Consider the following 56,698-nt stretch of genomic DNA (forward strand, 5'->3'; position numbering starts at 1 on the left):
TCCGGACAAGGGCTATGCCAGTCGTGAGCCCTATCTCCAGCTGGCGCATGATCTCGAAGCACTGGCCGGTAATCTGAAGTCGGCTTCTTCCGCTGTCGGTTCTTCGCTTCCTTCGGAGATGGGTAGGGAGTTCACCGCCGCGGTGGATGTTCTCGTCGGGCATGTGCGTAGTTTCTCTGATGAAGCGCGGACCATGGCCGCGCGGCAGGGCGACCGTTCGATGAAGGTCTCGGAAGCTCAGTATCAGATCATCATCGAGTTCACCATCATGAACATCGAAATCCAGTTGATCATTTTGCTTTCTGTGTTCACTGGTGGTACGTCGTTTCTTGAGGTTGCTGCGGCGAGGTCGCGTACCGCGTTGGCCATGCTGTTGATTCTGCAGAGGTTGGGTCATGCTCTGCCCACTCCGCTGACGGTGATACTCGAAGCGCTTGAGGAGGCCTTCACCACTCTGGGCGCTCAGTTGATCTCGATGGTCCATCCGGATCCGGAGCGTCGGCGTACGAAGCCGGACGGGACGGAAATCCTGCAGTCGGCGGTCGCGGGTGCGCTTGCGGGTTTGTTCGCCGGCATCTTGCCTCAGGTGGTCAGGCCGCTCATGGTCAAGATCTTCAAGGACAAGCCGGTGTGGCGGGAGATTTCCGATCTTCCTCTCAGTTTCGTCAATGAGGGTCAGGCGGAGACGTTCGCGGAAGCGTTCACGACTCTTATTTTCCGGGGCTCGTTCTCTCTTGATCCTTCGACGTTCGTGAGTGCGGGTATCAGTGGGCTCATTTTCGAGGTAGTCGCTGACGGTGCTGGGCGCGGCGGAAAATTTGTGTACAAGGTTCTTCCCGAGAATTTCAAGTTTGCTCCGTCTGTCATCAATCGGCTCCCGGGTGTCGGAGGGGGCAGTGTCAGGGGTGGCGTGGGGAGTGGCGTCGGTGGCGATGTGCCGGTTGTCAAGCCTTTTGTGCTCAAGCCGTCGCGCACGGCGGTTTCCGCACCGGCTGTCCCGTCGTATTCTTCCGGTTCTTCCGGCTCGGGTGTTGGTGCGTCGTCCGCCGGCGTCACCGAGTCGACTTTCGGCAGTGGTGAGGGCTCGTCCGGGGTTCCGGGTGCGGTGACCGGTCCGGCGGCGGCCGTGAGCGGTGGGGCAGCCCCGTCGTCCTTGTATGTTTCCTCGACACCGGACGGTGCTGTCGCCCCGGAGTTCGCTGTCGGTGACAACGCTTTGCCTGTATCGGGGGATCCGAGTGCCGGGTCCGCTGTGTCCGGGCTCGGTTCCCTGGATTCCATGGGCGCGGGGGACGGTTCGCTGGGCGACTCGGCTGGTGTCGGGCAGCCGAATGTCCGGTCCACGGTGGGGCCTTCCGTATCTACTCCGGCGTTCACCGCGACTTATCGGCAGGGCGCCGGCGACGCGTTCACCGAAGAGTTCGCCGCCGTCGCTCCGGACGTGGTGAATCCGGACGCGACGAGTTCGCCCGGCCAAGGACGGCAGGTTTCGCCGGTTTCGGACATGGCCGAGCGGCCTGCGGTGGGAGCGGGTTCAGGTGGCAGGGGCACCGGTGGAGGGACGGGCGACGAGGACCCTTTCGTATCGCTCGCCGAGGGCACGGAGACGGAGGCGGACGGGGAGGCCGCGTCGCTGCCCGTGAGCGCGGAGCACCGGTCGACGATGGACCCGGGCGGTCTTCCAGCGAGCGGTGGAGCGGCCGGTACGGCGGGGCGTGGCGACCCCGCGGCAGGATCGGACCAGAGCGTCGAGAGGGCCGTCCCGGACGGTGTTGCCGCGGCTCCGTCAGCGCAGGCGGTTGTGCTGGACGCCGCAGAGGCTCCCGCCGCTCCTGTTCCCGGAACTGGCGCCGGGCAGCCGGCTGCGGCCTCGGGCAGCACGACCGAGGTCGAGGCGGCGGCTGTTCAGGAGGAAACCGGGCTCACTCCCGATGAGGGGGAGCAGCCGGCTCCTCTGGCGCCGCTCACGGCGGCAGCCGCTGCCCTCGCAGGCGGTCCGCAGTCCGGTGTCCCGCAGCAACGGCTCCTGACCCCGGCCAACGCGGCCGTCACCCCGCCCGCCGATGGCCTTGCCGAGTCCGTTGTGCCGTCGTCCCCGGAAGCCAGCACCCCCGACACCCGCACGTCCGTGTCCCAGGGCCCTGGACGGGATGACGCGACGCAGGGGACCGCGTCCGAGATGCCGTCGTCGTACCGTCCCGTTCGGACCGAGTCCGAAGCCCCGCCGACGAAACTCGACACGGCTCCTTCCCCGGAGTTGCCACCCACCGTCATCGGAGCGGCGCCCGACGACGACTCCGAGTTTGATGGCGCGTCAATTTTTAGCTACGTCACCGATGCTTCATCCAACGACTCCCCATACGACTCCGACGACGACGAGCGGCAGGAGGCACTGACTTCCGGCGGCTGGGACGCGACCAAGGGCAGAGACACGGCGCAGGACTTGGGCGACGACCTCGACGTCATCCCGCTGCGGGAGGCCATCGATGCCGCCCCCGGTGACGTGTACTCCGCCGTCCCGCAGCCCGCGTCCGCGATGGCCACGGAGCGTCCCTCCGCGACCGGGGCGGAGTCCGCGCCGCCCCGCGCTCGGCTCGATGGCCGGCCGCGGATCGTGGTGCGGTCGGCCTTCGATGTGCGGCGCTTCACTCACGGCGGCGGGAGCGTCACCGACCTGACCGTGCGGCTCGCTTTCCGTCCGGGTGACGGTCGGACCGATACCGACGCCGTGATGGCGCGGGTGCGCCAGGGCGTGGAGGAGTTCTACAACCGGCCGGGGTACAAGCTGCCCAACGGTGACCGGCTGCATGTCACCGTCGAGCCGGTCGGGCCGGACGACAACCCGCATCTGACGGTCGAGTTTGTCGGCCGGGATCAGGAGATGAACCAGCGGGCGTGGTGGGCGGATGCCGACCCGGTGAAGTACGCGCACGAGTTGGCACACCAACTGTTCCTGCGGGACGAGACGCGCAACGAGAGCAACCCCGACCGGCTCCACGCGCCCGGCAGCCTGCTCGGACCGTTCGACGAGCAGGCCCCCGGCGGCCTCGCGCAGAGCGGCCTGCGCGAGCGCCACCTGCAACTGTGGGCGGCGGTGGCCGGGGACATCGCGGCCCACACCTCGCCGGAGGGGACGAGCTGGGCCGATGCGCGGAGGAACGCGACTGCGGAGCTCCGGGAGCGGGTGTGGGTCGATCCGGTGTCGCTTCCCGAGGTCTCCCCGCAGATGGAGCCGGACGGCTCGGTGCCACCCCCGCTGCCGCTCGGACGCGGTCTGCCCACGCCGGCGGAGGCGATACCTGATGCCGCACCCGAGCCGGCCCCCGCCGCCGAGCGGTTGCTCGCGGATTCGCGGTCCACGGGGGAGGAGTTCCGTGCCGCGGTGCGGCAGGTCGCCGAAAACGTGCCAACGGAGGGGGCGGATCCCGCCGAGCCGGGGACCGTACCCCCGGCAGAGGATTCCACTGCTGGGGACCCGGCAGCCGTGGAGACCAGCCCGCCCCGGCCGGGCTCCCCCGACTCCGGCGTGCTCTCCGCGGTGGGGCCCAAGGACGAGCCCCGCGAGCCGCTGCCCGTGAGCGATGAGCCGCGCCGGCCCCTGACGGAGGCGTCCGGCGCCGGGAACGGGGTCAGCGGCAGCCTGTCGGCGACGCCGACAGCCCCGGGTTCCCGTCCCGACGAGAGCCAGAGCGACGGCAACGTCCACGACCGCGAGGCCCGGGTGGACCCCGAGCCCGTTCCGGACACGGGCACGGGCACGGGCACAGATACCAAACCTGATACCGAGGCCGTCGAGTCGGCGGAGCCGGACGACCGGGCGGCGTCGCGGCAGGACAGGCCGCCATCTCCCGACGAACAGCGCCATGGAGGCACTGCCACCAACACCCCAGCCACGCCGCGGCCGGATGTCGTCCCGCCGGGCGATGACCCGCCGGGTGACGACCCCGCAGGCCGCGCCCCCACCGCCGCGGAACTCAGCAGGGTCATCTTGGAGTTCGGGAAGCGGCCCGAGGGGACTCACGGCCTGGAGCACCTGACACCCGTCCCTGAGGAAACCGTCGTCTGGCTTCAGGATCAGATGATCAAGCAGGTCGAGGGCGACCTTGGTGAGGACGCCGACTTCCACGCGCTGGTGCGGGCCACTGTCACCTCGCGTTTCCTGAGCGGCGTGTGGGAGGGCCTGTTCAGTGAGCGCGGAGTGCCGATTCGGGCCTCCTACCGTGGACACACCTACTGTGGCGCGCTGCGCCTGGGTCTCTCCGAACCGCAGCCGGGGGACCCGGACATCGAGGAGATGCACAACCCGGACGGGCCTCCGGTCAATATCCAGCGCTGGGTGTTCGGCACCAGCGAGGTGGGCAACACCACCAGCGCCCACGATCTGCGGTCGCTGAACCTCGGCTACGCGCACACCTGGCGGCCCTCGAAGGGCGGACGGCTCAAAAGAGTGACCTTCGCTCCGACCGCCAAACTTACGTTCAACCAGACGAGCACCACGGTCATGGCCAGCAGGGCCGTGCAGCCCATGGTGCTGCTACGCGTCCGCGAGCGTTCGCGGCCGTACGACTACCGGATGAACTGGCAGTTCAAGAAAACCGCCGGACTCCACGACGCCCTCACCACGGTGGGGGACGAGGAGTGGCGCACCCTGCGGCGCCCGGATGAGGAGGAGCACTTCACGGTCTGGGTCCCCCAGCACCTGATCGACGCGGACAACGGCGCCGGGGTGCGGGACGACGGCGATCCGGAGAAGCGCCCCGCCCCGTTGGCGACGGTGACGCACCACGTCCCGCTGCTGGCCATCGAGAGCGTGCCCCACGCCGACCAGTTGCTCGCCGACGTCCTGAGCTCCTTCAAGACGGACCTCGCGAACATCTCCGAGGCTTCCCTGGACGAGCTGCGGCACTTCTTCGGCGAGGGTAACCTGCGCGGCACCAGTCGGCTGATGACCGGTGGGAGGTACCCCTCACCGACACTGATCGCCAAGGACGGGTCCGTCATCGGCGTGCTCGGAGTCCATAAGGTCCTGCACGAGCGGAAGGGGCCCGACCACGTCGCGGGGCCGCCCAGCCAGAACTCCGTGCTGGAGTCGCACATACTGCGCTCCCTGAAACTCGCCGGCAGCGCGTCCGTCGAGAACGGGGCCGGAGCGTCCGCGGGGCTCACCTTCGGGATAGCCCAGGACGCGTCCGCTCCCGGGACGGAGACCGATACACAAGGGGTCGCACTGACCGGACAGGTGGACGTCCAACACCAGTTCAAGCACATACTGAACTCGGGAGGCAGCGCCAGGATATCGCGCTCGCTGCGTACCTCGAAGCCGCTGTTCCGGGAGAACGCCGACGCCGTCTACGACATCACTCTCGTGCCGGCTGCCGGCGCCGAGCGCGGGCCCGAGCCCGGCAGTCCGCTGGCCACAGGCCGGAAGTATCGAGAGATCCTGAGAGTCCCCTCCGAGGCCACCGTCTCGGGCGTCCCGAAGACCAAGAAGTACCTGCCACCGGAGGTTCTGAGCCTGCGGTCGCTCAACGTCAGCACCACCCCGCTCAAAGTGGACGGCACCGAGGAGTTCTTCCAGGACCTCGAGATCTGGATGCGGAAGAACGGCTTCCTGCCATCACACGAGGAAACCCTCCTGGCCAGGTACCAGGGCCTCGCTGCGAGGGTCCTGGACATCCAGCGGCTCTACGAGGCACTGGACGGCGCCGCGAGCGCCTTGGACGCCCAGTGGCTCTACGAGGCACTGGGCGGCGCCGGGAGCGCCCTGTACAACCTGTGGCTCACCCACGTGCAGGGCCCCGCCGCCGCGAGGGCCCTGCACATTCAGCAGCTCAACAACCTGCGCAAGCTGGACCTGTGGCGCGCCGAGGTGGGACAGCTCGGGGCACTGGGGGAGTCGGTCGAGGACGGCAGTTCCGAGTGGTTCGTGCTGCCCACCGTGTTGGGCGGCACTCAGCGGTTCACGGTAGAGATCACCACCAAACCCCGTCAGGTCGAGGGCGCGGAGGATGGCGGCGTCACCCACGACATGACGCTCAAGGACGTCCAGACCCTCAACTACACCGCCTCGACGATGGCCGGCGACGAGCAGTTCAGCCGCAGCGCGTGGGGGCACACCTGGACCGGCCAGGTCTCTGGAACGAATGTGCTCAACGAGACGGGCGATTCGGAGCTGCAGGGGATCACGGGGGAGGGCAGCATCACGCGGCAGCCGACGAAGATCACCGGGTCCAGTGCCGGGACGGGGCACGAGTTCTACCTCCTCAGCCCCACCGCCGACGGAACCGAGGTCTTCACCATGCCGGTCACACACCGAGCGGTGATGTCCTGGACCCATGGCGAGGCCCCGGCCCCGCGGGAGATGGACGGCAAGGTGACCGTGGCGCTGCCGACGTACCGGACGCTGAGTGAGGCGAGCGATGTGGACCCGCCGCCGGGTGCGGTGGCACGGCCGCTGACCGAGGAGGACGAGAAGGTGCTGGCGACCGCGCTACGGCCGCCCACGACGGCTATTTTCGACCGGTTGGATGGCAGCGAGGCCATCCGTGTCGCTGTGAACAGCATGTTGAAGACCCTGGTGGCCGCGGCCGGGGAGGACGCGGACGGTGAGCGGACCATGCCGGGCGCGTTCCCCGAGGACGCGGACGGTGAGCCGGAGCCGACCGAGACCGCATGGGGCGGCGAAGCTGTCCGTAACGCTGTGAACGGCATGGTGGAGGGCGGCGAGGCCATCCGCAACGCTTTGCGCGGCATATTGGAGACGCTGGCGACCGTGGCCGAGGAGGACGCGGACGGTGAGCGGACCATGCCGGGCGCGTTCCCCGAGGACGCGGACGGTGAGCCGGAGCAGGCGGCGGAGCCGACCGGGACGGCGGAGACCGCCGACGGTGCGGCGTCCGGGACGCTGGGCGCCGACCTGGACCGCCGGATGGCCGACCTGGGCCACCGGATAGCCGACCTGGCCGACATCGTCTGGCAGTGGACCAAGCAGCGCGCGGTCGGCGAGGACGTACTCCACCCCGCGAGCAGCGCGCAGGAAGCCATCAGAACCGGTTTCTCATCGATCCACCTGATCGGCAACGCACAGAGGATCGCGCGCGACTCCTACGTGGTGGAGAACATCGCCTCCTCCGGTGTGCTCGCCGGTAAGGACATCACGGTCGAAGTGCGGGGCTATCTGACGGACGTGAAGGCTCTGCCGGCTCCCGGGGTGATGGACTACGAGCGTTGGGTGCAGTCCGTCGACGCCTCGGCACACATCGACAACGTCAGCCGCGGGCACAGCTACGGGGGCGGAATCGCCGGGAACTACAGTGTTCCGGGGCGCCGGGTTGTCCCGTCCGGGCGGTACCTGCACCGTCGCACCGTCACCGAGGTCGACACGGTCAACGACAACTCGCCTGTGATGCGGGTGACGACCGAGAACGACGTCTCGCCGCACCGCTTCAGTGCCAAGGTCACGTACGTCGTCACGGTATCGATGGGCCAGCGCAATGCGTTGATCGCGATGGTGTCGCCGAACCCGACGCTCAGTGTGCAGCAGATCGTGGAACCCTCTGATGCCACCGCAGAGTTCATACTGAATGACAACGACCTGATCAACCACCCGGAGTTCAGGCTCGCCGGTGTGCCCGCGCCGCCTGATCCCGGCCCGTACGACCGGATGCTGCCGCCCGGAATGGTGCAGAGCGGGAAGCTGCCCTTCTCCTCCGTGGTCGAGGTGGAGATCGAAGCACCGGCACCGGCTGAACCGGAGGCACCAGCACTGGTTGAGACGGAGGCACCGGCACCGGCTGAACCGGAGGCACCGACGGTCGCTGAGCCGCAGCCCGGGACAGCCGCCGCTCAGTCACCGCCCGGGGCCGACGTTCCCGCCGAGCCGAGCGCCACCGGATCCTGGAGCCCGAGGTCCGCCTTCGAGACCCTGATCAGGGACACGGTGGAGAAGGTGGCTCCGGGCGTGACCAAGCCGGGCCGCTCGAACTATCTGCCCGGCGTGCGGACCCGCATCAACGAGCACGGCACCTGGCTCGGTCTGGCCACCCTCCCCAACGCGGGCCCCGAGGCCCGCACAATCTTCCATTTCGTCCACCGCTCGGCTGCCGGTCCGAAGCTGGTACAGGTGTCGCTGAATGCCCGGCCCGTCGGCGATCTCGCCGCGGCACGCGGTCGTTCCGCGCTGAAGACAGCCGGTCTCGACAATGTGCTCGGCCACACCAATGGCGACGGGGGCACCCTGCCGAAGCCAGGGACGACCCGGCACTCCCGCAACGATGCCTCCAGCGACCAGCTCGAGTTCAGTCCCATGGCCCAGGTCGACAGCCACCGGATCAAGACGACTCTCGGCGTGATCCGGAAGACCGAAAACCAGGAGGCGGCCATCTCCACGGTCGAGCGGCGGATCTGGGAGCGCACTGTGGGCGACACATCCGAATTCGACCTGCTCTACGAGTACTCCGTAACCGTCGAGTCGGTCCCCCTGGACGAGGCGTTGATCGTCCGCTTGCCTCGGCTACTGGCCGAGTGGCTGGGCTGGGCCGGCCGGAAAACCGGACTGGCCGAACTGGCTGCCCACGCCTACGGCCTGGTGCCCGACGAATGGCAGGCGAGCCTCCAACGGCTGTTCGACTCGTTGCCGTTCCCTCCCCAGCATGTGAGCGGCAGTGTCCACGCCATGGTGAGGACCCGCTTCAGCGGCTCCGAAACCCCGCGCGACACCGGCATTACGACGCAGCCGCCCGTACGGCGCGCCGAACCCGCGGTCTTCACCAGCGACCCGAGCAAGGCGCCGCCGCCTCCGCCCGACGGTGCCGTCGTCATCGACATGGAGATGGGGGAGAACACCAGGGAGGTGTTCAGTGGCGAGCCCTGGCTCCCGAAGCGGCCGTTCGCGCTCTACGATTTTGACGCCGTGCCGGAACTCGTCAAGGCGCTGCGCGAGGTGGATCCGGACCTCGACGACGGCCTGCTGCTAGGCATGCAGACCTCTACCTCGGTGGAGGGCACGCTCCTGCGGCTGGCCCAGATCGCGGCGACCGGCAGGCTGACGCAGCTGACACCCGCCGCCACCGCGCCGTACCTGGGACGTCCCGGCAGCGACAGGAACGCGCTCCAGATGCTGATCTTCGCACCGCGCAGCGAGTCGGACAGCCGGGACACCGCCATCGACCGTATCGAGATCGCCAACGACGGAGCGTTCACCCAGGCCGATCTGTCGCTGAGCCCGTCCACGGACTTGAACCTCAGCCCGTCACTGAAGAACGCGGGCCAGGATCGCCTGGCACTGAAGGGTCCGCTTGCCGGGTCCGCATCGACTGTGGGCCAGACGTGGACAGGGTCGGCACCCCGACGCGAGATGCTCCGCTACGGCACACCGATGGCGGGCGCGGCCGAGGGGGTGCGCGGCCACGAGGTGTGGGCAGCCGGGCTGCTCAAGGTGGTCGGACCGAAGGGCACGCGTTGGGTGACCGGCAACATGATCCTGCGTACGACTGAGGCACCGCCCGGCTTCGAGGCATCGCCGCCGGTGGACGGCACCCAGGAGGAGGCGCCGCAGCCGGCGGACACTCCGCCGCCCGGGCAGGTGCCCGGGGTGCGTCGCGGCGTTGCCGAGCGCCAGTGGACCGCACGGAACGTGTCGGAGGAGGACCTGCCTGAGGACCTGCGAGGGCTCGACGTCGGCGGCAGTGTCAGCGTGGCCGAACTGAGAGCTGCGGGCATCAAGTTGCCGCTCGGCCGGGAAGTCGAGGCGCAGCTGAGCGGTCTCATCGGCCTGAGCGCACTGGAGCCGCTCGACCAGGTACGGGTACTGATGGTGCGGCCCGGCCCCTGGCCCCCCGTGCTCGACACCATCGAGGCCGCGACGTCGCGGCGGATCTGGGCATTGGCCGCCGCGGAGTTCGCGGCCGAGGGCGAGATCTCGGCCGATGGCACGACGGAGGCGGACGTGAACCGGGCGGGAGACACGGCCGTCGGCCCGGTACTGACACCGGAGCCGGGCCCCGTGCCCACGGATCCCCTCAAGCCGGGCACGAGTCCCGCGGCGCACTGAGCCAGGCCGTCTACCCGGCCTTCCCCGTCGTCCGCGCGATCGAGCGGATCTCGCGCAGCACCGTCGCCACCGCCGGGACGTTCGCCATGTCCGGCCACAGCAGCGTGTAGGTGTTGCGCAGCGGCCAGCCACGCAGCGGGCGGTGGACCAGGCCGGGGGCGAGGTGGGCCTGGAGCGCCAGCTCGCTCATCAGGCTGATGCCGAGGCCCGACGCCACCAGCGCCTGGATGGCGCTCACGTCGTCGACGGTCGCCGTGATCCGGGGCTGGAAGCCCAGACTGGTGCAGGCCGCCATGAACCGGTCCCGGAAGCTCTCCATCACCCAGTCGTACGAGGCCAGGTCCGCGAGGTCCACCGAGGAGTGGCCGGCCAGTGGGTCGTCCTCGCGCATGAGGACGCAGCGGCGGTCCGTCGTCAGTGCATGGCGGAGCATCGTGCTCTCGCCCTCCGGCAGCTGTTCGTTCTCCCAGTTGCACAGCAGTCCGAGATCGGCCTCGCCGGTCCTGACCATACGGCGGGCCTCGACCGGTTCGGCCTGTACGACCGTGACATGGACCTCCGGGTGCGCACGTCGCAGGCGCGCGATCAGCTGCGGCACGAGGGTCACACAGCTGCTCTGGAAGGCGGCCATCCGCACCAGTCCGCCGCCGCGCGCCACCACCGAGGCGACCTCCTGGTCGGCGGCGCGCAGCACCGAGAAGATGGTGTCCGCATGACGCACCAGCGCATGGCCGGTCTCGGTCAGTTCGAGCCCGCGGCCGACTCTGACCACGAGTGGCGCGCCCACCGCCTGCTGGAGGCGGCGCATCTGATAGCTCACCGCAGGTTGGGTGTAGCCCAGGGAGACGGCGGCAGCGGTGTACGAGCCCGTGCGGGCGACCTCGGCCAGCACCCGGAGCTGATGTACGTCCAACATCCCCGAAGCATAAAGGGGGTTGATGAGTCGGCGAAAAAATCCTCGTTAGACATGGAGGTTCGGTATTTGATCGAATTGCGGCAGCACAGCAACCGTCACTCTCCCTCCCCCTCTTCGCTGGAGCTCCGTGTGACCGCTACCGTCGAAGCAGGCCCGCGTCCCCTCGTGCAGATCCGGGGTGTCGACAAGCACTTCGGTGACACCCAGGTGCTGCACGGCATCGACCTGGATGTCGCGGCGGGCGAGGTCGTCGTGGTCATCGGTCCCTCGGGTTCCGGCAAGTCGACCCTCTGCCGTTGCGTCAACCGGCTGGAAACCACCACGTCGGGCACGATCACCATCGACGGTGTGCCGCTGCCCGAGGAGGGCCGGGGGCTGGCCACGCTGCGGGCGGACGCGGGCATGGTCTTCCAGTCGTTCAATCTCTTCGCGCACCTCACCGTCCTGCAGAACCTCACCCTGGCGCCCATGAAGGTGCGCGGGCTCTCCAAGGCCGACGCGAGGGAGCGCGCCCTGAAGCTGCTCGCCAGGGTGGGGCTCGCCGACAAGGCCGACGCCCACCCGGCCCAGCTGTCAGGCGGCCAGCAGCAGCGCGTCGCGATCGCCAGGGCACTCGCGATGGATCCGAAGGTGCTGCTGTTCGACGAGCCCACTTCCGCTCTCGACCCCGAGATGATCCAGGAAGTCCTGGAGGTCCTGGTCGAGCTCGCGGCGGAGGGCATGACGATGATCGTCGTCACGCACGAGATGGGATTCGCCCAGCAGGCCGCCGACCGCGTGGTGTTCATGGACGGCGGCCGGATCCTTGAGACGGCGAAGCCCGCCGACTTCTTCGCCGCCCCACGGCATGAACGGGCCGCCGACTTCCTCTCCAAGGTGCTCCGCCACTGAAGCCACGGGTTCGCACGGCACACCATGGACCTGCTGTGTGAGCTCCTCACCCGCGTCGCCGCTCCGCACCTCCCCCGTCTCGGAGCGGCGGCGCGCACCCCACCACCCCGCACCCACCACCCCGCACCCCACCACCCCGCACCCCGGCACCCGCCCGCCGTATCCGCTTGTTCCCCACGGCGTACCTCGTCGTACCCGACCCGTCTCCTGCCGGAGGACCCATGTCCGTCACCTCAGCACCGCGCACCGCCGCCGCCAGAAGGCGCGCAGCGGCCTTCGTGTCGATCGTCGCGGCAACTGCCGTCCTCACCACCGCGTGCTCGGGCTCCTCGTCGTCCGAGGCGAAGGTGCCGGGAGCGCCGGGAGCCAAGTCGGGATCGGCCATGGCCGACGCCGCTCCGGCACTCGACGCGCTGATAGCCGCCGAGAAGCCCGCCGACGCCTCCCTGATGCCCGCGGGCTCCACCGCCGCGCAGATCAAGAAGCGTGGGGAACTCCTGGTCGGCGGTACCCAGACCGCGGCGCTGTTCTCGCTCCTCGACCCGACGACGGGCAAGGTCGGCGGCTTCGACGCCGCCCTGTCCCGGCTGCTGGCGCAGTACATCATCGGCAAGCCCGCCACGAAGCTGGTCAACGTGACCTCCCAGACGCGTGAGGCACTGCTGAAGAACCACTCCGTCGACGCGGTGTTCGCCACGTACACCATTACGCCGGAGCGCGCCGAGGTCATCAACTTCGCCGGGCCCTACTACATGGACGGTCTGTCCATCCAGGTCAAGAAGGACAACAGCGAGATCACCTCGCTCAAGGACCTGGCGGGCAGGACCGTGGTCACCCAGTCGGGCTCGACCGCCGCCTCCACCATCAAGTCCCAGGTGCCGACGGCGAAGATCCAGCTCTTCGAGACCAACACCGAGTGCCTGCAAGCACTCAGGCAGGGCCGAGCCGACGCCTACGTGCTCGACCAGGGCATCCTCGCCGGCAACGCCACCACCAACCCCGACGTCAAGGTCCTCGCCAGCACCTTCAGCGAGGAGCCCTACGGCATCGGTCTGCCCATCGACAAGCCGGACTTCAAGAAGTTCGTCAACGACTGGCTCAGGGGGATCGAGGCCGACGGCACCTGGGCCAAGGTGTGGAAGGCCACCCTCGGCACTCACGTGCCCGGCGAGGCTCCGGCCCCGCCGAAGATCGGCTGACCGGCGATGGACGTCATCACCTCCAACCTGGACGTGTTCGGCAACGGCCTGCTGGTCTCCCTGGAGATCAGCGGAACGACCTTCGTGGTCGCGGGCCTCCTCGGGCTCGTCCTGGCCGTGTTCAGGATCAGCCCGGTGGCCCCCCTGCGCCTGTTCGCCAGGGGGTACGTGTCCGCCGTGCGCAGCGTCCCGCTCCTGGTCCTGCTGACCCTGTTCGTCTTCGGTCTGCCGGAAGTCGGACTGGTCTACTCGCTGTTCTGGACCGTGGTGACGGCCATGAGCCTGTACTGGGCGGCGTTCTTCTGCGAGACCATGCGCTCGGGCGCCCGCGCCGTGCCCCTCGGGCAGATCGAGGCGGGCAGGGCGCTCGGATTCACCTTCGGGCAGGTGGTGAGGCTGATCATCGTCCCGCAGGCGCTGCGTTCGATCATCCAGCCGCTGGCCTCCCTGCTGATCGCGGTGATGCTCAACTCCTCCCTGGCAGCGGCCGTCGGTGTCACGCAGGAACTGACGGGCCAGACCCAGCTGCTCGATCAGCAGTACGCCCAGCCCTTGATCACCTTCGGCGCCGCCGCGGCCTGCTACGTCGCCTTCACCTTGGGGATCGGCCGGCTGGCCGCGCTCATGGAACGCAGGTTGGTGGTGCTGCGATGAGCACCCTGGCCGAATACGACGAGAAGCAGTCGGCGGCCCCTGAGAGGCCCGTCCGTCCGGTACGCGGGATCGCCACTCTGATGGCGAGGCTGGGGGAGGACGAGGCACCCCTCTTCGACGCGCCGGGGCCTCGCGGGCGCCGCCGCATCGCTGTGGCCACGGCCGTCTCGGTGCTGGTGATGGCCGTGCTGCTCGCGGTCGCCGTCCGCCAGTTCGCGGTGAAGGGCCAGCTGGACGCCGACAAGTGGCAGTTGTTCGCCGAGTGGCCGATCATCCGGTATCTGCTGACCGGCCTCTGGGCAACCGTCAAGATCACCCTGGTCAGCGGAGCGATCGCGTTGCCCCTCGGCGCACTGCTGGCCCTGGCACGGCTGTCCAGGACCCGGCTGCTGCGGTGGCCGGCCACTGTGTACGTCGAGCTGATGCGGGCCGTTCCGCTGCTGCTCCTGATCTACGCGTTTCTGCTGGGGCTGCCGAGCACGGGCATCAGGATGTCGCTCTTCTGGCAGCTGGTATGGCCGATCGTGATCACCAACGCGGCGGTCTTCGCCGAGATCTTCCGCGCCGGCGTCCGTGCACTGCCCGCCGGGCAGACCGAGGCCGGGCACGCGCTGGGGCTGAGCCACTGGTCCACGATGCGGTTCGTCGTCCTGCCCCAGGCCGTCAAACAGACCTCCCCGGCCCTGGTCAGCCAGCTGATCCGGTTGCTCAAGGACAGCACACTCGGCTACGTCGTCAGTTTCCTGGAACTCCTCAACTCCGCGAAGGTTCTGGGCGAGTTCAACCACACGATCGTCCAGAGCTACCTCGTTGTCGCACTTGTCTTCGTGATCGTCAACGTGGCTCTCGCTTCGGTCGCGGGCCGCATGGAGCGCCGGATCGGCAGCGGCGCGGGCACCCGCAAACCCCGCGCCTGACGGCTGTCCCACGGCCCCGCCTGCCCGGGGCCACCCCAGATCGGCCGGCAGAGGCGTTGCTGCCCCGTCACGTCTCTGCCGGCTTCACAGCTTCAGCTCTCCCCCTCGTCACCGCCCTGCCGGCTGCCGCCGGCCGGTCGGTCGCGCGCGCCCAGCGGCGCGAGTCCCCACGAACTCTCAGTGAAGGGAACCCCAATGTGCAGACTTCTGGGCGTTGTCGCCTCGGACCCCGGCACCGTCAGCGATCTGCTGACCGACGAACTCGACCCGTTCATGTCATTGGCATGTGAGCACAGCCACGGGTGGGGCTTCGCCTTCCGTTCCAGGGGCGGCGCCGTGGAGACCGTCAAGGAGCCGGTGAGCGCGGAGGTCAGCACCCGGCTGCGTCCGCTCCTGGACACCACCACCACCGACGCCGCCCTGTTGCACCTGCGGATGGCCAGCCCCGGCTTTCCCGTCACGATGCCCAACACCCACCCGTTCGGTGACGCCGGTGCGGCCTTCGCCCACAACGGCGACTTCACCCCGTACACGTGTCTCGACGAGGTGATCGGTCCCGATCGTCTCGCACGTGCCGAGGGTGACACCGACAGTGAGCGGTTCTCCCTCGCCGTCCGCCGCCACATGGATGAGGGCATGGAACCCGTGAAGGCCCTCATCCGGACCGCCGATGACCTGCGCTCCCTGGCGACTTCCTTCGTCAGCCTCAACTGCCTGCTGCTGACCCCCACCGCGCTCTTCGCCTACACGGAGCACGACCCGCGCTCCGAGGTCATCGAGCGTCGCGGTGCCGGCTACTTCGGCCTGCGCTACCGCCAGGACGGGGCCAAGACCGTCGTGGCGTCCACCGGATGGCCCCAGCCGGATCCCGAGTGGACGGTGCTCCCCGAACGGCATGTGCTGGAGATCGCGCGTGGCGGCCCCAGGACAACGATCCACGGAGGCTGATTTCGGCCCTCGTCCTGTGGCTGCCGACTCCGCCGGACAAGCTCGACCGTGGTGAGCCGGCCGGATTCAGGGTCCCTGTCCAAGCTGTCACTTCGCTTGGGCAGGGACCCCCGCCTACGGCCGGAAAAGAATGCCTACCACGGGTACATCAGGTAATTCGGACCGCCCAGGTTCGAGTTCACCTTTACGCAGGTGAAGCCGTTCAGCAGGCCCTGCTGGGCAAACGTGTTGCCCATTGTCTGGCACTCCAGCATGGAGTCGGCCCAGTGCGGGCGGAGATTTGTTTCGGCAGAGGCCGTGCTCGCCGTGGCGAGAGGAAGGGCAATGGCGCCCGTACCGATAACGGCTGCGGCCGTTATCTTGCTGCGAGTGATCAACGTCATGATGATGTCCAATCGATTATTGGGCACGCGCTGAATGTGTCAGTCACCGCTTCGCCGCAGTCCTACACGGACCTGGCAGTCGCGGAATTCCCCGTGACGGCTCGTCATCCGCCTTTATCGGGGGTTGGATTGACAGTGGAAAGTCCAGTGATCGGCCGTGCGTCACGCCAGGCTCGACCGACAATTGCTACCGCAATTCGAAGAACGGGGCGAGGGCCGACCGATTCCGCGGGAAATCCGCGGACCGCTCGACCGGCCCGCTCCTAACCGACGGCGCCGACCGTGTCCGCGAGTCTGCGGCGGGCCGTCCGGGCGGCCGGGAGGAAGGAGAGGGCGACGGCGCCGAGTACCGCGCCGGCGGCGAGCACCACGAGATGGAGCAGCGAGGGTGCTCGGGCGACCCCGGCACCGATCCCGCTGGAGTGCGCCTCGGCGTCGATCAGCCAGTGGGCGAGGGGCACGCCGAGCACCACGCCGGTCACCGCGGCGAGCAGGGCGACAGAGCCGATGGCCGTCACGGTGACCGCGGTGATCTGCCCCGGGGAGAAGCCGATCGCCTTGAGCGCGATCAGATCGCGTTCCCCCGCCAGTACGCTGTCGCCGATCGCGGTGGACAGATCGATGAGACCGATCAGCGCGAGCACGACGACGAGACCTATGACGACACCCAGCATCGAGGAGAGCCGGTCGCCCGGACTCGTGACCTCGTGGATGTCCAGACGCCCCTGGGAGGCTTCCGTCAGGGCCGTACGGACCCCGTCGGGGTCTGCGCCGGCCCGCAGCCGGAGCTGGTAGAGCGCGGGGCTGAGACCGGGATCGTTCTCGCGGAGGGTGTCCAGAGAGGTGGAGATCACCCGGCCGCTGTTCTCCGGCTCGATGCTGCGGCCGACGATGTGCAGGATCTGCGGGTGCTCGCCGGCGGTCATCCGCACCCAGTCACCGACCTTCACATCGAGCAGGTCGAGCAGCCCCTGACCGGCTACGGCTTCGTCCGGTCCTTCGGGCGGGCTGCCTTCGGCGACGGAGAAGGGGTAGGGCTCGGCTCGGGTACCGACGCCTCGCAGTGCGATGGTCCCGGTCTGCCCCGGTACGAGCGCCGCGACCTCGACGCCGGGGTGGGCGGCCGCGACCTGGTCGTCGGCTTCGAGTATCGAGCGCGCCTCGGGGTCACTCAGCCCCTGTGTGGCCCGTGCGGTGAGGGCGGCTGCCATTCCCATCTGCTCGGGTTCGCTCTGGAAGCGGCCGATGGTGGTCCAGGCGCTGAGGACAACCGTGATCAGCAGGAGTGGCAGCGCCAGCCGGGCGACGGTCGCCGGTGTGTGGTGGCCGCGTACGAAAGCGCGATGCCAGCCGAGCACCAGGGCCGGTGACGCACCGAGTCCCAGGGCTCTTCTCGCTGTCCGGGAAAGCCGGCCACGGGACGCTGTCACCGGCGGAAGCAGGGGTACGGGCGGTACCCGCCCGGCCCGCCAGGCGGCGAGGCAGGTGGTGGCCCCGATGAAGAGGACGGCTCCGGCCGGCACGGCGAGCAGGGCCGTCGGGTGGCCGGGCAGACCCTGCCAGACACCTACCGCCTCGCCCAGTCTGCCGGGGACACGGCTGCCGAGTGTCCGGGTCAGCACGGTCGCGAGCAACGCGCCCAGCACGGCGAGGGCGAGGTGCTGCACGAGGAAGTTCCGGGTGACCTGGCCGGGGGTGAAACCGATTGCCTTCAGTACGGAGATGTCTCTCAGGTGGCCACGCACCCGTGTGCTGATGGCCCCGAACACAGCCAGCGCGGCAGCGATCAGCGCCCCGAGTCCGAACAGTGCCAGCACCTGGCCGAGCAGCCGGGTGTCGCTCTGCGCCTCGCCTCGCGCCTGTTGCCAGGTGGACACGTCGACGACGGTCCCGGCGCCGAGTTCGGTGACCGCGCGTTGGATCGCGTAGTCGGTGTCGTCGGGCTCCGTCAGCATCAGGCCGGTGATCTGCCCCGACCATGTGCCGCCCGTGCCGGCGACCGCGGAGGGCAACGCCCACACGGTGCCCGGTCTCTGGCCCGGCCGGTAGCGGAGTTCGGCGCTGTCGGCGATGCCGAGGACGGTCAGGGGGCGGTCGCTGCCGGGCACGGTGAGGACGTCCCCCGGTTCGGCCCACAGGGCACGGGCCAGACTGCTCTCCAGGACCACACCGTCCGGGCTGCCGGAAGTGAGCCAGCGGCCGGAGGTGATGAGCGGCCGGCCGGTGGCGGGCGGATCCTCACCGGCGCCGCGCAGTTCGACAGCGGCGCGGACGCCCCGGGACACGACGGTGGCGGAAGCGGTGCGGTAGGGGCCGGAGAGGCCCTCGACACCGTCCAGGGAGGCCAGCCGGCCGGTGTCGGCGGCAGGCCCGGTGTGGATCCAGACGTGAGCGCCGTGGGACTGGGTGAAGATCCGCTGCCAGGGGTTGGTGGCGTAGCCGAACAGGGCGGTGGCGAGCAGCAGGGCGGTGACGATTCCCGTGGTGGCCAGGACGATGAACAGGGCCTCCCCGCGGTGGGTGCGCAGATCCGTGTGGGCCCAGCGGAGGGTTGCCCGCACGGTCAGCCCTTCAGTCCGAGGGCGCCGGGCAGGCCGGTACCTCGTGGGGGAGTGCCGCCCAGTTCCGCGTCGTCGGTTATCCGGCCGTCGAAGAAGCTGATGACGCGGTCGGCGGTGCTCGCCAGCCGGGCGTCGTGAGTGACCAGGAGGATCGTCTGACCGCGCTGGTGGAAGCGGGACAGCAGCCGCATCACTTCCCGGGTGCCTTTGCTGTCCAGACTTCCGGTGGGTTCGTCCGCGAGCAGGAGCCGTGGGTGGTTCACGAGGGCGCGGGCCAGGGCCACCCGCTGCTGCTCGCCGCCGGAGAGCTGGCCCGGCATGCTGCGTGCTTTGCCTTCCAGGCCCAGTTCGGACAGCAGTTCGTCGCGCTCGGCGCGGACCTGTCTCGCAGGGGTGCGGGCGAGCAGCGCGGGCAGTTCGATGTTGTCGGCGACGGTCAGGTTCGAGACGAGATTGAAGAACTGGAAGACGATGCCGATGCTGCGGCGGCGTTTGACGGCCCAACGCGCTTCGCTGTAGGAGTCGGTGCACTCGCCGTCGAGCCAGATGCTGCCGCTGTCGGGGCGCTGAAGGCCGCCGAGCAGGTGGAGCAAGGTGGACTTGCCGGCGCCTGAGGGGCCGCTGATGGCGACGAACTCTCCGCGCCGTACGGTCAGGTCCACTCCGCGGACGGCGGGAGCGGGAGCGCCTTCCCCCTGGTGGGTCTTGACCAGGGCTTCGGCGCGCAGCGCGTCGGGGGCCGGGCCGGCCGGGGGTCGGCTCACCGTGGGCCCTCCAGCTCTTCCTGGCAGCGCTCCAGCCAGTCGAGATCCGCCTGCAGGTGAAGCATGGCTCCCTCGATCAGCAGTTGGGCGATGCGGTTGTCACGGTTCTCGGCGGCCGACAGCTTCGACAGGGTGCGCATGGTGTTGAGGTATTCGCGCCGCTGTCTGTTGATCAGGCCGATCTGGTCGGCCAGGCCGGTGTGTGAGGCGAGGGCGAGTTTCATGAAGAAGTCGTCCCGGGCCCTGGGCTCGTCCGCCGTCTCCTCGAACCAGGCGTTCAGTGCTTCGGTTCCGGCGACGGTCAGCCGATAGATCTTCTTGTTGGGCCTGCTCGACTGGGCGATCTCCTCGCCTTCGATCAGGCCTGATTTCGCCAGCCGGCTCAGGGTGACGTAGACCTGTCCGATGTTCGGCTGAGGGTACGCGGCACCCAGCAGTTGCTCAAGGTCCTGCTTGAGTTCGTACCCGTGGGCCGGGCCCCGGGACAACAGCGCGAGGAGGTGCAGGCGCACCCGCGTCCCCTCCTCCTCGGTGTCGAGTCACTCGTCGAAAGGATTCCCCGCCACGTGGCATGTGGCCCGGATCGCTCTCGTCGCCGGCGGGGCCCTGGTGCCCCTCCCGGCAAGCTCTGCCCTGTCGGGCCGCCCAGCACACACACTCGCCGCGTCGGTCGGAGGCCCTGGTAGCTCCACTGCCAGGACATCCGGCCGCCTTACGATCGCTTGCACTGGAGGACGCCTCCCGAGGGGCGCACATGGCCGGCCGCGGCACTAGTATCGCGCATGGCCAACGGGTATACATGCCGAGACCCCGGACGACGATGCCTGGAGGCCTTGCACAGGGAGGAACCTATGCGGTGGATGCGTGCCGCCGGTAGGGCGCTCCTGATCGCTACGGTGATTCTGGCCGGTTACGCGGGTGCCGCCGTTCCGGGCGGCGGGGTGCGCGACGGTGGTCGCGGGCCGATGACGCTGGCCACGGCCGGGGACCTCACCGGCTATCTCGGGTCGTTGCTCGAAGGCTGGAACCGCGCGCATCCGCAGGAGAAGGTCACGCTCGTCGAGCTTCCGGACTCCGCCGACGAGACGCGGGCCCAGATGATCACGGAGCTGCGCTCCGGTGCCGGGCGCTATGACATCCTCAACATCGATGTCGCCTGGACCTCGGAGTTCGCCGCGGCCGGCTGGATAGCGCCGCTGGAGCCCGAGAGGTTTCCGCTGGAGGCCTTCCTTCCGCCGGTGGTCGACACCGCGACCTACGCGGGGAAGCTGTACGCGGTTCCGTATGTGACCAACGCGGGGATGCTCTACTACCGCAAGGATCTCCTGGACCTGGAAGGCGAGCAGCCCCCGCGTACCTGGGCCGAGCTGGAGCGCCAGGCGAGGACGATCGCCCCCAAGTACGGTGTCGGCGGCTACGCGGGGCAGTTCCTCCCCTACGAGGGGCTGACCGTCAACGCGGCCGAGATGGTCTATTCGGCCGGTGGGTCGATACTCGGCAGCGAGGGCGAGCGGGTGACGGTGGACTCGGCCGCGGCACGCACGGGTATCGGCCTCCTGGCCCGTGGTGTGCGTGACGGCTGGATCCCCCGCGTCGCGCTGACGTACACCGAGGAGGAGTCCCGCCAGGCATTCCAGGACGGCCGGCTGCTCTTTCTGCGCAACTGGCCCTACGCCTTCGCCGGCGCCTCCGGCAGGGACTCGAAGATAGCCGGGAAGTTCGATGCCGTACCGCTGCCGGGCAGGGGCGGCTCGGGGACGAGCGTCCTCGGGGGGTCCAATCTCGCGGTCGACGCGCACGCGCGGCATCCCGCGTCCGCCAAGGACCTGATCGCCTACCTCTCCAGCGACCAGGCACAGCGCAAGGTGCTCATCGACGGCTCGCTGCCGCCTGTCAGGGCGTCGATCTACCAGGATCCCGAGCTCATACGCCAGTTCCCGTTCCTGCCGACACTGCGGGCGAGTGTGCTGGCCGCCGCGCCCCGGCCCAAGAGCCCGAGGTACGAGCAGGTGAGCCTCGCCATCCAGGCCGTGACGCACGACGCGATGACGCAGCAACAGGGGCCCGAGGCGGCGGTACGGCGTCTGGCCAAGGAGCTGGCGGCTATCGCCCGCCGCGGCTGATTTCTTCTCCCACCCTAGTTACATGTTAGGCATCAAGGTGCGCCCCTTGGTGCCATTTCTCGTGCCCAAATGAGGGCATAGCCCCCAACTCTGTTCACCTTTCGGCGAGACCGTTGACATCACCTCGACATCCCTACTTAACATGTATGCATAGCCGCAGGGTTCAGCCTGCGGATGCCCTTCACGCAGAAACAAGGTCCACGGGTGAAGCTTCCTGCCTCGGTCGGTGACGGCCGCCCCCAGCTCGCGGTGCTCCCCTGGTGGCGCGACGCAGTGATCTACCAGGTGTACGTGCGCAGCTTCCTGGACAGCACAGGCGACGGAATCGGTGATCTGGCCGGTGTCCGCGCCGGGTTGTCCTACCTCAAGAAGCTCGGCGTCGACGGCATCTGGCTGAGCCCCTTCTATCCCTCCCCCCAGCACGACCACGGCTACGACGTCTCCGACTACTGCGATGTCGACCCCGTCTTCGGCGACCTTGCCGAGTTCGGTCTGCTGGTCGGTGACGCACACCGGCTCGGTGTGAAGGTGCTGCTCGACATCGTCCCCAACCACTGCTCCAGCGAGCACCCGTGGTTCACGGAAGCACTCGCCTCCGAGCCCGGCAGCGCGGCACGCGCCCGGTTCCACTTCGCCGACGGCCGGGGTGACGGCGGCGAGGAGCCGCCCAACAACTGGCACGCGATGTTCGGCGGCCCCGCGTGGACCCGGATCACCGAGGCCGACGGCTCGCCGGGCCAGTGGTACCTGCACATGTTCACGCCTGAGCAGCCCGACCTGAACTGGCGCAACGCCGAGGTCGGCGCCCATTTCGACGAGGTCCTGCGCTTCTGGCTCGACCGCGGTGTGGACGGCTTCCGTATCGACGTGGCAGCCGGACTCTTCAAGCACGCGGACCTGCCCGACTCCCCCGACCCCGAGGCCGACGTCCGCGCACGCGACTCGGTGAACCCGCTGGCGTGGAACCAGCCCGAGGTCCACGACGTGTGGCGCCACTGGCGGGCGGTCTGTGAGGAGTACACCGCCCGCGACGGCCGTGAGCGGCTGCTGGTCGGTGAGGTCTCCGTCCCGACCGCACGCGAGCACGCCCGCTACGTACGCCCCGACGAACTGCACCAGGCGTTCTTCTTCGACCTGCTCAGCGCACCGTGGGACGCCGACGCCTTCCGCAAGGTCATCTCGGAAGCCATGCAGGACATCGCCGGCACCGGCTCCACCGTCACCTGGGTCCTCAACAACCACGACCAGGTCCGCACGGTCACCCGCTACGGCGAGTCCGGCAACGGCAAGAGCGGGCTGGGCGCGGCGCGCGCCCGGGCCGCGGCCCTCCTGATGCTGGCTCTGCCCGGCGGAGCCTACATCTACCAGGGCGAGGAGCTGGGGCTGCCGGAGGTCGTCGACCTTCCCGACGACGTCCTCACCGACCCCATCTTCAGGCGCACCGGCAGCCGAGCCCGGATCCGCGACGGCTGCCGGGTCCCGCTGCCCTGGTCGGGGCACGCCTCCCCGTTCGGTTTCACCTCCGGCGCCGCCGGGGCCAAGCCCTGGCTGCCCCAGCCCGGCTGGTTCGCCGACCACGCCACCGACCGGGCGCTCGCCGACACCCGCTCCTTCTGGCACCTCTACCGTGACGGCCTGCAACTCCGCGCCGGTCTGCCTCAGTTGGGCGAAGGAACCCTTCGGTGGCTGGAGACCCGGCCCGGCGTGCTCGCCTTCGTCCGAAGCGACGGACTCATCTGCGCTGTCAATTTCGGTGCCTCCCCGGCACCGGCCCCCGTCTCCGGCGCACCGCTGCTCTCCAGCGGACCGTGCCCCACCGGCGTGCTGCCGGGATCCACCGCCGCGTGGTGGATCAGCGATTGCCCCGCCTTCTGAGACCGCCGAGAACCCCCTCAGCGCTTTTCCTCAACGGTCACAGTTCCGCCCACTGCCCGAACAGTTCTCCCGAGGAAGCAGACCCTTATGCGACGACGCACCATGCTCCTGAGCTGTACCGCACTGACCCTGGCGCTCGGCACCACCGCTTGCGGCGGTGACCCCGTCACCTCTGCGGGCGGCGGTGACAAGTCCCTCGACGGCCAGACGATATCCGTAGCGGGAGTCTGGTCGGGGGCCGAGCAGAAGAACTTCCAGAAGGTGCTGGACGCCTTCTCCGCGAAGACGGGCGCCAAGACCGAGTTCACCTCGACCGGTGACAATGTCTCGACCGTCGTCGGCAGCAAGATCGAGGGCGGAAACGCGCCCGACGTCGTGATGGTGCCTCAGGTGGGTGTGCTCCAGCAGTTCGTGAAGGAGGGATGGCTCCAGCCCCTCTCGGCGACCACGCAGAAGTCCGTGGACGCCAACTACGCGGAGGTGTGGAAGAAGTACGGGAGTGTCGACGGCTCGCTGTACGGCCTGTACTTCAAGGCGGCCCACAAGTCGACCGTCTGGTACAGCCCCGACGCGCTCGACCAGGCGGGCGTCAAGCCGCCGAAGACCTACGCGGAGATGCTCACCTCGGCCCAGGCGGTCTCCGACTCCGGGCTCTCCGCCTTCGCCGTCGCCGGCGAGGACGGCTGGACCCTCACCGACTGGTTCGAGAACATCTACCTCTCGCAGGCCGGCCCGGAGAAGTACGACCAGCTCGCCGCCCACACCATCAAGTGGACCGACCCCACGGTGGTCAAGGCACTCACCACGCTCGGCACCCTGTTCGCCGACAAGGAGCTGATCGCGGGCGGCCAGAAGGGGGCTCTGAGCACCGACTTCCCCGGTTCGGTCGAGAAGGTCTTCGGCCCGGATCCCGAGGCCGGCATGGTCTACGAGGGTGACTTCGTGGCCGGGGTCGCCAAGGACCAGTTCGGCAGGAAGATCGGCGAGGAAGCCGCGTTCTTCCCCTTCCCCGCCGTCGACGGGGGAAAGGCCCCCGTGGTCAGTGGCGGTGATGCCGCTGTGGTGCTCAAGGACGGCAAGAACCAGAAGGCGGGCATGGCCTTCATGGAGTACCTGGCCACCCCGGAGGCGGCAGCGGTCTGGGCCGGGGCCGGCGGCTTCGTCTCACCCAACAAGGAGCTCGACGTCGCGGAGTACGGCGACGACACCACGCGGCGCACCGCCGAATCGCTGGTCGAGGCCGGGGACTCCGTCCGCTTCGACATGTCCGACCAGGCACCTGCCGCGTTCGGCGGAACCAAGGGCATGGGCGAGTGGAAGCTGCTCCAGGACTTCCTGCGCGACCCCTCCGACCCCACTGCCACGGCGGGCCGCCTCGAAGCCGCGGCCGCCAAGGCGTACAAGGGCTGAGGCGGACGACATGACTGCCACAACCGCCCCCACCCGGGCAACGGGCCCGCGGACCGCAGGACCGGCAGGTTCCGGTCCTCGCGGGGGAGACGCCCGGCAGCGCGCCAAGCGGCGCCAGCGTGTCATCGCCCTGGTCTTCGTCCTGCCGGCGCTGCTTCTCCTCGGCGCACTCGTCGTCTACCCGGTGCTGTTCTCGATCGGCCGCAGCCTGTTCGACGCGGGCGGCAGCCGGTTCGTCGGCGGTGAGAACTACGCCGAGGTGTTCAGTGACCCGGCGACCCTCAAGGCGATCCGCAACAGCACCATCTGGGTGGTCGTCGCTCCGACTCTGCTCACCGCGCTCGGTCTGATCCTGGCCGTCCTGGTGGAGAAGGTCCGCTGGGCCACCGCGTTCAAGCTGCTGCTGTTCCTGCCGATGGCCGTCTCCTTCCTGGCGGCCGGGATCATCTTCCGCCTCGCGTACGAGGAGGACCCGGACAAGGGCGTTCTCAACGCCGCCGTCGTCGGGGTGCACGACACCTTCAATGACTCCGCCTCCTACCCGTCCGCACGCGCTCGTGACGGCCAGGGCCTGACCAAGGTGCCCGACGGGTCATACGTGATGTCGGACGCGGTGATGCCCGGCGGAACGACAGCCCTGGGACTCGTAGGCGTGGCGCCCGACGAACTTCCGTCCGGAGCGGAGCCCGCCTTCCCGGCGGCTTCCCGGGAGGCGTCCGGGACCGAGGTGCTCGGTGTGGTGTACCTGGACTTCACTCCGGGTGGCGGCGGTGAGCAGGGAAAGGTCGACAAGACCGAGAGCGGGCTGCCGGGCGTGGCTGTCGAGGGGGTGCGGGACGGGAAGGTCGTCGCCCGCGCCACGACAGCGGCTGACGGATCCTTCGCTCTCCGGGACCTCGAACCCGGCTCGTACGCCGTGCAGCTGCCTGCGAAGAACTTCGCCCCGCCCTACGAAGGGGTCTCCTGGCTCGGCCCGGCACTGGTCACTCCGGCGATCATCGGCGCGTACCTGTGGATATGGACCGGATTCGCCATGGTGCTGATCGGCGCCGGGCTGTCCTCACTGCCACGCGACACGCTCGAAGCGGCCCGGATGGACGGAGCCAACGAGTGGCAGGTGTTCCGCAAGATCACCGTGCCCCTGCTGGCGCCCATCCTGACCGTGGTCTTCGTGACCCTGGTGATCAACGTGATGAAGGTCTTCGACCTCGTCTACATCATCGCGCCGGGCCCGGTGCAGGAGGACGCCACCGTGCTGGCCACCCAGATGTGGCTGGTCTCGTTCGGTGGAGGCAACAACCAGGGGCTCGGCAGCGCGCTCGGCGTCGTCCTCCTGCTCCTGGTCATCCCCGCCATGGTCTTCAACGTCCGCCGCTTCCGCAGGAGTCAGTCATGAGCGTCACCGCACCCGCCCAGGCGGAGGTGAAGCCGACAGCCGCCGGTCCCGTGCGTCTCCGACGCACGGAGGGAGGCCGCATCCGCCGCTGGCTGGGCAACAGCCTCGTCCAGGCGTTCCTCGTCGTCGTGAGTCTCATCTGGATCACCCCACTCGCCGGCCTGTTCCTGTCATCGCTCCGCTCGGCACAGGACAACGCGGGGAGTGGCTGGTGGACCACTCTGACGAGCCCGAAGCAACTGTCCTTCGACAACTACTCCTCGCTGCTCGGCAACACCGGGATCACCCGGGCCTTCTGGAACACCGTGCTCATCTCGGTGCCCACCACGGTCCTGGTGGTCGTGATCGCCGCTCTGGCCGGATACGCCTTCGCCTGGATGGAGTTCCCCGGCCGGGACTGGATCTTCCTGCTGGTCGTGGCCCTGCTCGTCGTGCCCGTCCAGATCGGCCTGCTGCCGGTCGCGAAGATGTTCGGGCAGCTGGGGCTGTTCGGCACCATCCCGGGTGTGGTGCTCTTCCACGTCGCTTACGGGCTACCGTTCGCGATCTTCCTGTTGCGTAACTACTTCGCCGACATACCGCGCGAGATGCTGGAAGCCGCCCGGATGGACGGCGGTACCGAGTGGCGCATCTTCACCCGGCTCGTCCTCCCGGTGGGACGCCCGGCCATCGCCAGCCTCGCGATCTTCCAGTTCCTGTGGGTATGGAACGACATGCTGGTGGCGCTGCTCTTCGCGGACGCGTCGTCGCAGCCCCTGACCGTGGAACTACAGTCACAGGTACGCCAGTTCGGCAGCAACATCGACGTCCTCGCCCCCGGCGCCTTTCTGTCGCTGGTGGTTCCGGTAGTGGTCTTCTTCGCCTTCCAGCGGCACTTCGTGCAAGGTGTGATGGCCGGTTCGGTCAAGTGACGTGTGAGGCCGGCGGTCCGTGATCGCACAGGATCAGTCGGACTGCCGGGCTTGAACCGGTCGTCACCACGACACCCATGGGCCGCCAGGCGTCCGATGCCGCCGGGCGGCCCACCGGCGAAGCCGTGGGCCTGAGGCGAGCGAAACGCCGCACCCTCACTGCTCGCCGATCCGCCGCAGGTCCAGCCGCGCGGGCGCCGGCAGAGCGGTCGCCGTCTCGGCCCGGAAGGCCTGGAGCAGATAGGCGGCCAGACGCCGGGACGCGGTGGCCGCCTCCTCGCCCGAGCCGACCGTGACCCCGCAGTTGGCGAGCAGCAGCAGGGTGACGTCACTCGGTTCGAAGTCCTCGCGCAACCCGCCCGCGTCCTTGGCCCGCTGGACGAGCAGGGCGAGGTTCTCCTCGGCCCGGGCGCGTTCGAGGGCGAATTCGGCCTGGCCGGGGAATTCCGTGAGGAACGCCTGTGTGAACCCCCGGTCCGCCGCCTGCATCAGGCAGACCTTCTCGATCACGGTGCAGAACCCGCGCCAGGGGTCCGGGTCCGCCAGCCCGTCGTCGAGAACGGACACACAGTGGCGGAGCTCCTCCGCGAACGCCTCCGTCACGAGCGACGCGCGGGTGGGGAACCGCCGGTACAGCGTGGCGACCCCGACCCCGGCCCGCCGGGCGATCGCCGCCACGGGGACGTCGATGCCCTGCACGCCGAACGCGTCGCGCGCGGCCCTGAGGATCCGGTCGCGGTTCTCCCGGGCATCGGCGCGCAGGCCGTCGACGGACGGCTTGTGAGAGGTCTGATCAGGCATGTTTCTCACTTCAGGCCAAATGGAGGGGGTCATCCGTTTAGCCGCTTAGTCTGCCGGACATGAACGACATGCGCGCCGCGCTCTACGACAGCTACGGCCCTCCCGAAGTGCTCTACGTCGGCAAGGTCCCGGTACCGGAACTCCAGCAGGGCCAGGTGCTGGTCCGCGTCCACGCGGCGAGCGTCAACGGCGGTGAGCTGTACGGCCGCGCCGGACGCGTCCGCCTGGTCACCGGCCGCACCTTCCCGCAGCGCACGGGGATCGACTTCGCCGGCGAGGTCGCCGAGGTGGACCCCGCCGTCACCGGCCTTCGCCCCGGCGCCCGGGTGTGGGGCGTCCTGCCCCGCACCTTCGGCAGCGCGGCCGAATACGTGGCGGTACGCCCCCGGAACCTCTCGTACGCCCCCGAGAACATCGGCCTCGTCGAAGCGGCGTCCCTCCCCGTGGGCACGACCGCCATCACGGCCCTGCAGGCCAAGGCGCGGCTGAAGGCGGGAGAGCGCCTGCTCGTGCGCGGTGCCAGCGGGGGAGTCGGCAGCATCGCCGTACAGCTCGGCAAGGCCCTCGGCGCCCATGTCACAGCCCTCGCGGGCACGAACAACCTCGACTTCGTCCGGGAGCTGGGCGCCGACGAGGCCCACAGCTATGCCACGACCGGACCGTCCGACCTGGGGCGCTTCGACGTCATCATGGACACCGTCGGTACCGAACTCCGGGCCTTCCGGCGGCTCCTGGCACCCGGCGGCCGCATGGTGTCCATCGCCTTGGACATCGACCACGCCGCCGCGAGCCTCGGCTACGTCCTCGCCTCGACGGCCCACGGCCGGGGCCGCGTCCGCGTCTTCAGCGGCAACCCGAAGCACGCCCTGTTCGCCGAACTGGCCCGGTACGTGGAGAGCGGGGCGATCCGCCCGGTTGTGGACACGGTCCACCCGCTCTCCGGGATCGCCGCCGCCCACCGGGCGCTGGAGGCGGGAGGCGTACGGGGGAAGCATGTGATCCAGGTGGTCTGAGACGCCCCGCACTCACCCAGCCGCCTCGAAGGACTTCTTCTCGATCAGCTTGCCGTCCTTGAAGCAGAACCGGAACGCCGGCTCCGTGTCCAGGCTGTCCCCGATCTCGGTCGAGAGCAGGGTGAGGCACTGCGAACCGTCGGGCTCCGGCGGTGCACCGCTGCCCGGACCGGTGTTCATGAACGAGTCGCCCTTGGGCAGTTCATCACGTACGGACTTCTCGGACCGGCCGATCGTCACGGCGTCGTACTGCTCGGGTTCGATCATCGTCTTGTCCGCCTCACGTACGAGGAACACCACGGCGACGACCGCCGCGATCACGAGCACGACGCCGACCAGGGCCGCCGCACCGCACCCGATGGCTATGCCGTTGCCCCTCTTGGTCCTGTTCACCGCCTTGGCCAACTCCTTCGGGAGACCGTTCCAGTCGGGGGCCGGATCGCTCTCACCCGCGGAGCCCGCCGGGTTCTGCGCCCGGAAGTCGTCCGGCGGAGCGACGAACGTCTTCCTCGCGTCACCGGACGAGGTGTACGGCAGGAGGCCGGCCAGCCGGAACCCACCGTCAGCCGTGGGGCCCGCGTGCACCATGCCGCCGACGAGCCGGGCCCGCTCCTCAAGACCGGTCAGCCCCTGGCCGCCACTCGCCACACCACCACGCACCGGCACACCCACAGGACCGTTGGCGACCTCCACGACCAGCGAGTCCGGCTCGTACCGCAGGCCGATGGTGATCGAGGCACCCGGAGCGTACTTATGGGCGTTGGTCAGGCCCTCCTGGACGACGCGGTACGCCGCGTGGTCGGCGGTGGGCGGGAGCGGGCGCACCTCGCCCTCTCGCTGGATCTCCACGTCCGTGCCCGCGCTCCGGGACGTCTCGGCCAGGTCGTCGATGCCTGCCACCCCACGTGACGGCGCCTCCGGCTCCTCGACGCCCGTGCCCTGAGGGCTCCCACCGGCGGGGGAAGCCTCCACGCCGTCCCGCAGCACACCCACCACGTCGCGCAGCTCGTGCATCGCTGCCATCGACGCCTCACGCAGCACACCGACGGCCTCACGCTGCTGCCCGGACAGCTCACGGTTCACCTCCAGCGCGCCGGTGTGCACCGAGATCAGCGCGAGCTGGTGGCCGAGGCTGTCGTGCATGTCCTGCGCGATGCGCTGACGCTCCAGCATCCTGGCCTGCCCGGCGATCATCTCCCGCTCGCGCAGGAGCTGGGCGTTGTACTCGTGGAGGGTGTCGCTCAGCGTCCTGCGCTGCGACCAGTAGCGTCCCGCGAGTCCCGGGACGAGGATCCCGACCAGGATGAACAGTCCGGCGACGGCCAGGAGCGACACCGACACGTGCGGAGCCCACGCGGCGGTCAGGCCGAAGCAGAGGACGTAGGCGAGACCGAAGACCCCGCACGCCCTGCCGAGGCCGTCGATCCGCCGCCCGGCCGACCAGGCGACGACGAGGAGCAGGGGCGCCAGTCCGAAGAACGGCGCGGAGCCTGCCGCGGTCACCAGGAGCACGGACGCGGGCAGCCCCCGGCGCAGGAGCGACAACAGCCCGGCCGCCACGCCGATGCCGACGGCCGGCGCCACGCTCGCGTCGTCCACGAGGCCGGCGCCCACTCCGAGCACCATGAGGGCCAGGCTCAGGAACGTCTCGCCCACGATGCGCTGGGCCGGCCACATCCCGGGCGCGAGAAGGGCTCGCCCCGGCGCGGTCGGCCAGGACGCGAGCCGCGCCCTCACCGCCGAGGGCGGAGGGGAGGGGTCTGGGGGGGCCATCGAGTCCACACGAGTCACGCGCCCACCGTAGAGCCCCCTGGCCCCGGCACCGCTGTCGCCGTTGCTCCCGACGCAGGACGACGAAAGTCGTTGCCTGTGTCGGCGTAATGCCTTCTTCAGGTGTTGGTCAGGGGCGTGTAACAGGGCTCAGCGATCTTTGCCGGAGTCGTTGCGTGTGTGATCAGATAACAAATGCCCGGGGAACCCCCGGCGCGTACCAGTGTTCTGCCCGGCCGGGAATCCACGGCCGTTGTGCGGAGTGCGAGGCGTATCAGCTGCGTCGCCCTTCCGGCCCCGTATCGACGCGGGCCGGGGCGGTAGGACGGATTTTTTGCGTGATGACACCGCGTCCGTCCCCCACCAGCGGCCGTGCGCCCTTCGGCGTGCGTGCCCTCAGGCGAAAGAGAGCGAAAAATGCGCAAGACCCTCATCAAGGCCGCAGTAGTCGGTGCCAGTGTCCTGGCGCTCAGCGGTATCACCGCCGGAGCGGCCCAGGCGTCGGTGCAGGGCCCGGATATCATGGGAACCGGCAGCTTCCAGGACTGTATGGACTGGGGCAAGGCGCTCAAGCCGAACGGCACGGTCGAGGACTTCGCCTGCATGGTGGGCTCCGAGCCCAACACGTACGAGCTGACCCCGTTCTACAAGGGCTGATCACCCGCAACTGACCGGCCCTTCCGGCTTCCCCGGCGGAGCGCGCCTGCCGGGGAAGCCGTCGGGGCCTGCTCAGTGGTGCTTCACGTCCGCGACGAAGGCGGACCATGCGGCGGCCCGGAACACGAGCGCGGGGCCGTCTGTCATCTTGGAGTCCCGGACGGGGACGACATCGGGGTGACCGTCGGCTACCTCAAGGCAGTTGCCGCCGCTGCCGTCGCTGTACGTCGACTTGCGCCAGGTGGCGACTTCGAGGCAGTCGCCGCCGTCGCCGCCGCTGTAAGAGGACTTGTACCAGTACGCAGCGGAGAGCCCGTAGTCAGAGCTGCTGATGTTCATACGAGTCATCCTCCGCTACGGATTTGATCATGGCCAGGGAATCTGCCGGTGACAGTGCGCTGGCCACCAGTAGATCGTAGGTCAGTTCGTACTTGCGGACCATGGGCGGCTCGTCGAGCAACTGTCCGGAACCCAGCCCGTCCAGGTACGCGAGCGGCGGCGCGTCCGAGAACGCCATGAGCTTCAGGCCGCCGCCCATGGCCGTATGGGCCCCGGCTGAAAACGGCAGCATCTGCACGATAATCCGGTGTTGTTGGACCAGCCTGGCTACATGATGCAGGGCCTCCGCCATCACTCCAGGCCCCCCGACCCGTCGACGTAGAACCGCCTCGTCCAGCACGACCCACAACATGGGCGTCGTTGGATCGGCCAGCAACTGCGCCCGTTCCAGCCGTGCCGCCACCAGTTCGTCGATCACGTCCTCCGTGGCCGTCGGCTGGTACGCCCGGAACACTGCTCGCGCGTACGTCTCTGTCTGAAGGAGCCCTGGAATCAGGAGGGGCGCGTACTCCCGGATCGTGGTCGCCAGGCGCTCCGCCTCCGCCGCCTCCGCGAAGTGGTCCGGGTACTTGGACTTCTTCAGGGCCGCGCAGTTCCGCACGAAGAACCCGCCCGCGTCCAGCACCTCGTCCAGCTTCTGGGCCTGGTCCAACTGCATGCGACGCGTACCGGCCTCCAACTGTCCGATGAAGGAGCCGCTGACGAACAGCGGGGCCCCCAGATCGTCCTGCGAAAGACCGGCCGCCTCCCTGCGGTGGCGGAGTTCAGCACCGAGGAGGGCGCGTGGCGACGACGAGGGATCGAGCTTCTTGGGTCCGGGCAAGGCGACTCCCTGTGACACATCTGTGGGTGTTGGAACTGCGCCTCTTCCACGGTAGCGGCGAATTGGACACGCTGTGTAGGCATAGCAACTACTCAGCGTGGAAATGGGGAAGATCATGATGACGGCTACGGAACGGCGCAAAGAAGCAGCGGGCAGAGTGCGGGCGGCGGAGGACGCGGTGGCGCGGCTGCGGGCCGGGCTCGCGGGGGTCGGCGTGAAGCTGCCGTCGCTGCGGATCGACCCGGTGTCCTGCGCGGGAAACGAGCCGGCGCCGCTCGTCGACCTCGGCCGGTGCTCGATCGAGACGGCGCTGCGGCTGAGCGCCCAGCTCGAAGCGAAGGCCGCTCATGACAGTTGAAGGGCTGGAGCCGTGTACCCCGGAGCCCGGGACGTTCGCCGTGGACGGGCGGGACGGCCGGGTGGGCCGGGTGATGGGCCGTGTCGGACCGTACGTACAGCTGCGCCCGCCGGGCGGCGGCGCGGAGTGGGACTGCCCGCCGGACGCCGTCCGGCCGGCCTCGCCGGGGCTCGTGCTGCGGGCCCGGGTGCGGGAGATCAACCGGGAGGGGAGGCTGCCGTGAGGGCAGCGTCCACACAGCGGCGGCTCGGTTCTCCGGCCGGGACGGGGAACTCGCGGCTCACCGCCGCACGAACGTCGATCTACGCTTCCACACCAGGCCACGGGAGAGAGGACCTGCGATGACCGCCGCGATGGTCGAAAGCGCTCAGGGCTCCGAAGGTCGCCCGTGGGAGTACCTGCTGCGGACCTGGCAGGGACTGGACGTGCCCGAGGGATGGCGCGCCGAGATCGACGAAGGGCAGATCGTTCTGGTACCGCCGCCTCATGCGCACCACAGCGGCATCGCCGCGACGGTGCAGCAGAGGCTTTACGCGAACCTCCCCGGGAAACTGGGGATCTACCAGACGCTCGGTGTGCACATCGCGCCTCTCGACAAGCTGTACGTCCCGGATCTCGTGGTGATGCCGACCGAGCTGATCGCATCCGCCGACCGGGAGACCAACGACCCGATGGATGCGTCGGAGGCGCTGCTGATCGCCGAGATCACGTCCAAGGGGAACGCCCGGGAGGACAGGACGAAGAAGTACCGCGCCTATGCGCGGGCAGGGGTGCCGATGTATCTGCTGATCGACCGGTTCGACACGCGAGGGGCGATGACCACGCTGTTCACCGAGCCGAACGAGGACGGAACGTACAAGCGTTCCGACGCCGCGCCCTTCGGGAAGCCCCTCCCGCTGCCGGAGCCCTTCGACGTCACCCTGCTCACGGCGGACTTTCCGGTCTGAACAGCGGGGCCGGCTCCGTGATGGGAGCCGACCCCGCCTCTGATCATGGTGCGTCAGGTTCACATGATGCGGTAGCTGTCGTAGTAGCCGCCGACCTGGGCGTGATAGCCCGGGTCGTCCGCGTGGTTGTGCTTGTCGAACTCCGGGGAGTCCTTTATCTGGTCCTTGGTCAGGTCGACGAATATCTTCTTGTGCTCCGTGTCGATCCCCTTGACCGTGCCTGCCGGAAGCAGGACGTCCTTGCCGAAGATCCAGACCCCGATGTCGACGACCAGGTAGGACGAGCCCACCTCGTCGGAGTGCTTGTCGACCTTGCCGATGCTTCCGTCCGTCGCCTCGACCGAGAATCCGGTCAGGTCGGCGCCTGCGGTGTGGCCGCTCGTGGGCTGGTAGCCCCACAGGTTGTCGCTCATATTACGGCTCCTTCCTAGACGGTTCAATTCGGCACGGCGAATCCGTCGTGATGAGGACGACTGCCGCTCACTATTTCGACTGCCCGTACTTTTCCGGCCCACACCCCCGCGAATTCGGCGAACGCAGAGAAACGCGGGTGGCGCAGGACCCGAAGGTCCTGCGCCACCCGCGTCGTTACTGGTCGAGGCCGTCTACCAGCGGTACCACCGGCCGCGCTTGCCGCCGCTTGCCGCCGGACGTACAAAGAATCCGATCAGCCAGACCACGAGCACGATCACCGCGATCCACCACAGTGCCTTGAGTGCGAAACCGGCACCGAAAAGGATCAGAGCGAGCAGGAGAACGAGAAGCAGGGGAACCATTGTTATCAACCTCCGAGACGTCTGGTGCCCGGCATCCAATTTCCTACACACACATGTTCCTGCGGAGGATTCTGCGGGCTTCTCGTGACCGTCGGCGGACGTCCGGTCAGACGCCCGCGGGTTCCTTCGCGGCGGTGTCGCCCGAGCCGGAGGCCGCGGCGGTGCCGGTGGCCGCGACCGTCGAGGGGGCCGGTTCCTGGGAGACGTTGAACTCGTCCAGCAGGGCCTTGCTGAAGCCGAAGAAGTACGTCGCCACGAAGCCCGCGACGTAGCCGACGAGGAGGCCGCCGGCGTAGATCGCGATCGTCGAGCCGAGGCCGTGGTTGCCGTCCAGGAGCGGGAACAGGGCCCAGCCGGACGGGCCGATGGCCGTCGAGCCGACCGAGTCGCCGAGCTGGTTGAACAGACCGACGAAGCCGCCGCCGAACGCGCCGCCCACACAGGCCGTGATGAACGGGCGGCCCAGCGGGAGGGAGACGCCGTAGATCAGGGGTTCGCCGACGCCGAGCAGACCCGCCGGCATGGCGGACCTGATGGTCTTGCGGATCGACTCGTTGCGGGGGAGGCGGAGGTAGACCGCGGCCGCCGCACCGACCTGTCCGGCTCCGGCCATCGCGAGGATCGGGAGCAGGACCGTGAAGCCCTGCTGCTCGATCAGCGTCGTGTGGATCGGGATCAGGGCCTGGTGGAGGCCCAGCATCACCAGTGGCAGGAAGAAGCCGCCGAGCAGGAAGCCCGCGCCCGCGCCGCCCGTGGAGAGCAGCCAGTCGGCGAACGTGCCGATGGCGGAGGAGACCTCACCCGCCACGTACATCAGGCCGAAGATCGTGACGAGGCCGGAGATCAGGACCGTCAGGGTCGGGGTGACCAGGACGTCCAGGGCCTCCGGCACCCAGCGGCGGCACCACTTCTCGACGTACACCGCGAGGACCGCCGCCCCGAGGGCGCCGAGGACGCCGCCCTGGCCGGGGGAGAGGGTCTGGCCGAAGGCCTCGATGTTCGCGACACCGGGGAAGACGATGATCGCCGCGACCGCACCACCGAGGATCGGCGTACCGCCGAACTCCTTCGCCGTGTTGTAGCCGACGAAGACCGCGATCAGGGCCATGAAGCCGGAGGCCATCGCCGCCAGGGCGGGGGTGACCGAGGGCAGCCAGCCGAGGTTCACCAGGAGGCCGTTGAGGCCGGCGATGATGCCGCAGCCGATCAGGGCGGGGATCAGCGGGACGAAGATGTTCGCGATCTTGCGCAGGAACAGCTTGAACGGGGTGGCGTTCTTCGCCTTCTGCTGCGCCTTGAGGGCCGCGCCCTTGTCGGCCAGCTCCTCGGCCGAGTGGACGGGGGCGGGGTCCTCGGAGGTACGGCCCTCCTCGACCAGCCGCTCGAACTCGGGGGTGACCCGGGCGACGGTGCCCGGACCGAGGACGATCTGGTAGGTGTCGTCGTCGACCACACCCATCACGGCGGGGACGGCCTTGAGGGCCTCGTCGTCGACGAGGGAACGGTCGTGCAGGCCCAGCCGGAGCCGGGTCATGCAGTGGGCGATCGAGCTGACGTTCGCAGCGCCACCGACGAGCGGCAGGATCGCGGCGGCAGTGGCGCGGTTCTTGTCTTCAGTAGCCATGGTGCGTGGTGCCTTGCTGTGCGGGGAGTGGTGCGTCAGGTGGTTCGGACAGCCGCGAGAGCGGCGCGGAGGTGGCCGTGGGAGTCGGCCAGGAGCGTGCCGGCGGTGGGGCCGTCGACCCCTCCGAGGATGGTGAGGATGGCGTTCTTCACCTCGCCGTCGGTGGCGGTGAGAGCTGCCTCGATCTCCTGGTCGGAGGCGCCGGTGGCGAGCGAGACGATCCGGCGGGAGCGGGCGCGCAGCTTCTCGTTGGAGGCGCGCACGTCGACCATGAGGTTCCCGTACGTCTTGCCGAGCCGGATCATGGTGATCGTCGAGAGCATGTTCAGGACGAGCTTCTGCGCCGTGCCCGCCTTGAGACGGGTGGAGCCGGTGAGCAGCTCGGGGCCGACGACGACCTCCAGGCCGTGTTCGGCTGCGGCGGCGAGCGCGGAGTCCGCGTTGCAGGAGAGGCCGATGGTGAGGGCGCCCCTGGTGCGGGCGTGCTCGACGGCCCCGATGGCGTACGGCGTGCGGCCGGAGGCGGAGATTCCGACCACCGTGTCGTCGGCGGTGAGACCCAGTCCGTCGAGGTCGGCGGCGGCCAGCTCCTTGCTGTCCTCGGCGCCTTCGACGGCCGTGACCATGGCGGAGGGACCGCCCGCGATCAGGCCGATGACCTCGGACGGGTCGGTGTTGAAGGTGGGCGGGCACTCGCTGGCGTCGAGCACACCGAGACGGCCCGCGGTGCCGGCGCCCGCGTAGATCAGCCGGCCGCCGCGCGCCATGCGCTCGGCGGTGGCGTCGATCGCGGCGGCGATCTGCGGCAGCCTCTCGGCCACGGCGGCGGGGACGGTGGTGTCCTCGCCGTTCATGATCCGGGCTATGTCCTGCGTGGGGAGCTGGTCGATCTCGGCGAGCTCGGGGCGGAACGCCTCGGTGGTGAGGGTGGCGAGCTGGGCGCGCAGTTCGCCGTAGCCGCCGGAGGTGTCGGCGTCGGTGCTGGGGTCGGTGGTGGAGGTCATGGACAGCGGCTCTGCTTTCTGATGCTCGTACGGTTCGCGGGTGCGGGTGCAGCCGGGGTCAGCGGCTGCGGGGGGTGTGGCGGTGGGCGAGCGCCTCGTAGGAGGCGGACAGGGCGGGCGCGGCCGTCTCGTACGTCTGCTGGGCGACCCCTATGAAGAGGCAGTCGACGACGAGGAGCTGGCTCGTGCGGCTCGACATGGCGGCGGGCCGCAGCTCGCTCTCCCGGGCGGTGGACGTGGTCAGCACGTGGTCGGCGTACTGCGAGACCGGTCCGTCGGGGCGGCCGGTGATCGCGATCGTCGTCGCGCCGCGGTCGAAGGCGACCCGGAGCGGCTCGATGACGTCGCCCGTGGAGCCCGAGTGGGTGATCGCGATCGCCACGTCGCCGGAGCGGAGCTGCACCGCGTTGGTCACGGCGAGGTGCGGGTCCATGTGGGAGTGGGCTATCAGGCCGATCCGGAGCAGCTTCTGGGCGAGGTCCTGGCCGACGAGGGAGGACGCGCCGACGCCGTAGATGTCGATGCGGCGGGCGGTCGCGGCGGCGGCCACGGCGGCTCCGAGCTGCACCGTGTCCAGGCCTGCGGCCGTGTCGGCGAGGGTCTGCTGCTCGTCGTAGGCGAGCTTCGTGACGACGTCCGCGATGGAGTCGTCGACCGCGATGTCGGCGGTCACGGCGGGCGCACGGCCGGACTGCTGGTGAGCGGCGAGGCCGGCGAGCGCGAGGCGCAGGTCGCGGTAGCCCGGGTAGCCGAGAAGCCGGGCGGTGCGGACGACGGTCGCCTCGCTCGTCCCGGTGAGCTCGGCGAGACCGGTGACGGTGAGGGCGGCGCACCCGGCGGGGTCCCCCGCGACGGCTTCGGCGACCCGCTGCATGGAACGGGTCATGGTCGGAGCGAGCGTCCGCACCTTGGCCGCGAGAGCCGCGGGGGCGGGCGGGGAGTCCGGATTGAAACTTTCCTTCACGTCATTGGTCACATCTGAAAGATATTTTCAGGGACGAATCCCGTCAACCCCTCTTTGGTCCCTACCTCTGAAGGATCAAGACCGGGTGTGCGTTCGGGCGGGGGACAATGGGGCCATGGAGTTGAACAGCCTGGAACAGGAGCTGCACACCGCGCGTGCGCTGGTGATGGCCGACCTCGTGGCGGGCGATGTGGCGGAGGCCGGAATCGTCTCGATGGTCGAGGACGCGGTGGTCCACCGGCGGTGGTGGGTCGAGCAGTGGCCCGAGGGCGTGTCCTTCGTCACGGGACTCGTGGCGCAGGACGTCCAGGACGCCCTTCTGGAGGAGTACGGGCGCTGGCCGCTGTGCCCCGTGTGCACGGAGGAAGGCCCGCACGCCCTGGACGTCGAGCCGGAGCTCGGACCCGACCCGCACTGGGTCTGCACGAAGGCGACGGTGTCCGTCGCACGGGTGGGCTCGCTCGGCGAGGTGCTCGGCCGGTGACCGTCTACATCGACCCGCCGACCTGGCCGGGGCACGGCCGTATGTGGTCGCACCTGGTCAGCGATGTGTCGTTCGAGGAACTGCACGCCTTCGCCGCCTCGATCGGCTGCCCGCCCCGCGCCTTCGAGCGCGACCACTACGACGTGCCCGAGGCGCGTTACGAGGACGCGGTGCGCGCCGGGGCGCGGGAGGTCGGGTCGAAGGAGATCGTGCGCCGGATCACCGACGCGGGGCTGCGGAGGCCGAAGGGGCGGCCTGCTCCGGGCTCCCCGGGCCTTCCTCGCTGACGGCCGCCGGGGCGCCGGCGATGCGCCGGGACGGCGTACCGTCGCCGCGCAGCCGCAGCGAGACCGTCACGGCCACCAGGCCGAGCAGCAGCATCGCGGCACCCGCCCAGGCCGTGGCGCGGAAGCCGAAGTCCGCGTCGATCACCGCACCGCCCAGCCAGGGTCCGCTCGTGTTGCCCAGGTTGAACGCGGCCGTGGCCGTCGCCCCCGCCAGCGTCGGGGCCACCCCCGCGACGTTGAACATCCGGGCGTTGAGCGCCGGGGCCGTGTAGAACGCGGACAGCCCCAGCAGGAAAGCCAGGACGACGACGGCGATCTGGTTCGATGCGAAGAGGGCCAGGGCCACCAGGAACACGGTCGAGGCGCTGATGCCGCTCAGCAGCACACCGAAGAGGTGTGCGTCCGCGACCCGGCCACCGATCGTCGTACCGATGATCGCGCCGGCTCCGAACAGCGCGAGCACCCACGGAACCCGGCCCGAACTCAGTCCGGCCACGTCCGTCAGCAGCGGCGCGAGATAGCTGAACGCACAGAACACACCGCCGGCCGCGAGCGCCGTGACCACGATGGACAGCCACACCTGGCGGTCCTTGTAGATCGCGGCTTCCTTCTTGATCTGCGGCTTCTCGTCCGGCAGCGGAATGCGCGGGATGCGGGTGACGACGCCGACCAGCGCCACGGCGGACGCGGCGCCCACCGCCCAGAACGCCGAACGCCAGCCGAAGCTCTCCCCGAGGAAGGCGCCCAGCGGCACCCCCAGCACATTGGCGATCGACAGACCGCCGATCATCACGGCCATCGCCCTGGCCCGCGCGTTCACCGGCACCATCGCGATGGCGACGGCGGCGCCCACCGCCCAGAAGCCGGCGCACGCCAGCGCGCTCACCACCCGGGAGACGAAGAGCACGTCGTACGTCGGTGCCAGCGCTCCCGCGATCTGGCCGAGCCCGAAGACCGAGATGAGCGCGATGAGGGTCGTACGCCGTGGCAGCCGCAGCGTGGCGACGGCCAGCAGCGGGGCCCCGACGACCATGCCGATCGCGAAGGCGGATATGAGGAGTCCGGCCTTCGGGATGGACACGTCCATGTCGTCGGCGATCGGCGGCAGCAGCCCGGACAGCATGAACTCACTGGTACCGAGGGCGAAGACCGAGAGGCCGAGGATGTAGACGGCCATCGGCATACGGGAGCGGCTGGAAACAGAGTCGGGCATGACAGTGGCCAACAGCGCTTTAGGCCCTGTCATTCCCCCGTCTCAGTGGGTGAGCAGCTCCAGCTCCGTGGTCAGGTTCTGCCGCGCCCTCGGCTCCCACTCCGCCGTCCCGTGCGGCGTGCGGAAGAGCCGGGGCAGCGCCAGCAGCTGCCGCAGGACGGCGGCCCGCCCCTCGCGGAACGCGTCGTCCGGGACGAAGCCGTACTCCTCCCGCACCTGCGCCGCGTACGCCGCGTACTCCCTCGGGGCCGCCGCCAGAATCGCCAGGTCCGCGTCGCACAGCACCTCGCCGTTGGTGTCACCGTCCGCCGGGTCGTGGGTGACGGTGAGCCGGACCAGCCGGGCGACCTCGGCGGTCGCCGCGTCGGGGACACCGGCCTCGGGCAGGGCCCGCTCGGCGAGCGCGGCGCTGCGCTCCTCGTTCTCGGAGCGGTCGGGGCGGTACACCGCGTCGTGGAACCAGACGGCGAGGCGCACCACGTCCGGGTCGGCGGCGTGGCCGGCCAGGGTGTCGACGCGGTCCAGGACCTGGGTGAGGTGAGCCGTGGTGTGGTAGCGCCGCTGGGGTTCGGCCCAGCGTTCCAGGAGGTTGTCGGCGTAGGGCAGCGGGTCGGGGCCCGTCCCGCCGCGTGCGGCGAGCAGGGCCTCGCGCCAGCGGCCACGGAGCGCGGGGATGTCGGACGTGTCGGGGGCGCTGTCGCTCATACGCCGAGGGTAGGACGTACGCCCCGCGCCCACGGCCCGCCCCCCCCCGCCGCTCAGTGACCTGGCGCCGTGTCCAGGGCCAGCGCCGCGTATGTCGCCAGCCAGTGGTCCGAGGAGAAGTCCCCGGAGGACACCGTCGGCAGGCCGAGCGCGAGATGGGCCTCGGCCGAGGCCAGGAGCGCGGTTCGGGCCGGGCCGGCCGGGAGCGCGCCGGCGATCGGGCGGAGGGCGGCCGCCCGGCTCAGGGTCAGACCGAGGAGGTGGCCGATCTGCGGATCGGCGTGGTCGGAGACCGTCGGCGGAACGAGCAGCGTGGAGTCGGGCGTGGCGGAGACCATGTCCGGCAGGAACGCGGCGATCCAGGTACGGAACTCCGCCACCGGCAGCACCCGCCGCATCGCGTCCGCCTCGACCAGGGCGGGGGAGAGGAAGTCCTGGCCGGAGGGTTCCCAGTGGGCAGGGGCGTCGTGGTCGTCGGTGAACCAGGCCTTCAGCCGGTCCGTCGCCGCGTCGAGTACGGGTGCCGGAAGCCCGGCGGCCCCGCCCGCGTCGAGGATCAAACCCAGGCCGAACGCGCTGTTGTTGTGGACGCCGTGCCGGACCGGGTACGTGGCCTTGGGCAGCCAGGCGCCGAGCAGGTCGCCCACCGCTGCGACCCCGGGCGCCAGGGCGTCGGCCCAGCGGTCGCCGTCGCGCGTGGCGAGGGCCCGGCACTCCCCGGCGAGCGCGATCAGCCAGGCCCAGCCGTAGGGGCGCTCGAAGTGCGGCCGGCCGCGCAGGTAGGACGCCTCGACGGCGATGTTCTCGGGGGTCAGATGGGTGTCGAGCACCTCACGGACACGGGTGGTGAGAGTGGCCGGCAGATCGCCGGTGGCGGAGAAGCGGCGCAGGATGCGGACGAGCAGCCAGTGCATGTGCAACGTGGAGTGCCAGTCGTAGCCCCCGTAGAAGGCGGGGTGCAGGGTGCGGGGCGCGACGAGTTCCTCGGGGCCGGCGTAGAGGTGGGCGGGTGCGTTCGGGTATTCGCGTACGACGTTGGCGAGGGCCAGTTCCGCGAAGGGGACGGCGTACGCGGCGGGGAGCGCGGGGGACATCGGGGTCACTCCAGAGGGTGGTTCGGGACGGAGGGCTCGGAGGGCTCGGAGACCCGGAAGGCTCGGAGGCCTCAGAAGGCGAACAGGGCCATGATCGCGATGTTGCAGACCAGCAGGGCCGCTGCCGTGGGGAGCTGGGCCTTGATCGGGCCGTACTGGTCCTTGAGTTCGAGGAGCGCCGCCGGGACCAGGTTGAAGTTGGCGGCCATCGGCGTGACGAGCGTGCCGCAGAAGCCGCACAGCATGCCGATCGCGAGGACGGCGGGGGCGCTGCCGTCCATCTGCTGGATGAGGACGGGCCAGCCGATCGCGGCGGTCATCACCGGGAACGCGGCGAAGGCATTGCCCATGACGATGGTGAACAGCGCCATGCCGCAGCAGTAGACGGCCACGGCCACGAACTGCTGGCCGTCCGGCAGCAGCGCCTCGGTGATCCTTCCGACCTGCTCCCCGACACCGGCGGTCTGGAAGATCGAACCGAGGACGGAGAGCAGTTGCGGGAGGAGCAGAGCCCAGCCCATCGATTCGAGCATGTTGCGGCCGGCGTGCAGCGGCACGGAGACCTTCCGCTCGCGCAGGAGCACCATGCCCACGGCCAACGCGGCGAGCGCGCCGACACCGAGGCCGAGAATGGTCTCGGACCCCGGCTCCAGGACCGGTTCACCACCGATCTTCCAGTTCTTCACGAGCGTCGCGCAGATCATCGCGACCACGGGGATGGTGAGGGCCGGAAGGAACAGCTTGTTGCCGAGACGGGCGGCCGAGGCCGCGCGCTTCTCGCGGGGAGGAGTGTGCGACTCCCCCTTGCCGGTGAGGCCGCAGCCGCCCAGGACGATCAGGACCAGGACGGCGACGCCCAGCGGTTCGGCGGGGAGGGACTTGTCGACCACTCCGGTGGAGTAGAAGAACGCGGCGCCCAGCAGACCCCAGAAGCCGGCGGAGCCGAAGCGCCTGGGGTTGGTGCGGTCCATGACCATCTGCGCTGCCATGACGAGGAACACCGCGCCGACCAGCCAGAAGAAGTACTCGGACTTGATCACTTGGCGTCCTCCGACCGGAGCTCGGTGTGCGCGGTCAGGGCGTTCTCGGCGGCGACGACGGCGAGTTCGCGTTCCAGCTGCCGGTCCAGGTTGAGCAGGCGGGCCCCGTGGATCAGGAAGGCGCAGATCGCGGAGGGGATCGCCCACATGGCCAGGTGCAGGGGTTCGAGGTGCTGGTCGTACGTGGAGTTCACGAAACCGGTGATCAGCAGGATCGATCCGATGGCGAGGAAGCAGTCCTCACCGAAGAACACCCCGATGGTGTCGGCGCCGGACGCGTGCGAGCGGACCTTCTCGCGCAGCTTCTGCGGCAGCGGACCACCCGCCTTTGTCTCGGCGGCGGCCTCGGCCATCGGGGCGATCAGCGGCCGCACACTCTGCGCGGGGCCACCGATGCTGGTGAGGCCTACGGCGGCGGTGAGCTGCCGTATCAGCAGGTAGAGCGTCAGGAAGCGGCCGGTGGTCAGCTTGCCCAGCTTGCCGATGAGGGTACGGGCCTGCTCCTGGAGCCCGTACCGCTCCAGAAGCCCGATGACGGGCAGCGTGATGACGAAGACCGTCACGGAACGCGCGGAGGCGAAGCTCTCCCCGAAGGAGGCCAGCACCTCCTGCGGGGACATCTTGCCGAGCAGCCCCGTGACGATGCCTGCGACACCCACGACAAGGAGGGGATTGCGGCGGGTGGCGAATCCGAGGATCACCACGAGCACGCCGAGGAGAACGATCACGCGTCGGCCTTCTTCCGCGCAGAGACGTGGCGGTGCACGGTCTGCTCAGACGGGGGTATTACGCGAGACCTTAAGGTCTTGTTCAACAATCCCACAAGGGTGTGAGCTACATCGATCGGAATCGGGCGATCCGGAAGGGGTGGGCGCTTCGGGGAAGGTGGGCGGGCTGTGGGCCCGAGAACAATCCAGGGCTACCGCTCGGTGAGGCGTTGTGCGTACGCCTCTGCCAGCTGGCGCCGGGAGTCCTCCAGGTAGAAGGCGAGCATTCGCTCGGCACCGACCGCGTCCCCCTTGGTGAGTTTGTCCGTGATCTCACGGTTGCGGGTGAGATAGGGCTCGTGGAAGCGACGGGGATCGGCCATCACGTGGAAGGCGAGCCGCAGTTCGGCGAGGACGTTGCGCATGAGTTCGTCGGTGCGGGGGCTGTTCGCCAGGCCGGCCAGCGCCTGGTGGAAGCGGATGTTGGCGGTGGAGCAGGCGGGCCAGTCGTCATGGAGCGCGGCCTGCTCGCCCGTCGACACCGCCGCCTCGACCGCCGCCAGGTCGAACGGAGGCTCGCCCAGGGCCCGCAGGGCCGCGCACTCGACGAGGAGCCGTACCCGGTAGATGTCGACCAGGTCGTCCACGGCCAGGATGCGGACGAAGACGCCCCGGTTGAGGCGGTGCTCCAGGAGGCGTTCGTGCGACAGGAGGCGGAACGCCTCGCGCAGTGTGTTGCGGGACACGGTCAGGGCGCCGCTGATGCTCTCCTCGGACAGGCGGCTGCCCGGCGGGAAGTAGCCTTCGGTGATCCGCTCCCGCAGGATGGCGGCGACCCGCTCGGCCGTACCGGACCGCTCCAGGGAGGCGCTGTGCGCCGCGAGTTCCGAGAGGTCCGGGGTGGAGCCGGTCCTCCCGCCGTTCGTTGTCCCCGCCATGCCCCGCCCCTTGCCTGGTGTTCCGTCGGCTGTGTTCAGTGCTCAGTGAACCGTACGAGTGTCTCGGGCGGTGGGCGGCCCCTTGTCAGATTGTTGAACGATCGCTAGCGTGCGCCCGTGACGGATCTGACGAGTGTGACGCGCGCGGCGCGGCCGATGGACCTCAACGCGGACCTGGGTGAAGGGTTCGGACGCTGGACCCTCACCGAGGACGAGGCGCTGCTGACCTGTGTCACCAGCGCCAATGTGGCCTGCGGCTTCCACGCGGGCGACGCCTCCGTGATGCGGCGGGTCTGCGACACGGCGGCGGAGCGGGGCGTGCGCATCGGGGCGCAGGTCTCCTACCGCGATCTGGCCGGATTCGGGCGGCGCGCCATGGACGTACCGGCGGCCGAGCTGACCGCCGAGATCGCGTACCAGATCGGTGCCCTGCGGGTCTTCGCGGAGGCGGCGGGCTCCACGGTCTCGTACGTGAAACCGCACGGTGCCCTCTACAACCGCGCTGTCTGGGACGACGACCAGGCCGCCGCCGTCGTCGAGGGAGTGCTGCTCGCGGGCGGCCGTCCGGCGGTACTCGGGCTGCCCGGTTCGCGGCTGCTCGACCATGCGGGGGCCGCGGGCCTGACCGCCGTCGAGGAGGCCTTCGCCGACCGGGCGTACACCCCGCAGGGCACGCTGGTGCCGCGGGGTGAGGCGGGCGCAGTGGTGCACGACGCGGACGAGGTCGTACGCCGCAGTGTCGGCATGGCCGTCGACGGCGCCGTGACCGGGGTGGACGGCAGCCGGATAGCTGTCGCGGCCCGGTCGCTGTGCGTCCACGGGGACACCCCCGGCGCCGCCGCGCTCGCGCTGCGGGTGCGGACGGCGCTGGAAGCGGCGGGCGTCGACGTAAGGGCGTTCGCGTGAGCGGCACCGGAGTGAGCGGCACCGGCATGGGCAGCACCGGTGCAGGCGGCACCGGAGTGGGCGGCGGCCAGGTGGGCGGCGTCCGGGTGCTGGAGGCCGGGCCCCGTGCCCTGCTCGTTGAGCTCGACTCCGGCGAGGACGCGGAGGCCTTCCACGCGGAACTGCTCCGCCGGCGGGCCGCCGGTGAGCTCCCCGCCGTACGCGAGATCGTCCCCGGCGCCCGGACGGTTCTGCTGGACGGGGTGGACGACCGGACGCTCGCGGGACGGATGCGGTCGTGGACCGTGCCGCCGCTGAGCCGGGGCGTGGGGGAGACCGTGGAGATACCCGTCGTCTACGACGGCCCGGACCTCGCCGATGTGGCCGAGGCGTGGGGCGTCGCCGTCGATGAGGTGGGGCGCATCCATGCCCGTACGGAATTCCGGGTGGCCTTCTGCGGTTTCGCGCCCGGCTTCGGCTATCTCACCGGCCTGCCCGCGCACCTGAGCGTGGAGCGCCGGGCCACGCCCCGCACCCGGGTGCCGGCCGGGGCACTGGCCCTCGCCGGCCCGTACACCGGGATCTATCCGCGCCCGTCGCCCGGGGGCTGGCAGATCGTCGGCCGGATGCCCGGACCGGAGGCCCTCTGGGATCCGGGACGCGAACCCGCCGCGCTGCTGCTGCCCGGGGCCCGCGTGCGGTTCGTGCCGCTGGAGGTGTCCGGATGAGCGCGGCGCTCGAAGTGGTCAGGGCGGGTGCCCTGACCACGGTGCAGGACGAGGGGCGGACCGGCTGGGCCCATCTCGGCGTCCCCAGGGCCGGGGCGCTGGACGCGCCGGCGCGGCGGCTCGCCAACCGGCTCGTCGGCAACGACCCGGACGCGGCCGTGCTGGAGACCACGCTCACCGGGTGCGCGGTCCGGGTGACCGGCCCCCGGCCGGTGCTCGCGGTCGTCGGCGGAGCGGGGTGCCGGGTCACGGTGGACGGTCGCCCGGTCGCGTGGGGCGCGCCCGTCCTGGTGCCCGCGGGCGCCGTGCTGGAGGCCGGCTCCGTGGTGCAGGGGCTGCGCGGCTACCTGGCGTTCGCGGGCGGCCTGGTGCCCGAACCGGTGCTCGGCAGCCGGTCCGCCGACCTGCTCTCCGGGCTCGGCCCGCCGGTCCTGCGCGACGGTGACGTCCTGCCGCTGGGCCGGCCCGGCGGCGCCCCGTGCGCCGGCCCCGTGCCCTGGCCGGGCGCCCCGGCCGAGCTGGTGCTGCCCCTGCACCGGGGCCCGCGCGACAGCTGGTTCACCGAGGAGGCCCTGCACACGCTGACGACCGTCGCGTACCGGGTCTCGGAGCGCAGCAACCGCATCGGGCTGCGCACGGAGGGGCCGTCCCTGCGGCGTGCCCGGGACGGCGAACTGCCCAGCGAGGGCATGGTGCTGGGCGCCGTGCAGGTGCCGCCGGACGGGCTTCCCGTGGTGTTCCTCAACGACCACCCGACGACGGGGGGTTATCCGGTCGTGGGCGTGGTCGCCGAAGCCGCGCTCGCGGGGGCGGCGCAGGCGGTCCCGGGGACACCGGTGCGCTTCGTGCGCGCGTGACGGGACGCGGATTCAAGGGCCCGACCTGCGGCCATCTCCACGTTACCGAAGCGTAACTTACCGACGAGTTACCTCAGGTAACGCCCCGGTGCTAGCTTGCGCGGACATTCATCGGAGCAGAGCGAGGAGTGAGCCGTGAGTCCGCGCAAGACCACCCGTTCGAGCTCGACCGTGAGTACCACCGTGAACACCCCCCGCACCCTTGGGCCCCGTCGGCCGGGACGTCGTACGGGGCGCCTGCTGGCCGCGTCGGTGGCCGCCGCCTGTCTGGGAGCGGTGGCCGTACCGGCCTCCGCCGCCGAGTCCGCCGGGACGGAGCCGGTGGTCTCCCGGGGGGTGACCATCCCCGACTTCTACAACCCGCCGGCGCAGCTGCCCTCCGCCGACGGGTCCCTCGTCCGTACGGAGGAGCTGCCGCTCGGGCTGAGCCTCCCCGGCCTGGACGGCCGTCAGATGCCCGGCACCGCGACCCGGCTGATGTACAAGTCCACCGACGCGGGCGGCGGGCCCGTCGCCGTCACCGGTGCGTACATCGAGCCGTCCGCCGAATGGAAGGGCGGCGGCGACCGCCCCCTGGTGGCGCTGGCCTCGGGGACCATGGGCCAGGGCGACCAGTGCGCCCCCTCGCTGTCGCTCCAGCACCCGCTGACGATCGGCGCGGGCACGGTGTCCATCGGCTACGACAACATCGCCGTCTACCGCCTTCTCGCCGCCGGTACCGCCGTCGTCGTCACCGACTACGCGGGCCTCGGTGCGACGGACCGGCTCCACACCTACGTCAACCGTGTCGACGAGGGCCACGCCCTCCTGGACGCGGCCCGCGCGGCACGCTCCGTCGACGGCGCCTCGATCACCCCTGAGTCGCGGGTCGGCCTCTACGGATACAGCCAGGGCGGCGGAGCCAGCGCGTCGGCCGCCGAACTGCAGCCCTCGTACGCCCCCGACGTCAATCTGGCGGGCACCTACGCCGGAGCGCCGCCCGCCGATCTCACCGAGGTTATGAAGGGCATAGACGGCAGCGCCCTGGCCGGCGCGCTGGGCTGGTCGATCAACGGCTTCGCCCAGACCGACCCCTCCCTGAAGGCGGTCGTCGAGGCGAACATCAACGACGTGGGGAAGGCCGCGCTGAAGGACACCTCGACCATGTGCGTGGGCGACGCGATCCTCGGCTACGCCTTCACCGACAGCAAGAAGTGGACCGCCGACGGCACGTCCCTCGCCGACATCATCGCGGCCGAGCCGAAGCTGCAGGCGATCCTCGCCCAGCAGCGCATCGGCAACCTGAAGCCGGCCGCCCCGGTGCGGCTGGCGACCGGGGTGCATGACGACATAGTCGGGCACAGGCAGGCCAGGCAGCTCGCGGTGGACTGGTGCGGCAAGGGCGCGAGCGTGACGTACGCGGCCGTCCTGCTGCCCAACCTCGGCGACAAGATCCTCACCAACCACCTCGCCCCCTACCTCACCGACCAGGGCAGTGCCATCTCCTGGATGACCGACCGCCTCTCCGGCAAGAAGGCCACCTCCAACTGCCGGTCGATGCCGCTCCAGCCCTGACGTCCCCCGTCCCGTGACCCCTGAGGCCGCGGCGCGTCCGGTCACCGGATGCCGCCGCGGCCTCGCGTATCTTCACGCATGCGTCCACGTCGGGAGCTGCGCCTCGGGTGGCTGACCCGTAGTCTGGTTTATTGGACTAGACCTGTAGTCCGTGCCGCTCCGAAGGATGGGAACACCATGAGCAACCGTGCACTCCTGGAGGTGATCGCTCTCGACGCGGAGGACGCGGTCGCGGCGCAGGCGGGCGGTGCGGATCGCCTCGAACTGGTCACCGACATGGCGGCCGACGGCCTGACGCCCCCGCTCGCCGTCTTCGAGAGCATCCGGGACGCCGTCGGGATCCCGCTGCGGGTCATGCTCAGGGTCGCGGACGGCTTCGCGGCCGGTGACATCGCCGTCCTCGTGGAGAAGGCCCGCGCGATGCGCGCCGCGGGGGCCGAGGAATTCGTCCTGGGCTTCCTGGACCAGGACGGTCACGCCGACCTGGTGGCCGTCGAGCGGCTCGTCGCCGAGCTGAACGGCTGCCCGTGGACCTTCCACCGCGCCATCGACCGCGCGGCCGACCGCGACGTACTGCGCAAGCACCTCGCCGACCTGCCGGGCCTGGACACCTACCTCACGGCGGGCTCCCCCAGCGGTGTCGACGCGGGCTTGGAGACGCTGATCGCCGAAGCGGAGCGCTCGGACCTGCCCGGTTACGAACCCCGGATCATGGTGGGCGGCGGCCTGCGCCTTGACCATCTGCCGCAGCTACGCGCGGCGGGCGTCGAGGCCTTCCACATCGGGGGGGCGGCGCGGCCCGGCGGCTGGTCGGGACCGGTCGACGAGGCGGCGGTACGGGAGTGGCGCGACGCCCTGGACGGGTGAGCGGCCACGCGCCGTGGCCCCGGGCCGGTGATCACCGGCCCGGGGCCCTGGACGGCTCCTCGCCGTCAGTGGTTCTGCCCGGCCTGTCGGCGTCGGCGTCGGCCCTGGGCCACCGCCCCGGCGGCGAACATCAGGGCGGCGCCGGTCAGTGAGACCGCCGTCGCGGCGGGCAGGTAACCGGCCGAGGAGTCCTCGGCGGAGGCCACCAGGCCGGCCTCACCGGCCTCTGCGGCATGCCCGGCGTGCTCCGCGTGGGCCGGTGCCGCCTGGGTCCCGGTCCTCTCCGCGGTCGCCGCCAGCTCGCCCGCCGACATCTGGGCGCCGTTCATGCCGGTGACCTCGCCGCTGCCGCCGTCGAAGACGACGTCGGAGCAGGAGTAGAAGTTCTCCTGGCTGTCCGAGCGGATCCAGTGGATGAAGATCATGTGCTTGCCGGTCTTGCCCTGCGGGAGCTGGAGGTTCCAGTAGTAGTTGCCTCCGTCGGAGCCCGCGCCGCCCGACTGCGGCGGGTTGTCCACGGTCTGGGTGAGCGTCAGGTCGTCCCACGCCAGGGGCTGGTCCGGCGACCAGCCGTCGTTGGTGATGTAGACGTTGAACTCGCCCGGGTGGGCCGCCCAGTTGCTGTACTTCACCTCGGTGGTGGACCCCGCGGTGAGGTGCGTCGTCGGCCAATCGCTGCGGGCCGCGTTGTACGAGGAGAAGTCGTACGGGCCGTTGTGTCCGCCGCTGCAGAGCTCGCCGTCGGGGATGTAACCCGTGGTCTTCCCGCCGCCGTTGGAGTCCAGGACCCCGAACCAGTTGTACAGCGGCGTGGTGCCGGTCTCCGCGACCGCGGCGGCACAGGCCGGGTTGGACGGGGTCTGGTTCCCGCTCGCGACCATGTCCTTGTAGCAGAGGTAGCTGCGTGAGCCGGGCTCCATGGCGACGCCGTGAGCGGACGCGGGGGAGGGCAGACCGGCCAGGGTGAGGGCCAGGAGGCCCGCTCCCAGGAGGCTCAGAGTGCGAGGTGCGCGCAGCTGGGCCTTTCTCCGAATGATGTTTCGCATGGGCATGAGGTTGATCTCCTTCGGGATTCTCTGTTGGGGCAGATGACCCTGGTGACCCCGCCCGCGCGCATGGAGCGGCGAGCGTCGGAGAGGGGAGTGCCGGGCGGTCCGTTGCCCGGTGACCGACCTGTCGTCGTGGCGTGCGGGTGGGGGGAGAGGGGCTCGTGGGAGCGCTCCCAAAAACGTAGCGCGCACGGGGTGGTCTGTAAACGCCCTGTGCAACGACTGCCTCAACTTCTCGCACGGACGACCGGGAACTGATCGCTGTCCCCGCTCGTCACTAAGAGTAAGCAAATGGACGGGGAGTGGAATCATGTCGGTCACGCTGGGCGAAGAGATCATGCTGCTTTCCCTGGACGACGAGTCCGGAGCGGCGAAGGACCGGCAGACGGCCGGATGGGCGGTCGCGGGCGGCATCCTGCTCGAGCTCGTCCTGGCGGGGCGGCTCTCGGTGGACGGCGGCCGGCTGTCGGTGACCGACCGCGCGCCCACCGGTGTCGCCCTGCTCGACGAGCGGCTCGCCCTGATCGACGCCTGGGCGGCGAAGAAGAGCAAGCCGCCCAAGGTGACGGACTGGCTGACGAGAGACCACGGCAAGGCGGTCGGCGCCACCATCGAGAGCCTGCGGGCGCGTGGCCTCGTGAGCGAGGAGCAGCGCAAGGTGCTGGGTCTCTTCCCGGTGCGCCGCTATCCCGAGGCCGACGGGGCGCCCGAGGCGGAGCTGCGCGAGCGTCTGGCCTCGGTGGTGCTGCACGGCGCGGATCCGGACGACCGCTCGGCCGGTCTCGTCGCCCTGATCCACGCCGCCAAGCTGCATCGCCTCGCGTTCCCCGAGGTGCCGGCGCGGGAGGTGAAGCCGCGCATGGAGAAGATAGCGGAGGGCCAGTGGGCGGGCGAGGACGTCCGTGCGGCGATCCGCAACATGCAGGCGGCGATGGTGGCGGTCACCGTCGCCACGACGGCAGCGGTGACCTCCTGACCTCCTGACCTGACCTGACCCGGCCCGTCTCAGCCCGCCTCCTCGCGTGCCCGCCCCCTCGCGTGCCCGCCCCCTCGCGTGCCCGCCCCCTCGCGTGCCCGGTCCCTCGCGTGCCCGCCCCCTCGCGTGCCTGCCCCCGTCAGCCGAGTTGCTCCGGCAGCGGTGCCGCGTGGAGGACCACGAGGCCGGAGACCGCGCGGGTCAGGGCCACGTACAGGCGGCGCAGGCCCGTGCGTTCGTCGGGTTCGCCGTCGACCACGGCCGCCGGTTCGTCCAGCACCACGTAGTCGTACTCCAGCCCCTTGGCCAGCGAGGTGGGGACCAGCGTCAGCCGGGACGCGGCGGTCGTCTCCTCGCCCGGCGAGAGATACGCGTGGCCCGCAGCCTCCAGCGCCGCCGCCAGGGCCGGGATCCGGGCGTCGGCGGCGATCAGGCCGATCGAGCCCTCATGGCGCAGCGACTCCCCGCACGCCGCGACCACGGCGGTGTCCAGCTCCCCGGCCGTCGTCACCTCGCGCACCGCGAGGGAGCCGGGCGTCTCACGCACCGACTCCACCGGGGCGAGGCCCGGCGAGATCGAGGGGAGCAGCCGCGAGGCGTACGCGATCACCTCGCGCGGCACACGGAAGCCGGCCGTGAGCTCCTCCACCACCGCGTCCGTTTTGCCCAGATGGAACAGCGCCTGCTCCCAGCTCCCCGTCGACCAGGGCGTGGTCCCCTGCGCCAGGTCGCCGAGCACCGTCGCGGAGCCGGTCGAGCAGCGGCGGCCCACCGCGCGGTACTGCATCGGGGACAGGTCCTGCGCCTCGTCGATGACGACATGGCCCAGCGAGTGCGTCCGGGCCACCAGGTCGGTCGCCTCGTCGATCAGGACCGCGTCCGCCGCCGTCCACTTCGCCGACTTCACACTGCGGGCGGGCCTGGCCATCAGGATCCGCTTCTGCTCGTCGCCGGTGAGGATCCCCTCCGCGTGCGCGGCCAGGAACTCCGCGTCCGTCAGGAGCCGCAGCACGAGCTTCGCCGGCTCCACCGCCGGCCAGACGGCCTTCACGGCCGCCTTCACCGCCGGGTTCCGGGCCACCGCGTTCTGCACCCGGTCGTCCGGGGCCTCGCCCGCCTCCTCCATCCGTACGAGGACGGCGTGCGCGATGCGCTGCGGGAGCGCCTCGTGGGCGGCGCCGTACCGCATGTCGCGGGCCAGCAGCTCGCCGGCCATCTCCTCGACCTCGTAGGCCGGGACCCGCCAGCGGCGGGAGCCGCGCACCACCACGACCGGCTCCGTCGGGGGTGTCACGTGCGAGCGGATCGCCCGGCGAAGGACCTCCGCCATCCGAGCGTCGCCCTTGATCACCGCGGCGGCTGCCTCGTCCGTGGAGCGCACCTCGACGCGCGCCGCCACCAGGTCCTCGACGGTGGCCTGTTGCACCTCCAGCTCGCCCAGCGCGGGGAGGACCTGCTCGATGTAGTGGAGGAACGACCGGTTCGGGCCGACGACGAGGGTGCCGGTACGGGCGAGGCGCTCGCGGTGCGCGTACAGGAGATAGGCGACACGGTGCAGACCGACGGCCGTCTTACCGGTCCCGGGACCTCCCTGGACGCAGACCGTCCCGCCGAGATCACTGCGGACGATCTCGTCCTGCTCCGGCTGGATCGTCGCCACGATGTCGCGCATCGGGCCGACACGGGGCCGCTCGATCTCCGCCTGGAGGAGCTTGCTGGTCTGCTCGGTCTCCGCCGGGTCGGTGAGGTGCTCGTCCTCGTACGCGGTGAGCTCGCCGCCGGTGTAGCCGAAGCGCCGGCGGTGGTCGACGTCCAGCGGGTTGTTCCTGGAGGCCTGGTAGAACGGCTGGGAGACCGGCGCGCGCCAGTCGATGACCATGGGATCGCCATGGGCATCGTGGACATGGCGGCGCCCGATGTAGAACCGCTCTCCCTCCGTGCCCTCCGCCTTCTCGGCGCCGACCACGTGCAGATAGTCGAGACGTCCGAAGAACAGCGGGGTGTGGGAGAGGTCGGCCAGCGCCTTGATGCGGTCGTCGATCTGCGCCTGGAGGACCGCGGCGTTGACCCAGTTCGCGGTGACGTCGCGGATGTCGAGTGCCTGCACGTCCTCACGCATCGCTCGCAGCGCGGCACGGGACGCGGCGAGATGCGCCCGCTCCCTGACCAGTGGATTGCTTGAATCTTCGTGCGCGGGCACGGTGTTGCCTCCGGCTTTTCGACGCAGGACGGCGGACAGGGCTCACCGCCCGGTCCGCTCGGGGACGTTCACACACAGATGCGCACGCGGGTGGGCGCGTGCGGCTGTTGTCGGCCGGTTTCCGTCCGGTCGGCGGCGCTCCCCCGGCTGCCGGCCGCTCGAAGGGCTGGCCGGTACCACGGTGCGGGAGGCGGGCAGACCGGCGATTGTACCGACCGTCGCCCCCGGGTGCGAACGAATTGATCGTGGAGCCCGGCGGATCCGAGACGGCGTTCTTCCCGTAAGGGGACGGCGTCCTTCCCGTAGGGGACGCCGTGCGACTTTCGGCCGACCCGGGCCCCCGCACACTTCGGCCGGTCGGCCGATGCCGGGAGCGTGACCGGCGGAGCACCATGGAATACATGAGCACCGTTTACCTGAACCCACGCAAGACCGGCCCCGCTCACGGCGCGACCGCGGCCACCGGTCACCCACGCGGACACCGCATAGGAAACGCGGCGCGCGCCGTATCGGTCTTCGCGCGCACCGCGTTCGGTGTGGCCGTCCTCGGCGAGTACGCGGAGGAGGCCGGCGTCGTCCGCCGCCACCGCTGAGCCCGACGGGCCCGGCCCCAGGCCCCTGTCAGCTCTCCGTCAGCAGCTCGTCCGCGTCGACGATCCGGTACGCGTAACCCTGCTCGGCGAGGAACCGCTGGCGGTGCGCCGCGAAGTCCTGGTCGATCGTGTCGCGGGCGACCACCGAGTAGAACCGGGCCTCGTGCCCGTCCGCCTTCGGCCGAAGCACCCGGCCGAGCCGCTGTGCCTCCTCCTGGCGTGAGCCGAACGTCCCCGACACCTGGATGGCGACGGTCGCCTCCGGCAGGTCGATCGAGAAGTTCGCGACCTTCGACACGACCAGCACACTGATCTCGCCCTGACGGAACGCCTCGAACAGCTTCTCGCGCTGCGCGTTGCTCGTCTCGCCCTTGATCACCGGGGCGTCCAGGTGCTCACCGAGTTCGTCGAGCTGGTCGATGTACTGCCCGATGACCAGGGTCTGCTCGCCCTTGTGCTTGCGTACGAGCGCCTCGGTGACCTTCCGCTTCGTCGCCGTCGTCGCGCAGAACCGGTACTTCTCCTCGGCCTCGGCCGTCGCGTAGGCGAGGCGCTCCGAGTCCGTGAGGTTCACCCGGACCTCGACGCAGTCGGCGGGCGCGATGTAGCCCTGCGCCTCGATCTCCTTCCACGGGGCGTCGAACCGCTTGGGCCCGATGAGGGAGAAGACGTCCGACTCGCGGCCGTCCTCGCGCACCAGCGTCGCGGTGAGCCCGAGGCGGCGGCGGGCCTGGAGGTCGGCGGTGAACTTGAAGACGGGCGCGGGCAGCAGGTGCACCTCGTCGTAGATCACGAGCCCCCAGTCACGGGAGTCGAACAGCTCCAGGTGCGGGTAGATCCCCTTACGGCGGGTGGTCAGCACCTGGTACGTGGCGATGGTGACCGGCCGGATCTCCTTGCGCGTACCGCTGTACTCGCCGATCTCCTCCTCGGTCAGCGAGGTCCGCTTCACCAGCTCGTGCTTCCACTGCCGGGCGGAGACGGTGTTGGTGACGAGGATCAGGGTGGTCGCCTTGGCCTCGGCCATGGCCCCCGCCCCGACCAGTGTCTTCCCCGCGCCGCAGGGGAGGACGACGACGCCCGAGCCGCCGTGCCAGAATCCCTCGACGGCCTGCTTCTGGTACGGGCGCAGCGACCAGGTCGTCTCGTCGAGCTCGATCGGGTGCGCCTCGCCGTCGACGTATCCGGCGAGGTCCTCGGCCGGCCAGCCCAGCTTCAGCAGCGTCTGCTTGATCTGGCCGCGCTCGGAGGGGTGCACGGCCACGGTGTCCGGGTCGAGGCGTGCCCCGACCAGCGGCTGGACTTTCTTCGAGCGGAGGATCTCCTCCAGCACCGGCCGGTCGTTGGACGTCAGCACCAGTCCGTGGACCGGGTGCTTGGACAGGGTGAGGCGGCCGTACCGCGCCATCGTCTCGGCGATGTCGACGAGGAGCGCGTGCGGCACGGGGTAGCGCGAGTACTCCACGAGCGCGTCGACGACCTGCTCGGCGTCGTGCCCCGCGGCGCGGGCGTTCCACAGACCGAGGGGGGTCAACCGGTAGGTGTGGATGTGCTCGGGGGCACGCTCCAGCTCGGCGAAGGGTGCGATGACACGGCGGCAGGCCTCGGACTGGTCGTGGTCGACTTCGAGGAGCAGCGTCTTGTCGCTCTGGACGATGAGGGGTCCGGTCACGCGCGTCGGCCCTTTCCTGCGGGGGGTGGCTGCCCGGGTGTGAACTGCCAAACGTCCAGTGTGCCTCATCGGCCGTCGACGGGCGGGGCTCCTGTGACGGGCGCCTCTGGAATCGGACACCGTGCGTACGTAACCTGGGACCGCCTGTGACGCACGTCATGGTGCGACAACTTCTGCCACCGCGGGGGGTTTTCCGCGGGGCGGAACAGCGGATGGAGTGGGATGGCGCATGGCGTGGCACGGGGGCCGGCGCATCGTCGGCAGGGAGGCCGGTGACGCGGGCATGGGCTGGCTGCGCAGTTCCCCCACAGGCATGATCATGATCGCCCTGCCGTCCGTGGTCGGCGTGTGCTGGGCGGCGCTGCTGGTCATGCTGCTCTGGCGCTGACCCGGCGCCGTAGCGTGGGGGGATGGACGGATCGGAAGCGGCGGGACGGGTGCCGGGGGCCGGTGAACGGGGCTTCCCGGCCCACCACGCCCCTCGGTGTGAGGGGCTCGGTGAGCTGGACGCGCTCGTCACGCAGTGCCGGGCCTGCCCCCGGCTGGTGGCCTGGCGGGAGGAGGTCGCCGAGGTCAAGCGCGCGGCCTTCCGGGACTGGGACTACTGGGCGCGGCCCGTCCCCGGCTTCGGGCCGCCCGACGCCACGGTGGCCGTGGTCGGGCTGGCGCCCGCCGCGCACGGCGGCAACAGGACCGGCCGGATGTTCACCGGTGACGCGACCGGCGACTTCCTCTTCGCCGCACTGCACACCGTGGGTCTCGCCTCGCAGCCGA

Annotated in this window: 51 protein-coding genes (1 of these 51 running past the window's edge); 27 read left to right on the top strand and 24 right to left on the bottom strand. The window is 70.1% G+C overall.

The window, feature by feature from the left end; genetic code table 11:
• Positions 1-243: 243 nt before the first annotated feature.
• Positions 244-369 carry a hypothetical protein gene (locus ACIREO_RS08945; RefSeq protein ID WP_404106794.1) on the bottom strand — a complete coding sequence of 42 codons (126 nt, stop codon included), beginning with the start codon at positions 367-369 and terminating at the stop codon, positions 244-246.
• 910 nt (positions 370-1,279) lie between these two features.
• Here ACIREO_RS08945 and ACIREO_RS08950 point away from each other — a divergent pair.
• Complete coding sequence (locus ACIREO_RS08950; protein WP_404106795.1) at positions 1,280-10,051, top strand: hypothetical protein; 8,772 nt, start codon at positions 1,280-1,282, stop codon at positions 10,049-10,051.
• Between the two features lie 10 nt (positions 10,052-10,061).
• Here the strand turns inward: ACIREO_RS08950 and ACIREO_RS08955 are convergent, their stop codons facing one another.
• Positions 10,062-10,967: a LysR family transcriptional regulator gene (locus ACIREO_RS08955; RefSeq protein WP_404106797.1), complete on the bottom strand. Its 906-nt coding sequence runs from the start codon at positions 10,965-10,967 to the stop codon at positions 10,062-10,064.
• Between the two features lie 129 nt (positions 10,968-11,096).
• Between ACIREO_RS08955 and ACIREO_RS08960 the strand changes: the two genes are divergently transcribed.
• The 5 genes from ACIREO_RS08960 to ACIREO_RS08980 all read left to right on the top strand — a co-directional run bounded on the left by ACIREO_RS08960 (position 11,097) and on the right by ACIREO_RS08980 (position 15,576).
• Positions 11,097-11,858, top strand: a complete 762-nt coding sequence (locus ACIREO_RS08960; RefSeq protein ID WP_404106798.1) for an amino acid ABC transporter ATP-binding protein — start codon at positions 11,097-11,099, stop codon at positions 11,856-11,858.
• A gap of 221 nt (positions 11,859-12,079) precedes the next feature.
• Entirely contained in the window at positions 12,080-13,057 is a 978-nt protein-coding gene (locus ACIREO_RS08965; protein WP_404106799.1) for a glutamate ABC transporter substrate-binding protein, read from the top strand.
• Positions 13,058-13,063: 6 nt separating this feature from the next.
• Complete coding sequence (locus ACIREO_RS08970) at positions 13,064-13,711, top strand: amino acid ABC transporter permease (RefSeq protein ID WP_404106800.1); 648 nt, start codon at positions 13,064-13,066, stop codon at positions 13,709-13,711.
• Positions 13,708-14,628, top strand: a complete 921-nt coding sequence (locus ACIREO_RS08975) for an amino acid ABC transporter permease (protein WP_404106801.1) — start codon at positions 13,708-13,710, stop codon at positions 14,626-14,628. Before ACIREO_RS08970 ends, ACIREO_RS08975 begins: the two co-directional genes overlap by 4 nt.
• A 195-nt stretch (positions 14,629-14,823) precedes the next feature.
• Positions 14,824-15,576: a class II glutamine amidotransferase gene (locus ACIREO_RS08980; RefSeq protein ID WP_404106803.1), complete on the top strand. Its 753-nt coding sequence runs from the start codon at positions 14,824-14,826 to the stop codon at positions 15,574-15,576.
• A 134-nt stretch (positions 15,577-15,710) separates the two neighbouring features.
• Here ACIREO_RS08980 and ACIREO_RS08985 read toward each other — a convergent pair whose 3' ends face one another.
• The 4 genes from ACIREO_RS08985 to ACIREO_RS09000 form a co-directional block, all read right to left on the bottom strand.
• Positions 15,711-15,971: a hypothetical protein gene (locus ACIREO_RS08985; RefSeq protein ID WP_404106804.1), complete on the bottom strand. Its 261-nt coding sequence runs from the start codon at positions 15,969-15,971 to the stop codon at positions 15,711-15,713.
• Positions 15,972-16,222: 251 nt separating this feature from the next.
• Positions 16,223-18,520 (bottom strand): ABC transporter permease, encoded by a 2,298-nt coding sequence (locus tag ACIREO_RS08990; protein WP_404106806.1) that lies wholly within the window; start codon positions 18,518-18,520, stop codon positions 16,223-16,225.
• Positions 18,521-18,522: 2 nt separating this feature from the next.
• The gene (locus tag ACIREO_RS08995; protein WP_404106807.1) at positions 18,523-19,284 is read right to left on the bottom strand and encodes an ABC transporter ATP-binding protein; all 762 of its coding nucleotides are present in this window, start codon (positions 19,282-19,284) and stop codon (positions 18,523-18,525) included.
• The gene (locus ACIREO_RS09000; RefSeq protein ID WP_404106809.1) at positions 19,281-19,796 is read right to left on the bottom strand and encodes a PadR family transcriptional regulator; all 516 of its coding nucleotides are present in this window, start codon (positions 19,794-19,796) and stop codon (positions 19,281-19,283) included. Before ACIREO_RS09000 ends, ACIREO_RS08995 begins: the two co-directional genes overlap by 4 nt.
• Before the next feature lie 339 nt (positions 19,797-20,135).
• On the opposite strand from ACIREO_RS09000, the gene ACIREO_RS09005 reads away from it, so the two are divergent.
• From ACIREO_RS09005 to ACIREO_RS09025, 5 genes are all read left to right on the top strand, one after another.
• Complete coding sequence (locus ACIREO_RS09005) at positions 20,136-21,407, top strand: ABC transporter substrate-binding protein (RefSeq protein WP_404106811.1); 1,272 nt, start codon at positions 20,136-20,138, stop codon at positions 21,405-21,407.
• A gap of 174 nt (positions 21,408-21,581) precedes the next feature.
• Positions 21,582-23,282: an alpha-amylase family glycosyl hydrolase gene (locus tag ACIREO_RS09010; RefSeq protein ID WP_404106813.1), complete on the top strand. Its 1,701-nt coding sequence runs from the start codon at positions 21,582-21,584 to the stop codon at positions 23,280-23,282.
• 87 nt (positions 23,283-23,369) lie between these two features.
• Positions 23,370-24,692: an ABC transporter substrate-binding protein gene (locus ACIREO_RS09015; RefSeq protein WP_404106815.1), complete on the top strand. Its 1,323-nt coding sequence runs from the start codon at positions 23,370-23,372 to the stop codon at positions 24,690-24,692.
• A gap of 10 nt (positions 24,693-24,702) precedes the next feature.
• Positions 24,703-26,088 (top strand): ABC transporter permease subunit, encoded by a 1,386-nt coding sequence (locus ACIREO_RS09020; protein ID WP_404106816.1) that lies wholly within the window; start codon positions 24,703-24,705, stop codon positions 26,086-26,088.
• A complete protein-coding gene (locus ACIREO_RS09025; protein ID WP_404106817.1) occupies positions 26,085-26,999 on the top strand; it encodes a carbohydrate ABC transporter permease in 915 nt (304 codons plus the stop codon). Before ACIREO_RS09020 ends, ACIREO_RS09025 begins: the two co-directional genes overlap by 4 nt.
• Before the next feature lie 156 nt (positions 27,000-27,155).
• On the opposite strand, the gene ACIREO_RS09030 is transcribed toward ACIREO_RS09025, so the two are convergent.
• Entirely contained in the window at positions 27,156-27,800 is a 645-nt protein-coding gene (locus ACIREO_RS09030; protein ID WP_404106818.1) for a TetR/AcrR family transcriptional regulator, read from the bottom strand.
• A gap of 59 nt (positions 27,801-27,859) precedes the next feature.
• Between ACIREO_RS09030 and ACIREO_RS09035 the strand changes: the two genes are divergently transcribed.
• Complete coding sequence (locus ACIREO_RS09035; protein ID WP_404106820.1) at positions 27,860-28,813, top strand: NAD(P)-dependent alcohol dehydrogenase; 954 nt, start codon at positions 27,860-27,862, stop codon at positions 28,811-28,813.
• Between the two features lie 12 nt (positions 28,814-28,825).
• Here ACIREO_RS09035 and ACIREO_RS09040 read toward each other — a convergent pair whose 3' ends face one another.
• Entirely contained in the window at positions 28,826-30,490 is a 1,665-nt protein-coding gene (locus tag ACIREO_RS09040) for a sensor histidine kinase (RefSeq protein ID WP_404107514.1), read from the bottom strand.
• 510 nt (positions 30,491-31,000) lie between these two features.
• Here ACIREO_RS09040 and ACIREO_RS09045 point away from each other — a divergent pair.
• Positions 31,001-31,240, top strand: a complete 240-nt coding sequence (locus ACIREO_RS09045) for a hypothetical protein (RefSeq protein ID WP_404106822.1) — start codon at positions 31,001-31,003, stop codon at positions 31,238-31,240.
• A gap of 72 nt (positions 31,241-31,312) precedes the next feature.
• On the opposite strand, the gene ACIREO_RS09050 is transcribed toward ACIREO_RS09045, so the two are convergent.
• Together ACIREO_RS09050 and ACIREO_RS09055 are read right to left on the bottom strand one after the other, a co-directional pair.
• Positions 31,313-31,579 carry a DUF397 domain-containing protein gene (locus ACIREO_RS09050; RefSeq protein ID WP_404106823.1) on the bottom strand — a complete coding sequence of 89 codons (267 nt, stop codon included), beginning with the start codon at positions 31,577-31,579 and terminating at the stop codon, positions 31,313-31,315.
• Positions 31,560-32,402, bottom strand: coding sequence for a Scr1 family TA system antitoxin-like transcriptional regulator (locus ACIREO_RS09055; protein ID WP_404106824.1), 843 nt, complete (start codon positions 32,400-32,402; stop codon positions 31,560-31,562). The genes ACIREO_RS09050 and ACIREO_RS09055 overlap by 20 nt, the downstream gene beginning before the upstream one ends.
• 118 nt (positions 32,403-32,520) lie before the next feature.
• On the opposite strand from ACIREO_RS09055, the gene ACIREO_RS09060 reads away from it, so the two are divergent.
• The 3 genes from ACIREO_RS09060 to ACIREO_RS09070 all read left to right on the top strand — a co-directional run bounded on the left by ACIREO_RS09060 (position 32,521) and on the right by ACIREO_RS09070 (position 33,707).
• Positions 32,521-32,760 carry a hypothetical protein gene (locus ACIREO_RS09060; protein WP_404107516.1) on the top strand — a complete coding sequence of 80 codons (240 nt, stop codon included), beginning with the start codon at positions 32,521-32,523 and terminating at the stop codon, positions 32,758-32,760.
• Positions 32,750-32,983 carry a hypothetical protein gene (locus tag ACIREO_RS09065; protein ID WP_104787917.1) on the top strand — a complete coding sequence of 78 codons (234 nt, stop codon included), beginning with the start codon at positions 32,750-32,752 and terminating at the stop codon, positions 32,981-32,983. Before ACIREO_RS09060 ends, ACIREO_RS09065 begins: the two co-directional genes overlap by 11 nt.
• Positions 32,984-33,101: 118 nt before the next feature.
• Positions 33,102-33,707 (top strand): Uma2 family endonuclease, encoded by a 606-nt coding sequence (locus tag ACIREO_RS09070; RefSeq protein ID WP_404106826.1) that lies wholly within the window; start codon positions 33,102-33,104, stop codon positions 33,705-33,707.
• Between the two features lie 59 nt (positions 33,708-33,766).
• On the opposite strand, the gene ACIREO_RS09075 is transcribed toward ACIREO_RS09070, so the two are convergent.
• From ACIREO_RS09075 to ACIREO_RS09095, 5 genes are all read right to left on the bottom strand, one after another.
• Positions 33,767-34,120: a PRC-barrel domain containing protein gene (locus tag ACIREO_RS09075; RefSeq protein ID WP_404106828.1), complete on the bottom strand. Its 354-nt coding sequence runs from the start codon at positions 34,118-34,120 to the stop codon at positions 33,767-33,769.
• Between the two features lie 192 nt (positions 34,121-34,312).
• A complete protein-coding gene (locus ACIREO_RS09080; RefSeq protein ID WP_104787922.1) occupies positions 34,313-34,483 on the bottom strand; it encodes a hydrophobic protein in 171 nt (56 codons plus the stop codon).
• Positions 34,484-34,589: 106 nt separating this feature from the next.
• Entirely contained in the window at positions 34,590-36,107 is a 1,518-nt protein-coding gene (locus tag ACIREO_RS09085; RefSeq protein WP_404106829.1) for a PTS transporter subunit EIIC, read from the bottom strand.
• A gap of 35 nt (positions 36,108-36,142) precedes the next feature.
• Complete coding sequence (gene murQ / locus ACIREO_RS09090) at positions 36,143-37,111, bottom strand: N-acetylmuramic acid 6-phosphate etherase (RefSeq protein ID WP_404106831.1); 969 nt, start codon at positions 37,109-37,111, stop codon at positions 36,143-36,145.
• Between the two features lie 58 nt (positions 37,112-37,169).
• Entirely contained in the window at positions 37,170-38,087 is a 918-nt protein-coding gene (locus ACIREO_RS09095; protein WP_404106832.1) for a MurR/RpiR family transcriptional regulator, read from the bottom strand.
• 103 nt (positions 38,088-38,190) lie between these two features.
• Between ACIREO_RS09095 and ACIREO_RS09100 the strand changes: the two genes are divergently transcribed.
• The gene (locus tag ACIREO_RS09100; RefSeq protein WP_404106834.1) at positions 38,191-38,559 is read left to right on the top strand and encodes a hypothetical protein; all 369 of its coding nucleotides are present in this window, start codon (positions 38,191-38,193) and stop codon (positions 38,557-38,559) included.
• The gene (locus ACIREO_RS09105; RefSeq protein ID WP_404106836.1) at positions 38,556-38,846 is read left to right on the top strand and encodes a DUF4031 domain-containing protein; all 291 of its coding nucleotides are present in this window, start codon (positions 38,556-38,558) and stop codon (positions 38,844-38,846) included. The genes ACIREO_RS09100 and ACIREO_RS09105 overlap by 4 nt, the downstream gene beginning before the upstream one ends.
• Here ACIREO_RS09105 and ACIREO_RS09110 read toward each other — a convergent pair.
• The 6 genes from ACIREO_RS09110 to ACIREO_RS09135 form a co-directional block, all read right to left on the bottom strand.
• The gene (locus tag ACIREO_RS09110) at positions 38,779-40,029 is read right to left on the bottom strand and encodes a Cmx/CmrA family chloramphenicol efflux MFS transporter (RefSeq protein ID WP_404107517.1); all 1,251 of its coding nucleotides are present in this window, start codon (positions 40,027-40,029) and stop codon (positions 38,779-38,781) included. The two genes, ACIREO_RS09105 and ACIREO_RS09110, sit on opposite strands and share 68 nt — an antisense overlap.
• Before the next feature lie 72 nt (positions 40,030-40,101).
• Positions 40,102-40,764, bottom strand: a complete 663-nt coding sequence (locus ACIREO_RS09115; RefSeq protein WP_404106837.1) for a hypothetical protein — start codon at positions 40,762-40,764, stop codon at positions 40,102-40,104.
• A gap of 53 nt (positions 40,765-40,817) precedes the next feature.
• Positions 40,818-41,858: a DUF2891 domain-containing protein gene (locus tag ACIREO_RS09120; protein WP_404106838.1), complete on the bottom strand. Its 1,041-nt coding sequence runs from the start codon at positions 41,856-41,858 to the stop codon at positions 40,818-40,820.
• A gap of 71 nt (positions 41,859-41,929) precedes the next feature.
• Positions 41,930-42,898, bottom strand: a complete 969-nt coding sequence (locus ACIREO_RS09125; protein ID WP_404106840.1) for a DUF979 domain-containing protein — start codon at positions 42,896-42,898, stop codon at positions 41,930-41,932.
• Positions 42,895-43,626 carry a DUF969 domain-containing protein gene (locus ACIREO_RS09130; RefSeq protein WP_404106842.1) on the bottom strand — a complete coding sequence of 244 codons (732 nt, stop codon included), beginning with the start codon at positions 43,624-43,626 and terminating at the stop codon, positions 42,895-42,897. Before ACIREO_RS09130 ends, ACIREO_RS09125 begins: the two co-directional genes overlap by 4 nt.
• Positions 43,627-43,817: 191 nt before the next feature.
• A complete protein-coding gene (locus ACIREO_RS09135; RefSeq protein WP_404106844.1) occupies positions 43,818-44,543 on the bottom strand; it encodes a GntR family transcriptional regulator in 726 nt (241 codons plus the stop codon).
• 156 nt (positions 44,544-44,699) lie between these two features.
• Here ACIREO_RS09135 and ACIREO_RS09140 point away from each other — a divergent pair, with 156 nt between their 5' ends.
• The 5 genes from ACIREO_RS09140 to ACIREO_RS09160 all read left to right on the top strand — a co-directional run bounded on the left by ACIREO_RS09140 (position 44,700) and on the right by ACIREO_RS09160 (position 49,434).
• Entirely contained in the window at positions 44,700-45,449 is a 750-nt protein-coding gene (locus tag ACIREO_RS09140) for a LamB/YcsF family protein (protein ID WP_404107519.1), read from the top strand.
• 26 nt (positions 45,450-45,475) lie between these two features.
• Complete coding sequence (locus ACIREO_RS09145) at positions 45,476-46,156, top strand: allophanate hydrolase subunit 1 (RefSeq protein WP_404107520.1); 681 nt, start codon at positions 45,476-45,478, stop codon at positions 46,154-46,156.
• A complete protein-coding gene (locus tag ACIREO_RS09150) occupies positions 46,153-47,013 on the top strand; it encodes a biotin-dependent carboxyltransferase family protein (protein WP_404106845.1) in 861 nt (286 codons plus the stop codon). Before ACIREO_RS09145 ends, ACIREO_RS09150 begins: the two co-directional genes overlap by 4 nt.
• Positions 47,014-47,148: 135 nt before the next feature.
• Complete coding sequence (locus ACIREO_RS09155; RefSeq protein ID WP_404106847.1) at positions 47,149-48,567, top strand: lipase family protein; 1,419 nt, start codon at positions 47,149-47,151, stop codon at positions 48,565-48,567.
• A 177-nt stretch (positions 48,568-48,744) separates the two neighbouring features.
• The gene (locus ACIREO_RS09160) at positions 48,745-49,434 is read left to right on the top strand and encodes a copper homeostasis protein CutC (RefSeq protein ID WP_404106849.1); all 690 of its coding nucleotides are present in this window, start codon (positions 48,745-48,747) and stop codon (positions 49,432-49,434) included.
• A 65-nt stretch (positions 49,435-49,499) separates the two neighbouring features.
• On the opposite strand, the gene ACIREO_RS09165 is transcribed toward ACIREO_RS09160, so the two are convergent.
• Positions 49,500-50,480 (bottom strand): lytic polysaccharide monooxygenase, encoded by a 981-nt coding sequence (locus ACIREO_RS09165; protein ID WP_404106850.1) that lies wholly within the window; start codon positions 50,478-50,480, stop codon positions 49,500-49,502.
• A gap of 313 nt (positions 50,481-50,793) precedes the next feature.
• On the opposite strand from ACIREO_RS09165, the gene ACIREO_RS09170 reads away from it, so the two are divergent.
• Positions 50,794-51,459, top strand: coding sequence for a GPP34 family phosphoprotein (locus ACIREO_RS09170; RefSeq protein WP_404106852.1), 666 nt, complete (start codon positions 50,794-50,796; stop codon positions 51,457-51,459).
• A 139-nt stretch (positions 51,460-51,598) separates the two neighbouring features.
• Here the strand turns inward: ACIREO_RS09170 and ACIREO_RS09175 are convergent, their stop codons facing one another.
• The gene (locus ACIREO_RS09175; protein WP_404106854.1) at positions 51,599-53,659 is read right to left on the bottom strand and encodes a HelD family protein; all 2,061 of its coding nucleotides are present in this window, start codon (positions 53,657-53,659) and stop codon (positions 51,599-51,601) included.
• Between the two features lie 401 nt (positions 53,660-54,060).
• On the opposite strand from ACIREO_RS09175, the gene ACIREO_RS09180 reads away from it, so the two are divergent.
• Complete coding sequence (locus tag ACIREO_RS09180; protein ID WP_404106856.1) at positions 54,061-54,252, top strand: hypothetical protein; 192 nt, start codon at positions 54,061-54,063, stop codon at positions 54,250-54,252.
• Positions 54,253-54,280: 28 nt separating this feature from the next.
• Here ACIREO_RS09180 and ACIREO_RS09185 read toward each other — a convergent pair whose 3' ends face one another.
• Complete coding sequence (locus ACIREO_RS09185; protein WP_404106857.1) at positions 54,281-55,924, bottom strand: DNA repair helicase XPB; 1,644 nt, start codon at positions 55,922-55,924, stop codon at positions 54,281-54,283.
• Between the two features lie 229 nt (positions 55,925-56,153).
• On the opposite strand from ACIREO_RS09185, the gene ACIREO_RS09190 reads away from it, so the two are divergent.
• Positions 56,154-56,312, top strand: a complete 159-nt coding sequence (locus ACIREO_RS09190; protein WP_404106859.1) for a hypothetical protein — start codon at positions 56,154-56,156, stop codon at positions 56,310-56,312.
• Between the two features lie 22 nt (positions 56,313-56,334).
• On the top strand, positions 56,335-56,698 hold the 5' end (the start) of the coding sequence (locus ACIREO_RS09195; protein ID WP_404106860.1) for a uracil-DNA glycosylase. Its footprint extends 440 nt past the window's final position; 364 of the gene's 804 nt are visible here — the first part of the coding sequence; it begins with the start codon at positions 56,335-56,337; the stop codon falls past the right edge of the window.

It is taken from the genome of Streptomyces sp. NPDC102441, from assembly GCF_044765585.1.
GTDB lineage: Bacteria > Actinomycetota > Actinomycetes > Streptomycetales > Streptomycetaceae > Streptomyces.

Bases quoted from the DNA above. Each gene is read 5' to 3' on its own strand.
- ACIREO_RS09080 (WP_104787922.1), bottom strand. From the start codon at position 34,483: ATGGTTCCCCTGCTTCTCGTTCTCCTGCTCGCTCTGATCCTTTTCGGT.
- ACIREO_RS09070 (WP_404106826.1), top strand. From the start codon at position 33,102: ATGACCGCCGCGATGGTCGAAAGCGCTCAGGGCTCCGAAGGTCGCCCG.
- ACIREO_RS09040 (WP_404107514.1), bottom strand. From the start codon at position 30,490: ATGTGGCCGGCCCAGCGCATCGTGGGCGAGACGTTCCTGAGCCTGGCC.
- ACIREO_RS09100 (WP_404106834.1), top strand. From the start codon at position 38,191: ATGGAGTTGAACAGCCTGGAACAGGAGCTGCACACCGCGCGTGCGCTG.
- ACIREO_RS09110 (WP_404107517.1), bottom strand. From the start codon at position 40,029: ATGCCGATGGCCGTCTACATCCTCGGCCTCTCGGTCTTCGCCCTCGGT.
- ACIREO_RS08950 (WP_404106795.1), top strand. From the start codon at position 1,280: ATGGGCGCGGGGGACGGTTCGCTGGGCGACTCGGCTGGTGTCGGGCAG.
- ACIREO_RS09165 (WP_404106850.1), bottom strand. From the start codon at position 50,480: ATGCGAAACATCATTCGGAGAAAGGCCCAGCTGCGCGCACCTCGCACT.
- ACIREO_RS09025 (WP_404106817.1), top strand. From the start codon at position 26,085: ATGAGCGTCACCGCACCCGCCCAGGCGGAGGTGAAGCCGACAGCCGCC.
- ACIREO_RS09180 (WP_404106856.1), top strand. From the start codon at position 54,061: ATGAGCACCGTTTACCTGAACCCACGCAAGACCGGCCCCGCTCACGGC.
- ACIREO_RS09010 (WP_404106813.1), top strand. From the start codon at position 21,582: ATGCCCTTCACGCAGAAACAAGGTCCACGGGTGAAGCTTCCTGCCTCG.
- ACIREO_RS08980 (WP_404106803.1), top strand. From the start codon at position 14,824: ATGTGCAGACTTCTGGGCGTTGTCGCCTCGGACCCCGGCACCGTCAGC.
- ACIREO_RS09120 (WP_404106838.1), bottom strand. From the start codon at position 41,858: ATGTCCCCCGCGCTCCCCGCCGCGTACGCCGTCCCCTTCGCGGAACTG.
- ACIREO_RS08970 (WP_404106800.1), top strand. From the start codon at position 13,064: ATGGACGTCATCACCTCCAACCTGGACGTGTTCGGCAACGGCCTGCTG.
- ACIREO_RS09050 (WP_404106823.1), bottom strand. From the start codon at position 31,579: ATGAACATCAGCAGCTCTGACTACGGGCTCTCCGCTGCGTACTGGTAC.
- ACIREO_RS09085 (WP_404106829.1), bottom strand. From the start codon at position 36,107: ATGGCTACTGAAGACAAGAACCGCGCCACTGCCGCCGCGATCCTGCCG.
- ACIREO_RS09045 (WP_404106822.1), top strand. From the start codon at position 31,001: ATGCGCAAGACCCTCATCAAGGCCGCAGTAGTCGGTGCCAGTGTCCTG.
- ACIREO_RS09075 (WP_404106828.1), bottom strand. From the start codon at position 34,120: ATGAGCGACAACCTGTGGGGCTACCAGCCCACGAGCGGCCACACCGCA.
- ACIREO_RS09145 (WP_404107520.1), top strand. From the start codon at position 45,476: ATGGGCAGCACCGGTGCAGGCGGCACCGGAGTGGGCGGCGGCCAGGTG.
- ACIREO_RS09060 (WP_404107516.1), top strand. From the start codon at position 32,521: ATGACGGCTACGGAACGGCGCAAAGAAGCAGCGGGCAGAGTGCGGGCG.
- ACIREO_RS09015 (WP_404106815.1), top strand. From the start codon at position 23,370: ATGCGACGACGCACCATGCTCCTGAGCTGTACCGCACTGACCCTGGCG.
- ACIREO_RS08945 (WP_404106794.1), bottom strand. From the start codon at position 369: ATGGCCAACGCGGTACGCGACCTCGCCGCAGCAACCTCAAGAAACGAC.
- ACIREO_RS08975 (WP_404106801.1), top strand. From the start codon at position 13,708: ATGAGCACCCTGGCCGAATACGACGAGAAGCAGTCGGCGGCCCCTGAG.
- ACIREO_RS08965 (WP_404106799.1), top strand. From the start codon at position 12,080: ATGTCCGTCACCTCAGCACCGCGCACCGCCGCCGCCAGAAGGCGCGCA.
- ACIREO_RS09030 (WP_404106818.1), bottom strand. From the start codon at position 27,800: ATGCCTGATCAGACCTCTCACAAGCCGTCCGTCGACGGCCTGCGCGCC.
- ACIREO_RS09020 (WP_404106816.1), top strand. From the start codon at position 24,703: ATGACTGCCACAACCGCCCCCACCCGGGCAACGGGCCCGCGGACCGCA.
- ACIREO_RS09005 (WP_404106811.1), top strand. From the start codon at position 20,136: ATGCGGTGGATGCGTGCCGCCGGTAGGGCGCTCCTGATCGCTACGGTG.
- ACIREO_RS09135 (WP_404106844.1), bottom strand. From the start codon at position 44,543: ATGGCGGGGACAACGAACGGCGGGAGGACCGGCTCCACCCCGGACCTC.
- murQ (WP_404106831.1), bottom strand. From the start codon at position 37,111: ATGACCTCCACCACCGACCCCAGCACCGACGCCGACACCTCCGGCGGC.
- ACIREO_RS09140 (WP_404107519.1), top strand. From the start codon at position 44,700: ATGGACCTCAACGCGGACCTGGGTGAAGGGTTCGGACGCTGGACCCTC.
- ACIREO_RS09190 (WP_404106859.1), top strand. From the start codon at position 56,154: ATGGCGTGGCACGGGGGCCGGCGCATCGTCGGCAGGGAGGCCGGTGAC.
- ACIREO_RS08955 (WP_404106797.1), bottom strand. From the start codon at position 10,967: ATGTTGGACGTACATCAGCTCCGGGTGCTGGCCGAGGTCGCCCGCACG.
- ACIREO_RS09065 (WP_104787917.1), top strand. From the start codon at position 32,750: ATGACAGTTGAAGGGCTGGAGCCGTGTACCCCGGAGCCCGGGACGTTC.
- ACIREO_RS09150 (WP_404106845.1), top strand. From the start codon at position 46,153: ATGAGCGCGGCGCTCGAAGTGGTCAGGGCGGGTGCCCTGACCACGGTG.
- ACIREO_RS09170 (WP_404106852.1), top strand. From the start codon at position 50,794: ATGTCGGTCACGCTGGGCGAAGAGATCATGCTGCTTTCCCTGGACGAC.
- ACIREO_RS09160 (WP_404106849.1), top strand. From the start codon at position 48,745: ATGAGCAACCGTGCACTCCTGGAGGTGATCGCTCTCGACGCGGAGGAC.
- ACIREO_RS09035 (WP_404106820.1), top strand. From the start codon at position 27,860: ATGAACGACATGCGCGCCGCGCTCTACGACAGCTACGGCCCTCCCGAA.
- ACIREO_RS09115 (WP_404106837.1), bottom strand. From the start codon at position 40,764: ATGAGCGACAGCGCCCCCGACACGTCCGACATCCCCGCGCTCCGTGGC.